The organism is Nocardia sp. NPDC049149 (assembly GCF_043197455.1).
Lineage (GTDB): Bacteria > Actinomycetota > Actinomycetes > Mycobacteriales > Mycobacteriaceae > Nocardia.
Genome location: NZ_JBICTD010000004.1, coordinates 457315 through 514985, shown reverse-complemented (window position 1 = coordinate 514985; position 57671 = coordinate 457315). Strand labels below are relative to the sequence as shown.

At 66.7% G+C, this 57671-nt stretch carries 53 protein-coding genes (2 of these 53 only partly in view); 19 read left to right on the top strand and 34 right to left on the bottom strand.

Features of this window, described 5'->3' with window-relative positions; genetic code table 11:
- A protein-coding gene (locus ACGFNJ_RS17995; RefSeq protein ID WP_393448764.1) for a permease prefix domain 1-containing protein crosses the window boundary here: on the top strand, positions 1–528 show its final stretch. It extends 819 nt beyond the left edge of the window; the window shows 528 of its 1347 coding nt (coding positions 820–1347); the start codon falls outside the window, past its left edge; it ends in the stop codon at positions 526–528.
- Between the two features lie 52 nt (positions 529–580).
- On the opposite strand, the gene ACGFNJ_RS17990 is transcribed toward ACGFNJ_RS17995, so the two are convergent.
- From ACGFNJ_RS17990 to ACGFNJ_RS17980, 3 genes are all read right to left on the bottom strand, one after another.
- Positions 581–1936 carry a hypothetical protein gene (locus tag ACGFNJ_RS17990; RefSeq protein ID WP_393448761.1) on the bottom strand — a complete coding sequence of 452 codons (1356 nt, stop codon included), beginning with the start codon at positions 1934–1936 and terminating at the stop codon, positions 581–583.
- Between the two features lie 257 nt (positions 1937–2193).
- Entirely contained in the window at positions 2194–2535 is a 342-nt protein-coding gene (locus ACGFNJ_RS17985; protein WP_393448758.1) for a hypothetical protein, read from the bottom strand.
- A 65-nt stretch (positions 2536–2600) separates the two neighbouring features.
- Positions 2601–3941: an MFS transporter gene (locus tag ACGFNJ_RS17980; RefSeq protein ID WP_393448755.1), complete on the bottom strand. Its 1341-nt coding sequence runs from the start codon at positions 3939–3941 to the stop codon at positions 2601–2603.
- A 494-nt stretch (positions 3942–4435) separates the two neighbouring features.
- Between ACGFNJ_RS17980 and ACGFNJ_RS17975 the strand changes: the two genes are divergently transcribed.
- From ACGFNJ_RS17975 to ACGFNJ_RS17965, 3 genes are all read left to right on the top strand, one after another.
- Complete coding sequence (locus tag ACGFNJ_RS17975; RefSeq protein WP_393448752.1) at positions 4436–4744, top strand: hypothetical protein; 309 nt, start codon at positions 4436–4438, stop codon at positions 4742–4744.
- A gap of 170 nt (positions 4745–4914) precedes the next feature.
- Positions 4915–6711, top strand: a complete 1797-nt coding sequence (locus ACGFNJ_RS17970; RefSeq protein WP_393448749.1) for an HSP90 family protein — start codon at positions 4915–4917, stop codon at positions 6709–6711.
- Positions 6711–9524, top strand: coding sequence for a hypothetical protein (locus ACGFNJ_RS17965; RefSeq protein ID WP_393448746.1), 2814 nt, complete (start codon positions 6711–6713; stop codon positions 9522–9524). Before ACGFNJ_RS17970 ends, ACGFNJ_RS17965 begins: the two co-directional genes overlap by 1 nt.
- Positions 9525–9697: 173 nt before the next feature.
- Here the strand turns inward: ACGFNJ_RS17965 and ACGFNJ_RS17960 are convergent, their stop codons facing one another.
- From ACGFNJ_RS17960 to ACGFNJ_RS17915, 10 genes are all read right to left on the bottom strand, one after another.
- Complete coding sequence (locus ACGFNJ_RS17960) at positions 9698–10657, bottom strand: DMT family transporter (protein WP_393448743.1); 960 nt, start codon at positions 10655–10657, stop codon at positions 9698–9700.
- Between the two features lie 78 nt (positions 10658–10735).
- Positions 10736–11929: a hypothetical protein gene (locus ACGFNJ_RS17955; protein ID WP_393448740.1), complete on the bottom strand. Its 1194-nt coding sequence runs from the start codon at positions 11927–11929 to the stop codon at positions 10736–10738.
- Positions 11926–12393 (bottom strand): hypothetical protein, encoded by a 468-nt coding sequence (locus ACGFNJ_RS17950; protein ID WP_393448737.1) that lies wholly within the window; start codon positions 12391–12393, stop codon positions 11926–11928. Before ACGFNJ_RS17950 ends, ACGFNJ_RS17955 begins: the two co-directional genes overlap by 4 nt.
- On the bottom strand, positions 12344–12760 hold the full coding sequence (locus ACGFNJ_RS17945; protein WP_393448734.1) for a hypothetical protein: 417 nt from the start codon (positions 12758–12760) through the stop codon (positions 12344–12346). Before ACGFNJ_RS17945 ends, ACGFNJ_RS17950 begins: the two co-directional genes overlap by 50 nt.
- A complete protein-coding gene (locus tag ACGFNJ_RS17940; RefSeq protein ID WP_393448731.1) occupies positions 12757–13560 on the bottom strand; it encodes an alpha/beta fold hydrolase in 804 nt (267 codons plus the stop codon). Before ACGFNJ_RS17940 ends, ACGFNJ_RS17945 begins: the two co-directional genes overlap by 4 nt.
- On the bottom strand, positions 13557–14531 hold the full coding sequence (locus ACGFNJ_RS17935) for a hypothetical protein (RefSeq protein ID WP_393448728.1): 975 nt from the start codon (positions 14529–14531) through the stop codon (positions 13557–13559). The genes ACGFNJ_RS17940 and ACGFNJ_RS17935 overlap by 4 nt, the downstream gene beginning before the upstream one ends.
- A gap of 336 nt (positions 14532–14867) precedes the next feature.
- Complete coding sequence (locus ACGFNJ_RS17930; RefSeq protein WP_393448725.1) at positions 14868–16184, bottom strand: dicarboxylate/amino acid:cation symporter; 1317 nt, start codon at positions 16182–16184, stop codon at positions 14868–14870.
- Positions 16185–16387: 203 nt separating this feature from the next.
- Positions 16388–17356 carry a TIGR03621 family F420-dependent LLM class oxidoreductase gene (locus ACGFNJ_RS17925; protein ID WP_393448722.1) on the bottom strand — a complete coding sequence of 323 codons (969 nt, stop codon included), beginning with the start codon at positions 17354–17356 and terminating at the stop codon, positions 16388–16390.
- Between the two features lie 50 nt (positions 17357–17406).
- Positions 17407–18306, bottom strand: a complete 900-nt coding sequence (locus tag ACGFNJ_RS17920) for a BTAD domain-containing putative transcriptional regulator (protein WP_393448719.1) — start codon at positions 18304–18306, stop codon at positions 17407–17409.
- The gene (locus ACGFNJ_RS17915) at positions 18303–18803 is read right to left on the bottom strand and encodes a cupin domain-containing protein (protein WP_393448716.1); all 501 of its coding nucleotides are present in this window, start codon (positions 18801–18803) and stop codon (positions 18303–18305) included. Before ACGFNJ_RS17915 ends, ACGFNJ_RS17920 begins: the two co-directional genes overlap by 4 nt.
- 97 nt (positions 18804–18900) lie before the next feature.
- On the opposite strand from ACGFNJ_RS17915, the gene ACGFNJ_RS17910 reads away from it, so the two are divergent.
- From ACGFNJ_RS17910 to ACGFNJ_RS17885, 6 genes are all read left to right on the top strand, one after another.
- The gene (locus ACGFNJ_RS17910; RefSeq protein WP_393448713.1) at positions 18901–19818 is read left to right on the top strand and encodes a LysR substrate-binding domain-containing protein; all 918 of its coding nucleotides are present in this window, start codon (positions 18901–18903) and stop codon (positions 19816–19818) included.
- Between the two features lie 33 nt (positions 19819–19851).
- A complete protein-coding gene (locus ACGFNJ_RS17905; RefSeq protein ID WP_393448710.1) occupies positions 19852–21198 on the top strand; it encodes a hypothetical protein in 1347 nt (448 codons plus the stop codon).
- A gap of 47 nt (positions 21199–21245) precedes the next feature.
- Positions 21246–22268: an ABC transporter substrate-binding protein gene (locus ACGFNJ_RS17900; protein WP_393448707.1), complete on the top strand. Its 1023-nt coding sequence runs from the start codon at positions 21246–21248 to the stop codon at positions 22266–22268.
- A gap of 100 nt (positions 22269–22368) precedes the next feature.
- Positions 22369–22626, top strand: a complete 258-nt coding sequence (locus tag ACGFNJ_RS17895) for a hypothetical protein (protein WP_393448704.1) — start codon at positions 22369–22371, stop codon at positions 22624–22626.
- A gap of 56 nt (positions 22627–22682) precedes the next feature.
- On the top strand, positions 22683–23732 hold the full coding sequence (locus ACGFNJ_RS17890; RefSeq protein ID WP_393448701.1) for a LuxR C-terminal-related transcriptional regulator: 1050 nt from the start codon (positions 22683–22685) through the stop codon (positions 23730–23732).
- 74 nt (positions 23733–23806) lie between these two features.
- Complete coding sequence (locus tag ACGFNJ_RS17885) at positions 23807–25027, top strand: cytochrome P450 (protein WP_393448698.1); 1221 nt, start codon at positions 23807–23809, stop codon at positions 25025–25027.
- A gap of 7 nt (positions 25028–25034) precedes the next feature.
- On the opposite strand, the gene hrpB is transcribed toward ACGFNJ_RS17885, so the two are convergent.
- The 4 genes from hrpB to ACGFNJ_RS17865 are packed head-to-tail and all read right to left on the bottom strand — an operon-like array spanning position 25035 to position 29819.
- A complete protein-coding gene (gene hrpB, locus ACGFNJ_RS17880) occupies positions 25035–27476 on the bottom strand; it encodes an ATP-dependent helicase HrpB (RefSeq protein ID WP_393448695.1) in 2442 nt (813 codons plus the stop codon).
- A gap of 51 nt (positions 27477–27527) precedes the next feature.
- The gene (locus ACGFNJ_RS17875) at positions 27528–27962 is read right to left on the bottom strand and encodes a VOC family protein (protein WP_393448692.1); all 435 of its coding nucleotides are present in this window, start codon (positions 27960–27962) and stop codon (positions 27528–27530) included.
- 58 nt (positions 27963–28020) lie between these two features.
- A complete protein-coding gene (locus ACGFNJ_RS17870; RefSeq protein ID WP_393448689.1) occupies positions 28021–28638 on the bottom strand; it encodes a response regulator in 618 nt (205 codons plus the stop codon).
- Complete coding sequence (locus tag ACGFNJ_RS17865) at positions 28635–29819, bottom strand: sensor histidine kinase (protein ID WP_393448686.1); 1185 nt, start codon at positions 29817–29819, stop codon at positions 28635–28637. The genes ACGFNJ_RS17870 and ACGFNJ_RS17865 overlap by 4 nt, the downstream gene beginning before the upstream one ends.
- A 112-nt stretch (positions 29820–29931) precedes the next feature.
- On the opposite strand from ACGFNJ_RS17865, the gene ACGFNJ_RS17860 reads away from it, so the two are divergent.
- Positions 29932–31482, top strand: a complete 1551-nt coding sequence (locus ACGFNJ_RS17860; protein ID WP_393448683.1) for a cytochrome P450 — start codon at positions 29932–29934, stop codon at positions 31480–31482.
- Here the strand turns inward: ACGFNJ_RS17860 and ACGFNJ_RS17855 are convergent.
- From ACGFNJ_RS17855 to ACGFNJ_RS17845, 3 genes are all read right to left on the bottom strand, one after another.
- A complete protein-coding gene (locus ACGFNJ_RS17855; RefSeq protein ID WP_393448680.1) occupies positions 31411–32601 on the bottom strand; it encodes an FG-GAP repeat domain-containing protein in 1191 nt (396 codons plus the stop codon). The two genes, ACGFNJ_RS17860 and ACGFNJ_RS17855, sit on opposite strands and share 72 nt — an antisense overlap.
- Positions 32602–32605: 4 nt before the next feature.
- On the bottom strand, positions 32606–33430 hold the full coding sequence (locus tag ACGFNJ_RS17850) for an esterase/lipase family protein (protein ID WP_393448677.1): 825 nt from the start codon (positions 33428–33430) through the stop codon (positions 32606–32608).
- A 270-nt stretch (positions 33431–33700) separates the two neighbouring features.
- The gene (locus tag ACGFNJ_RS17845) at positions 33701–34432 is read right to left on the bottom strand and encodes a TetR/AcrR family transcriptional regulator (protein WP_393448674.1); all 732 of its coding nucleotides are present in this window, start codon (positions 34430–34432) and stop codon (positions 33701–33703) included.
- 835 nt (positions 34433–35267) lie between these two features.
- Between ACGFNJ_RS17845 and ACGFNJ_RS17840 the strand changes: the two genes are divergently transcribed.
- The 3 genes from ACGFNJ_RS17840 to ACGFNJ_RS17830 all read left to right on the top strand — a co-directional run bounded on the left by ACGFNJ_RS17840 (position 35268) and on the right by ACGFNJ_RS17830 (position 37248).
- Entirely contained in the window at positions 35268–35651 is a 384-nt protein-coding gene (locus tag ACGFNJ_RS17840) for a hypothetical protein (protein WP_393448671.1), read from the top strand.
- 29 nt (positions 35652–35680) lie between these two features.
- Positions 35681–36265, top strand: coding sequence for a hypothetical protein (locus ACGFNJ_RS17835; protein ID WP_393448668.1), 585 nt, complete (start codon positions 35681–35683; stop codon positions 36263–36265).
- A 170-nt stretch (positions 36266–36435) separates the two neighbouring features.
- Positions 36436–37248, top strand: coding sequence for a DUF4344 domain-containing metallopeptidase (locus ACGFNJ_RS17830; protein WP_393448665.1), 813 nt, complete (start codon positions 36436–36438; stop codon positions 37246–37248).
- 1 nt (position 37249) lies between these two features.
- Here the strand turns inward: ACGFNJ_RS17830 and ACGFNJ_RS17825 are convergent, their stop codons facing one another.
- From ACGFNJ_RS17825 to ACGFNJ_RS17800, 6 genes are all read right to left on the bottom strand, one after another.
- A complete protein-coding gene (locus tag ACGFNJ_RS17825; protein ID WP_393448662.1) occupies positions 37250–38743 on the bottom strand; it encodes a cellulase family glycosylhydrolase in 1494 nt (497 codons plus the stop codon).
- A gap of 102 nt (positions 38744–38845) precedes the next feature.
- Positions 38846–39298, bottom strand: a complete 453-nt coding sequence (locus tag ACGFNJ_RS17820; RefSeq protein ID WP_393448659.1) for an ArsR/SmtB family transcription factor — start codon at positions 39296–39298, stop codon at positions 38846–38848.
- Positions 39295–40317: a serine hydrolase gene (locus ACGFNJ_RS17815; protein WP_393448656.1), complete on the bottom strand. Its 1023-nt coding sequence runs from the start codon at positions 40315–40317 to the stop codon at positions 39295–39297. Before ACGFNJ_RS17815 ends, ACGFNJ_RS17820 begins: the two co-directional genes overlap by 4 nt.
- A 105-nt stretch (positions 40318–40422) precedes the next feature.
- The gene (locus ACGFNJ_RS17810) at positions 40423–41661 is read right to left on the bottom strand and encodes an MFS transporter (RefSeq protein WP_393448653.1); all 1239 of its coding nucleotides are present in this window, start codon (positions 41659–41661) and stop codon (positions 40423–40425) included.
- Positions 41662–41671: 10 nt separating this feature from the next.
- Positions 41672–42262 (bottom strand): ArsR/SmtB family transcription factor, encoded by a 591-nt coding sequence (locus ACGFNJ_RS17805; RefSeq protein WP_393448651.1) that lies wholly within the window; start codon positions 42260–42262, stop codon positions 41672–41674.
- 152 nt (positions 42263–42414) lie between these two features.
- Complete coding sequence (locus ACGFNJ_RS17800) at positions 42415–42939, bottom strand: DUF4383 domain-containing protein (protein WP_393448648.1); 525 nt, start codon at positions 42937–42939, stop codon at positions 42415–42417.
- Positions 42940–43303: 364 nt separating this feature from the next.
- Between ACGFNJ_RS17800 and ACGFNJ_RS17795 the strand changes: the two genes are divergently transcribed.
- Positions 43304–43684, top strand: coding sequence for a nuclear transport factor 2 family protein (locus tag ACGFNJ_RS17795; RefSeq protein ID WP_393448645.1), 381 nt, complete (start codon positions 43304–43306; stop codon positions 43682–43684).
- A gap of 9 nt (positions 43685–43693) precedes the next feature.
- Here ACGFNJ_RS17795 and ACGFNJ_RS17790 read toward each other — a convergent pair whose 3' ends face one another.
- Entirely contained in the window at positions 43694–44278 is a 585-nt protein-coding gene (locus ACGFNJ_RS17790) for a hypothetical protein (RefSeq protein WP_393448642.1), read from the bottom strand.
- Positions 44275–44919: a papain-like cysteine protease family protein gene (locus ACGFNJ_RS17785; RefSeq protein WP_393448639.1), complete on the bottom strand. Its 645-nt coding sequence runs from the start codon at positions 44917–44919 to the stop codon at positions 44275–44277. The genes ACGFNJ_RS17790 and ACGFNJ_RS17785 overlap by 4 nt, the downstream gene beginning before the upstream one ends.
- Before the next feature lie 282 nt (positions 44920–45201).
- On the opposite strand from ACGFNJ_RS17785, the gene ACGFNJ_RS17780 reads away from it, so the two are divergent.
- Positions 45202–46065, top strand: coding sequence for a C1 family peptidase (locus ACGFNJ_RS17780; protein WP_393448636.1), 864 nt, complete (start codon positions 45202–45204; stop codon positions 46063–46065).
- 14 nt (positions 46066–46079) lie between these two features.
- Here the strand turns inward: ACGFNJ_RS17780 and ACGFNJ_RS17775 are convergent, their stop codons facing one another.
- Together ACGFNJ_RS17775 and ACGFNJ_RS17770 are read right to left on the bottom strand one after the other, a co-directional pair.
- The gene (locus tag ACGFNJ_RS17775; protein WP_393448633.1) at positions 46080–46649 is read right to left on the bottom strand and encodes a hypothetical protein; all 570 of its coding nucleotides are present in this window, start codon (positions 46647–46649) and stop codon (positions 46080–46082) included.
- Between the two features lie 266 nt (positions 46650–46915).
- Positions 46916–47059, bottom strand: coding sequence for a hypothetical protein (locus ACGFNJ_RS17770; protein WP_393448630.1), 144 nt, complete (start codon positions 47057–47059; stop codon positions 46916–46918).
- 106 nt (positions 47060–47165) lie between these two features.
- On the opposite strand from ACGFNJ_RS17770, the gene ACGFNJ_RS17765 reads away from it, so the two are divergent.
- Entirely contained in the window at positions 47166–47822 is a 657-nt protein-coding gene (locus tag ACGFNJ_RS17765; RefSeq protein WP_393448627.1) for a TetR/AcrR family transcriptional regulator, read from the top strand.
- A 760-nt stretch (positions 47823–48582) separates the two neighbouring features.
- Here ACGFNJ_RS17765 and ACGFNJ_RS17760 read toward each other — a convergent pair.
- From ACGFNJ_RS17760 to ACGFNJ_RS17750, 3 genes are all read right to left on the bottom strand, one after another.
- Positions 48583–50292: an ABC transporter ATP-binding protein gene (locus tag ACGFNJ_RS17760; RefSeq protein WP_393448624.1), complete on the bottom strand. Its 1710-nt coding sequence runs from the start codon at positions 50290–50292 to the stop codon at positions 48583–48585.
- The gene (locus tag ACGFNJ_RS17755) at positions 50289–52088 is read right to left on the bottom strand and encodes an ABC transporter ATP-binding protein (RefSeq protein ID WP_393448621.1); all 1800 of its coding nucleotides are present in this window, start codon (positions 52086–52088) and stop codon (positions 50289–50291) included. The genes ACGFNJ_RS17760 and ACGFNJ_RS17755 overlap by 4 nt, the downstream gene beginning before the upstream one ends.
- Positions 52089–52216: 128 nt before the next feature.
- Complete coding sequence (locus tag ACGFNJ_RS17750) at positions 52217–53179, bottom strand: NADP-dependent oxidoreductase (RefSeq protein ID WP_393448618.1); 963 nt, start codon at positions 53177–53179, stop codon at positions 52217–52219.
- A gap of 190 nt (positions 53180–53369) precedes the next feature.
- Between ACGFNJ_RS17750 and ACGFNJ_RS17745 the strand changes: the two genes are divergently transcribed.
- Entirely contained in the window at positions 53370–54320 is a 951-nt protein-coding gene (locus tag ACGFNJ_RS17745; protein ID WP_393448615.1) for a LysR family transcriptional regulator, read from the top strand.
- Between the two features lie 114 nt (positions 54321–54434).
- Positions 54435–56582: an acyltransferase family protein gene (locus tag ACGFNJ_RS17740; RefSeq protein ID WP_393450024.1), complete on the top strand. Its 2148-nt coding sequence runs from the start codon at positions 54435–54437 to the stop codon at positions 56580–56582.
- Positions 56583–56643: 61 nt separating this feature from the next.
- Here ACGFNJ_RS17740 and ACGFNJ_RS17735 read toward each other — a convergent pair whose 3' ends face one another.
- Positions 56644–57671, bottom strand: the 3' portion of a protein-coding gene (locus ACGFNJ_RS17735; RefSeq protein WP_393448612.1) for a CAP domain-containing protein. It continues 397 nt past the right edge of the window; 1028 of the gene's 1425 nt are visible here — the last part of the coding sequence; the start codon falls outside the window, past its right edge; the stop codon is at positions 56644–56646.

The window sequence follows — 57671 nt, the reverse complement described above, 5'->3', positions numbered from 1 at the left end:
GAGGCGAAACAGAATGTCGTCGAGAACATCGCGCCCGTGCTGACTCGGGTGTTCACCCCGCTCACGGTGATCATGCTGCTGGCGCTGCTCGCGGCGTTCGCGACAAGCGGCAGCGTCATCGATGTGAACCGGAATCTGCTGATCCTGATGGATCTCATTCTCGTTCTCGTGCTCGGCCTGCTGCTGTACGCGATCTCCGCGCGCGACCCGCTGGCCGCACCGGATCTGTTCGACCGACTCCAGCTGGTCCTCGTCGTCAGCGCCCTTGCCGTCGACGTGGTCATGCTTGCCGTAATGCTCAGCCGCATCGCGGAATTCGGCTTCACGCCGAACAAGACGGTCGCCCTCGGACTGAACCTGGTGCTGCTGGTCAACCTGGCCTGGTCGGCCTATCTGAGCCTCGGCTTCGTCCGCGGCAAGCGTGGCTTCGGCTCCGTCGAGCAGTGGCAGACCAGATACCTGCCGGTCTACGGAGCCTGGGCCGCGGCCGTCACCCTCGCCATCCCCCCGTTGTTCGACTTCGCATGACGAACAGTGGTGTCGGCGGGCCATTTACGTGCTGGCCCGCCGACATCACCGATCAGGTCACCGGCTCGGCTCCACTGTCCGGGAACGCCAGCATGGCTGTGCGCAGATCCGGGTTGGGCTCACGGTCGGCGGCGGTGGCGACCCAGTCACGCACTGCCGCAGGGTCGGTCGGCCAGTTGCGGAGGAGCTTCAAAGCCGACCAGCGACAACGGATGACACGGTTGGCCAGCGCGACCCGCACCAACCGCTCCCCGAGACCTGGGTGGTCGTGCAGTGCTTGCACCACCAGCTCCAAGGCCATGTCTGCCTCGAAACCGATACCGAGGCCAACGGATTCCGACGGTCCCGACGCCAGGTCGTCGAGCGGAAGGAGTTCCTCGGCGAGATCGACGATCTCGTCGAACGGCCCGTCGCAGTGCCGTATCGCCCACTGCCAGACGTAGCCGTTGTACGGATCGATCCGTAAGCGCTCCAAGGCATAGGGGAATGCGTGCAGGCGCAGGCGCCCCGCACAGGAGAGCGCGCTTTCGAATCTCCGCTCATTCGCAGCCCGCGCATCGATCGAGACACGCGCCGCGAGTTCACTCGTGACCAGTTCACGCCAACGCGTCTGTGACACAAGTGATCTGTACCGTTCCCGCAGGCGAACGGGCTCACCGTCAGGCCAGTCGAGCTCCTCGGTGTGCACGAACCGATCCAAGGTGAGTGCCGCATCGAGCAACCCCAGATCGGGTGCGGCCGCGTCCACCAGCTCCGCGAACCGATGCATAGCGGGCACGGCGTCGTCGTAATCGTGCATGTCGTTGGCGGGTCCGCCCATAGCCAACGCGGTCAGAATGCCCGCCGCACCGCTGAGCAGGGCATCGTCGACTTCGTCCAGCAGCGCTTCATAGAGACCTCCGGTGGTGGCGGCGAGGTGGGCGAGGTATTCGTTCATCACTCCGTTGCGAAAGCCGGTGCGCAGCAACCAGGCTTTGATGTCCGGGTCGGTGCAGCCTGCCAGCCGCTCGACCGCGTGAATGCGGCCCCAGCCGTCCAGCCGCTGTGCCAGCTGGAAGACCGCGCGGTGCCGGTCGGGTTGGGTATTCATCAGCGCAACCACGGCGAACAACGCGAATTCGTCGAGCGTCCCCAGCAGCTGGAGCAGCTCACAGTCGCGTTCGTCGCCGCTGATGCCGAGCAACACGATGCCGAGTTTGGCGACTTCGCGTCGAGTCGCGTTCTCGGCTACGAATCGTGCTGTGCTTCGCAGCTTTTCACGTGGCATCCGACGAGATCGCAACTCGTGCACGAGATCGTCGGCGACCCGTACCGCATCCAGGTCGGCGAAGAGGTCGAGTAGCGGCGCCGGGTTGTCCAGATGCTCGAGAATCTGGTCGGCCAGCTCGTCGACGGGCTGGCTGCCCACCCCGAAATGGTGCGTCCGGATACCGTCGAAAACGACACTGGGCAGCACGAATTCGCCGGGTTGTCGCGGTTGTTCGTCCGGGAGTGGATGCCCGTCACGGGGCCAAGGGCCGGGGCCGTGCAGAGCGGCAAGAGATAATGCGTGGGCCACGAACGTGGCCTCGCGGGGGCTCAACGGCCCGGGCGCAGCACGCCCTTTCCATAAGAGATCATGGGCACGAGAATGGCAGCTCGCCCGCCCGGACGCAAGTGGGCCTGCTACCCCTCGTGGTGCCTGCGTTCGCGCACGGTGACCGTGATCACCGAGCGCGCGAGCGCGCGAAGGTCGTCGGGGATGACCGTCGGATCGATTTCGCCCTCGAAGCCTTCGAGGATCGCGCCGTCGGACCAACTGACCGAGTAGCGGTACCAGCAACGGCCTTCGCTCGGGTGGTAGAGCAGGTCGAGCTCCAAGCGCACCGCCATCTCCTTCAGAGCCGCCGCCACCTGCGCGGGTCCGCCGGTGTTGGCCACCTGCCACCACACCGGGCTGAGCCGGTCACCTTCGGAGATCTCCACCAGGTACCTCAGCACACCGCCCCTGTCGCTGAAATCGGTCACCTGGACAAGATTGCCAGAGCCGACGCGACAGCCGAATCAAAACCGGTGCATAAGCTGATTCATGATCAGGGAATCGATCGGCTCCGGTCGGCCTGCGAACTGTCCGCGGGCTCGATCTCGCGCAGGTCGCGCCCTCGGGTCTCCCCCGCCCAGAGGAACGCTGCCGCTGTGCAGGCCAGAGCGAGGCACAGCAGCAGCGTGATGGGCACCGTCGACGGATACCGGCGCAGCAGCGCGACGCCGATGATCGGAATCAGCGAGCCGCCAACCACCGTCGCCAGCTGGTATCCCAATGACGCTCCGGTGTAACGGATTTCACTCGGGAACAGCTCGGCGAAGAACGGCGCTTGTGCCCCGGTGAGCAGACCGTGCAAGGTCAGCCCGACCGTGATGACGAGGGTGATCCGCACCGTGCTTCCGCTGTCGACGAAGGGCAGCGCGGCAAGCGCCCACACCCCGGTCAGCACCGCGAGCGTCACGCTCGTCACCCGCCGCCCGTACCGGTCACCGAGCGCCCCACCGGCCACCATGGCGATCGCTTGAAAGACCGACGCGATCGTAATCGCGGTCAGCGCAGTCGCTTTCGGCACGTGCACGACCCTGGTGAGATAGGCGAGCAAGAAGATGCTGAACGTGTAGTACGTCGCCTTCTCCCCGACATCGGCGAGCGCCGCCATCAGCACCTGTTTCCGATACCGCCGCAGCACGATCCGCACCGGAGCATGCCCGCCGCTGCCCGCCTTGCGCTTGGCCTCGACGAAGATCGGCGACTCCGCCACCGCGTGCCGCAACCAAAGCCCCACCCCGACAAGGACTATCGACAGCAGGAACGGGATCCGCCACCCCCAGCGTTCGAACTCGGCATTCGAGACACCGAGCCCGAGCACGGCGAGCACCCCGGTCGCCAACAGGTTCCCCAACGGCCCACCGGTCTGCGGCCAACTGCTCCAGAACCCGCGGCGCGCGGGCGATCCGTGCTCGGCCACCAGCAACACCGCGCCGCCCCACTCACCGCCGAGCGCGAGCCCCTGCGTCAGCCGCAACAGGACGAGCAGGATCGGCGCCGCGACACCGATCGTGGCGTACGAGGGGATGAGGCCGATCGCGACGGTCGCGCCGCCCATCAGCATCAGCGTGATCGACAGCGTGCGACGGCGGCCCAGCCGATCGCCCAGGTGTCCGAACACCACTCCGCCGAGCGGGCGCGCGAGAAAGCCGACCGCGTAGGTGACCAGCGCAAGCAACACACCGATCAGCGGATCGTCGACCGGGAAGAACACCTTGTCGAAGACCAGCGCCGCGGCGAGCCCGTAGAGAAAGAAGTCGTAGAACTCGATCGTCGTCCCCGCCACGCTGGCGGCGACCACCCGCGCAAACCGCGCCGAGAATGCGCCATCGGTACTCATCGTCCTGGTCCCTCTCCTGCCGTGATATCGAATGGCCCGCGTCGTCCCCAGCACCCAAAGCACCACTGGGACAACGGCAATGCCGTGTTCACTGTACGAAATCAAGACATCGGATGAAGACCGTTAGGTCGTATTCCCATGCCGTGTCGAGTACGACAGAGCGGCCACGATCGCCCTGATTGGTCGCCGAAAGTTCGCTGACTCGAGCGATTCCCGTCACCGAGCCGACCACCGTGATCGCATGTGATCGGCGCGTGATTGTCCCGTGATGGACCACGACGGCCCGCAAACTTTACCTCAACTCGATTTTAGAATGCGGCACTGCGCACCGCTGTCCGCCCGTTCGCTTCTACCTTTGATGAGGGACAACAAACCGGTCGGTACCACCAAGTCGGGCCGAGACAGCCTGCATGACCTGCGGATTCACAGGAACCTGCCAGGTCGACTCGCGCTTGGGTGGCCTGCCGATTTCCCGGGTCACAGAGGAGGTTGAAATGACGCTCTATGTCAGCGAGCGGTCGATCACGAGCGATAGCACTCCGGAATATGCGTCGCGCACCGCCAATCGCGAAGGCGTCGCATGGCGCCTCAGCTGGCTTCCCGGCCGCACCCTCACCCTCGAACAGGCGAGGGCGGGAATGGAACTCGACGAGTTGCTGAGCGACCCGGACAACGTGCACGACTATGCCGCCCTCGCCAAGGCGGACACCTGCGCTAGCCGGATCGGCCTGATCCGCGAGCAGGTCGTCATCCTGCTGGCCAAGCGCATGCAGTCCCGCCTCCAGAGCGCCGCAACCAACTAGATCCGGCTCCCGCAACACGTTCCGAAAACGTTGCACCGCTGGCCAATCGAACCTCCGCGCGAGACCCGTTAGCCATAGCGATGAGGGCCCCTATAACCAACGGCGGGAAACCGCGCCTGTCGGGTCGCTAGAGTGTTCGACGTAGGTGCTGTGGTTTTCGGAGGTTTTGGGTGGAGCAAGCGTTTCGGGTCGACTTGCGCGGGGTGGTCGATCTGCTCAGTCACCACCTGTACGGCAGTCCCCGGGTCTACGTCCGCGAGCTGATGCAGAATGCGGTGGACGCCATCACCGCACGCAGGGCCGTGGACGGCGCCGCGCCCGCTCAGGTGCGCATCGAGACGCCGGCGCAGACCGGCGACGGCAGTATTCGCGTGCACGACAGCGGCATTGGGCTGACCGAGCCCGAGGTGCACGAGCTGCTCGCCACGATAGGCCGCAGCGGCAAGCGCGACAGCCTCGGCTTCGCCAGGCACGAGTTCCTCGGACAGTTCGGTATCGGACTACTGTCCTGCTTCCTCGTCGCCGACGAGGCGCGCGTGCTCACCCGCTCGGTGCGCGGCGGGCCGACGGTGGCATGGACCGGCTACGCCGACGGCCGCTACCAGGTCGAACTCGCCGCCGACCAGCGCGCCGAGCCGGGCACCACGGTGACCCTCCGCCCGCGCCAGGGCATGGAACAGTGGATGACCGCCACTACGGTCACCGAGTTGGCCACGCTCTTCGGCAGCATGCTCCCGTTCGAAGTCACCGTCGACGGCCAGGCGGTCACCGAACCCGACCTGCCGTGGCAGGCGCCGCATGCCAGCCCGCACGATCGCGCGGCCGCCCTGGCCGGCTATGCCGAGGACACCTTCGGCTTCACCCCGTTCGACAGCTTCGACCTGGACTGCGCCGAATCCGGGCTCACCGGCGTGGCTTTCGTGCTCCCGCAGGCCGCGAATCCGGCGGCCAAGGCCGGGCATCGCGTCTACCTCAAGCGCATGCTCATCGCCGAAAGCGTCACCGGGCTACTCCCCGACTGGGCCTTCTTCATCCGCTGCGTGGTCGACGCCGCGGAGTTGCGGCCGACCGCGAGCCGCGAAGCGCTCTACGAGGACGACCTGCTGGAGTCCACCAGGGACGCGCTCGGCGCGCAGGTCAGGGACTGGCTCGTCGAACTGTCCGTCGCCGACCCGGCCAGGCTCACCCAGTTCCTCAACATCCACGACCTCGGCGTCAAAGCCCTTGCCCTGCACGACGACGACATGCTGCGCCTGGTGGACCGCTGGCTTCCGGTGGAGACCAACGTCGGCCGGATTCCCCTCGCCGAATTCCGGCGCCGCTTCGACACGGTCCGCTATCTGCCGTCGGTGGAGGAGTTCCGCCAGCTCGCCGCCGTCGCGAACGCGCAAGGCCTCGGTTTGGTGAACGGCGGCTACTCGTATCTCACCGAGATCCTCGAGCGGTTGCCCGCCATCGACCCGGATATCCGCGTCACCCGCCTCGAAACCAGCGAGCTGGCCACCCATTTCGACATGGTCGACCCGGAGGTCGAGCTGGCGTTGCGGCCGTTCCTGGCGACCGCGCAGCGGGCACTCGACCGGCTCGACTGCGAGGTCACGCTGCGCACCTTCGACCCGCCGTCGCTGGCCGCGCTGTATCTGCTCGACCGCGATACCCAGCACCGCGCCGAACTGCGCGCCACCAGGGCGATCGCCGACGACCTCTGGTCCGATGTGCTCGGCGCCTTCGACACCGACCACGGTCCGGACCGACCACAACTGGTGCTCAATCACCGTAATCCCCTGGTACGCAGGATCTCCGGTCTCGCGGACCCGCGCCTGGCCACCATGGCCGTCGAGGCGCTCTACAGCCAGTCGCTGCTGCTCGGCCAGCATCCGCTGCGGCCGGTGGACACCGCGCTGCTCAATCGATCGTTCGTCGGCCTGCTCGACTGGGCAGTGCACGACAATCCCGGGGAGTCCTGATGCCCGAGACCGAAGACAGCCTGTACCAGCTGCTCGGCGAAGCCAACGAGATGTCCTACGGCGATGCCAAAGACGCTCTGCTGGAACAGATTCTGCGGCATGCGGAGGCGGGCGAGCACGCCGAGGTCGCCTTCCACACCCGGCTGAGCATGGTCGGTGCGTACACGCACGGCCTACAGCCCGCCAAGCTGTTCGTTCCGTTCGCCCGGTGTCTTGCCGACTACGACCGCAACCCGGCGGCGTACGAGCCGTGGGTGGCCGGCACGCTGCGCTGGTACTTCAAGCACGCCGTCAACGCGATGACCAAATTCCCCGAGGTGCCGAAGGATCGGGCGCTGGCCGCGCTCGATCAAATGGAGGACCGTTATCGCACGGAGGGGCAGAGCCTGCAGGCGGTGTACTCCTACCGGCACCGGGTCGCCGAGCACATCGGCGACCGGGCGGCCGCCGAAGAGTGGTACGAGAAGTGGTGCGCGACACCGCGAGACGACAACTCGGACTGCGAGGGCTGCGATCCCTCCAGCAAGGCCGACTATCTGGTCGAGCATGGACGCGACGCGGAGGCCATCGCCGTGGCCGAGCCGTTGCTCGCGGGCGAGCTCACCTGCGTGGAACAGCCGCAGCGCATTCTGACCACGCTGCTGCTGCCCTATCTGCGCACCGGACAGTACGAGCAGGCGCGCAACGCGCACCGCAGGGCCTACCGGATCCTGCGCACCAAGCCCCAAGACCTGGCGGACATCGGCGAGCACCTCGTCTTCTGCGCATTGTCCGGAAACCCTTCGCGCGGACTGGAACTCCTCGACCGCCATCTCGGGTGGCTGGATCGCGCACCGAGCCCGGCGGCGGCCATGCTGTTCGCCGCGTCGGCGGCCCTGCTGCTGCGCACCGTCGTCGAGGCAGGCCATGACGACGCCGTGGTGCGCCGTCCCGCGCACGGCGACCGCCCGGCGGCCGAGCACACCGCCGCTGCGCTCGGCGCGGAACTGACGCAACAAGCCCTCGACATCGCCGCGCGGTTCGATCGGCGCAACGGCACCGACCAGCAGAGCACGATTGTCCGCACTCTTCTTGCGCGCGAACGCATTGTCGAGCACCTGCCGCTGTCCGCCACCGCCAAACATCAGCTGCCGAGCGCTACACCCGCGCTGGTCGCCGCCGATGTCTCCGGACTGAGCGTCGCCGAGCTCGTCGAGCGCGCCGAGAAAGCCTACGACCACTACGAACGCGCAACGGCCACACCGCTTCTGCAACAACTCGAGACGCACGACGAGAGTGCTTTCGACGCGTCGCTGCTGGCCCGCACCGCCGCCCTCCGTGCTCGGCTGCGTGCCGACGCCGACGACCCTGCGGCCACCGAGGCGTTGATCCGGCGGGCCGTCGAGCTGTTCGCCGCCGCGGACGACGAGGCCGGTCGCCAGGTCAACCTCGGCCACCTCGGCCTGCATCTGTGCCAAACCGACCGCGTCGATGAGGGATTGGCGCTCGTGCGCACCTCCCATGCCCAGCTGATTCAAGGGCCCGACCACACCGTGCAGATCGAGTCGATACTGCGTCTGGTCGAAGCGCTGCAGATCGCGGCGGGTGGCGACCTCGCCGACGAGACTGCGGAATTGTTGACCGCGGCGACGACCCTTGCGGAAGAGTCGGGCGATTCGGTGCTGATCGGCGATGTGGCGGCCTGCCAGATGGACCTACCCATCTACAACGCCGAGCAGCTCGACGCGGGAATCGACGCCGCACGCACCGCGCTGGCGGCCTACCGCACCGCGGGCGTCCCGAAGATGATCGCGGTCGCCGGATTTCGGCTCGGCGCCCTGCTTCGCCACAGCGGCGACGCCGAATCCGCCCTGACCGCCGTCGAGGAGGCGGCAGCGGCGCTGCGTGCCGTGGAGCCGGTGCACCTGCGGATCGCGGTGTATGCGCTGCGCGGTTCCCTGCTCAACCAGCTGGATCGGCCTGCCGAAGCCGTGCACGAGCTGCTCACCGCCATCGCGATCGGCAGATCGGTGGACTCCGAGGCGGTGCCGCGCTGCCTGTGGGATCTGGCCATCGCCTACCACCGGACCGGGCAGCTGCTCGACGCCGCCGACCTAGCCGAGGAGGCAGTCGCCGCCCTCGACGCCCTTGGCCGCACCGAGGAGTCGCAGAGCTGCCGCTGGCTGCTCGCAGGCCTGCACCGCGACATGGCGGAGCCGGACCAGGCGCTCGCGATCTACGACGACATCATCGAGTTCCACCGAGCCCGCGACGAGCACGGCGCCGCGGCACAGGTGCTCGCCGAGACCGCAGACCTGCTCGACACCCTCGATCGCGATGCCCTTGCCGCACAACGGTATCGACAGGCCGGCGACGCGGCCGCGCGCGACGACGACCCTGTGCGGGTCGCCTACTGCCGCTACAGCGAGGCGATGTCGTTGCGCTGGAGCGGGGAAATCGACGCGGCGGTCACCGCACTCGACATGGCGGAGCAGGCCGTGCGCGACCTGGCGACGACCGATCCCGACCCCGACCTGCTCACCTGGCATCAAGCCCGACTGGACCAGAACGCGGCCCGAATCCTGTACGCCGCCGACCGTTCCGACGCGGCGCTGGCCCGAGCCGCCAAGGCGGCGACCATGTTTCGCACGATCGACGCCACCGACAACGCCGCCTCATCGGATCTGCTGCACGGACGGATCCTGCTCGACCTCGAGCGCGCGGAAGAGGCGGCGGAGGTGCTCGGGAAGGCGCTTGCCGAAGTCGACGAGGATGATCCGGTGCACGAGGTGCTGACCGGCGCCCTCGCCACGGCCAGGGAGCGTCTCGGCTGATAGGTGCCGCACGACGAGACAGGCGCGGCGATGGCAGTGTTCACCACGCGATCGTGGTGGGCACAGGCGCGAGACCTACGGCGGCGGGCGGCACCGTCTCGTCGGCCGGATCAAAAGCCGCGGACAGGTCGGCAGTGTCGCGATGGATTCCCTTGCCACGACGACCATTAGCCCTACCGGTTGGAGCGGGCAGGTTCCTCCGCGGAGATCGGCTGCGGGGCGGAAGTCGCCTCGCGCCGAACGGATACACCGTATGCGGCGGCGAGAATCAGTGCGGAGCCGACTATTTGGAGCAGGGCCGGGCGTTCACCGAGGATCACCGCGCCGAGCAGCAGTGCGCCGACCGGGGTGAGCAGCAGCAGGGTGGCGTTCACGCCGCTCGGCACCCGATGGGAGTAGCGGGCGATGAGCAGCCAGCCGATGCCCTGACCCGTCAGCGCGGTGAGAGCCAGCCAGCCCAGGGCCGGACCGTCGACGTGCAGTGTCGAGGAAAGCCCGCGCAGCAGGCCCCAGCCGAGGCCGGCCAGTGCGGGGATGACGATGGCGATGGCGTAGGTCTGCATGGTGCGCCCCTGCCTGCCGCTGCGGCGCAGCAGGAACAGGAAGCCGGAGTAGCAGACGCCCGCCAATATCGCGTGGACGGCGCCGAGCATGGGGTTGTGCCCGGTGGTGCCCTGTTGCAGCACGCCGCTCGCCGCGATGAGACCGACGACCATCACCGGCAGCGCGAAAACCATCCGCCTGCCCGGCAGTTCGCGATCGACCAGGTACGCGACCAGTGGCACGACGACCACCTGCACATTCACCAACACCGTCGTCAGCCCGGCCCCGGCTTCGAGCACTGCGGTGCCCCAGAGAAACATGTCCGCGGCGAAGAACACACCGCAGGCGATCGCCAGCCACGCTTCCCGCCGGTCGAGCAGCCCATTGCGGCGGGTCTCCCACCAGGCGACGGCGACGAGCACCGGGACGGCCAGCGCGCAGCGGTAGAACGTGGAAACCACGGTCGGTGCCTGCGCCAGCGCGACGAACACTCCGGTCGTCGAAACTGCCAGTGCGCCAATGGTTATGCCGATCGTCGCGGCGCCGGATGCTGCCGATTCGGCAGGGACCGCCGTCCGTTGCCCAGTCATCCCACGACCCTGGCATGGTTGTTCTTGCTTGGCGAATGCTTTTCCGGTGGGCTATGGGCAACGACGCCGCGAGTCCGCCTACGTCAGCCGATCGAAGGTGTGCCGCAGTTCCCGACGGCGTGCGTTGCTGGCGGTCACTTTGCCGTAGGCATACGCGAACGCCCACTTGCAAGGGCCCTCATAGCGTTTCGGTAGCAGACCAACTCGCCGCGCCAATTCAGTGCCGAGCGGCAGCGCCGATGCCGCGATGCCGAATCCACCGAACACCTGCAGCAACTGGTCACTGCCGACCATATCGGCGGCGTCCAGCGCCAACTCCGTGATCCGTCCAACAACCTCCGGAGTTTCGAACTCATCCGAGCGTTCGGGCGCATTGTTGTCGAAATCGTCACGCAGTCGCGTGACGACGTCACCCGCCTTGAATCGGCCTCCCGCCTGTTCCAGGTCGTGGCAAAACTGATTCATCCATGCCGCGATCAGTTGCTGGCCGTCGTGCTTCATGAATTGGCTGACGCTTATAGTGCGGCCGTATTCGAGATGGCGAAGCACCTGCAGCACCTCGGAGGTCAGCGCGGAGAGCTCGCTCGGCGTCATCGACGGCACCCGGGGGTACTCGGGGAACTGCACCGGCGACTCGGCGCGTACACGTTCCAACAGCTCCTGGAACGCGGACTCCTTCTGCGCGAGCAGGAATGGTGTCTTCGTTCGCGAGTCGGCCAGCGCCGCATCGTGATTGTAGGTATCGCGAACCACAGCCGCGATGAACCTGCGTCGGTCGGCACGGTGGCGATGCGCCTTCTCGACTATCCCAAGGGGATACCGAAGATGCGCGTCCGAGGCCGTGAGCGATCGGAAGATCGCATCGGCCAGCTCCGGACGTTGCTCGACGTACTCGGGTGCCCAGGTGTCGCCGCCTTCACCACTGACGATCGATACTCGACGGTGCTCTTCGGGCAGCGGACTGTCCTCGGTCGCGAACTTGGCGAGTGCATCGTCGAAGCCCGGCGTCCACATAGCCCCCGGCCAGTGGTGCTCATCGCGTGCCGCCCGGTCCAGCCACCACTCCCGGCAGATGATTTTGATGTCGCCGCTGTCGACCAGCCTGAGGAAGGTGTGCGGTTGGATGCGGCAGTGGATCGACGCGATCATCCGGCTCGACGGTCCCCACAGCACCAGCGGCGAACTCGTCGCGACCATGCGATGCAGCTTCTCGAAGCCGTCGACGCCGTATTCGTTGATATGACAGAACGTGCGAAAAGTCTCCGCTGTCAAGGCTGAACCACCATCCGATGAATCGCGTCACGGGCCACCGGATCCGACTCGTGTCGGTCGTAAACCTGATCGCTCGCCGCGACTATCCAGAGCGATTCAGTTCCGTCATTGCGTACCGCGTGCGACCAATTACGTGGTGGCACAACGACAATCGCTCCAGCCTCGAAAGTGCGCGTGTGCGTGAGAGTTTCCGCGCCGGTGTCCCAATGTAGCGACCAGCGGCCGCGCGCAATGACAGCGACGATCTCCTGACGGATCGCGTGATAGTGGTTCCCGCGCACCTTTCCTGGGCGGATCTCCCCGATGTGCACATCGCGAATCCGGCCGATCCGCGCCAGGTGCGGAAAGAGGATCGAGAAACTCAGTCCGCGGTCGTCTGTCGACTCATCCAGTGCCGCTATGTACATTCGCTCGTCACCCTTCTCTGCGCGGAATATCCAGTTGACCACCGGGTACTCGGTCATTGCGTAGCAATTCCCCGAGTTCGTGCACGATCGCCGAGATCTCCTTCGCCTCGTCCGCTGGCTCCAAAACGCCGGCTCGAGCCAGGCGGATTTCGAGCGATCGCGCCGCACCGTAGCGGCCCAGGTGGAACCGCCAGCGCTCACCGAAGCCGAGCGCACGCTCGGAGCCGATGATGATCGCGGCCACCGCCGTGAGCACCCGCGGGATCCACTGCAGGTCGCCCGACCACGGCAGCGTGGTCGCGACGACGCTCGCCGCGAGCGCGACGACCGTCCCGCCGTTGTAGAAGAACGAGTCCAACTTCGGGTTGTGCCCCGCCTTGTAGTCGTGAATCGCGTCGCGGATCGCCGTTACGTCGCTGCTCATTCGTGGTCCCTTCCACTCGGTCGAGTACGGATGTGTCGCTCCGGGGGTGGTTGCGCCTCATGGGGTTTGCGCTGTGCCCAGCCTCCGAGCAGGACCGCCGTGAAGTCGCCGAACGCCGGTTCCCGCCAGTGCGCGTGGTGATCGATCTCGAAGTTCTGCCGATGCCACTCCCTCGCGGCAGGTGCGCCATACAACCCCACCGCCTCGCTTCGCGGTGTCCACGGCGCATACAGCCAGTTCCCAACGCCGAACGGGCGTTTGAGCACGGGATCGCGCGGGCTGAATCCGACGCCCTCGACGTCGGCCAGCTTCCGACCGTATTGCCCCTTCTTCCAGGCCATCTCCGACACCGCTACCGCGGCTCCAGCCAGGCCGAGTCCCCGCAGGACGGTCTCATCGCCGCGATACCAATCCGCCGCCGCGAGCGCTACCAGAGCACCGAGCGAGTGCCCGATCAAGATGCATGGATGGCTGCGCCGTTGATCCAGATAATCGCCGAGCAAACGGCCACACTCTTTGGCTCGATCCACCACTGCCGGATAGGTGAAGCGCGCGATGGAGCGCATCCAATGCAGATCGCTCGGCCACAAGAAGAGCCCGCACTGCACCATCGGATCCGGCGCAATGAACCGCGCCAGCGACTTCCATTGGTGCAGTGCGTGTTTCCGATTCACATTGAATCCGTGCACGAACAACAACATCGGCCGTCCCGTTTCGGGCGCGAGTTCCGCATGGACCCGCTGCCTGCACGGTCCGCCGCGATCCGCAGTCCGCAAGGTGAGCAACAGGTCGTAACTCACAGCGCACCCCTGCGTTCGATCAGCCGCGCGAGGTCTCGCGCCAACCAGGCGGCAGGGCCACCGATCACCAACCCGCCGATTGTCGCCATCAGCAATTCCGCTGCGCCCGAATGGGTTACGGACGCACCGAGTGCCGCGAGCAGCCCAGCCCAGCCCGCCGACATCGTCCGCAGCACCCGCCGCCAAAGGTTCTCGACCTGGATCTGAAAGATATCGAGCCTGCGCTCGATATGCTCGTACACTGCCTCGGACGGACTCGGGCTCGAACTGTCCGGCGGCGTGACGACCTCGAGGCCGAGCGATTCGCTCGGCGCGGGAACGAGATCCGACGCGATGCGCCGATCACCGATCGTCGCGAAGGTCAGCGCGTCCCGCAACCCTTCCGAAATCGAGCTGTCCGCAAGGAAATCCGCGAAGTGCCGCAGCGATTCGGTCAGCTGGCCCGTCAACTGTCGAGATGTCGACCCGTAACTGAGGTAGCTCGGCGAACCCTTGGCAGCGGACCGTTCGCCAATCGGAGTAGGCCGATGCGTCCGCTCCAGCAACCGCTCATTCAGCAGATTGATATCGCCCCCGAAAAACCGCTCGACCGCCGCCCGATGCACCAGCGCACGCAACGGCGTCTGATGCTTCACGAACTCGACGACCAGAAACGCAATCACCCCGGAAAGCCCCGCGAACAACAGCAACTGCCACAGCACCTCGGACAGCCCACCCCGCCCCCGCGCCTCGAGGTCGCGAACCAGCAGCGCCCGCGCCGACACCGCCCCGAAAACAGTGATCGCGGTGACGCCGACAATGAGGGATACCGGCACCATCCACCGCAGCAGCCCCGGCAACCGCCGTTGCACAAAAGCCACCATGGCCCGCCGCCTCTCCGGGCGCATCGCGAAATCTGTACCGACCAGCCCCAGTGTCGCGACTGCCAATACGACCGGCGCCCAGGTTGCCACCCACACCCAGACGTTCATGCAAACTCCGACGACAGCGGCCGCAACAACCGACAACGGGCAACCGCGCTCGCTCAGATCTGTTCTCGCGCAGCCGGTAGAGAATGCACCCTATCCCCCGCCCAAACCCCGGGGTATCAGCCATTCAGCCGACACCACCTCCTCTCCGAGTTGGTCGGCTGATCACGGGGCACTTGTGGCGGCATCACCCGAGAAGCCCTCAACAACGAAAATCCGCACCCCTTCCGTGCATCCGCACCCCTTCTGGCAACCCAGAACGAGTGCGAATCCACAGAACGAGTGCGGATCCGAGTCTTTGATCTCGAGGTGTTGGAAGTGAGCGCTGCTCCGCGGGGGTCAGGCGGCGACGGGTAGTGGGTCTCTGGTCGCGGCGGCCGTGGTCAGGGGTGTGGACGGCTGGTCGAAGAGTTCCTTGTCGAGGGTTCCTTCGCGGCGCGCGACCAGGATCGGGACGACCATTTGGCCTGCGACATTCGTTGCGGTGCGGATCATGTCGAGGATCGGGTCGATCGCGAGGAGCAGTCCGGCGCCGGCCAGGGGTAGGCCGAGGGTGGACAGAGTGAGGGTGAGCATGACGATTGCGCCGGTGAGACCGGCCGTGGCCGCGGAGCCGACGACGGAGACGAAGGCGATGAGCAGATAGTCGCGGATACCCAGTTCGACGCCGGTGAGCTGGGCGACGAAGATCGCCGCCAGTGCCGGGTAGACCGCGGCGCAACCGTCCATCTTCGTGGTCGCGCCGAAAGGCACGGCGAATGAGGCGTATTCGCCGGGGACGCCGAGCCGCTCGGTCACCATCCGCTGGGTCAGCGGCATCGTGCCGACCGACGAACGCGATACGAAAGCGAGCTCGATCGCGGGCCAAGCCTTGGCGTAGAACCGAATCGGGTTCACGCCGCCTACCGTGCGCAGCAGGATCGGGTAGACGACGACCATCACGATGAGGCACCCGGCGTACACCGCGACCGCGAACGTCGCCAACGGCTGCAGCAGATTCCATCCGTAGCTGGCGATGGCCTTACCGATGAGGCCTGCGGTCCCGATCGGCGCCAACCGGATCACCCACCACAGCGCTTTCTGCACCAGCTGCAAAACCGATTCGGCCAGCGTGACAAAGGGTTTGGCGACCTCGCCGAGCTTCAGAGCCGCCACGCCGAGTACCGCGCCGAGGAACACCAACTGCAGCACGTTGCCGTTGGTGAAGGCGCCGACGACGTTCGTCGGGATGATGCCGGTCAGAAAGTCGGTCCACCCGCCCGACTTCTCGGGCGCCTTCGCCCCGGCCAGCGACAGATCGACGCCGCGCCCAGGATTGGTGACGAGACCGAGCACGATCCCGACCGCCACCGCGATCACCGAGGTCCCCATGAACCACAGCAGCGTCCGCCCGGCCAACCGAGCGGCGTTGGTGACGTGCCGCAACCCGGCGATGCTCACCAGCACCGCGGTGAACACCAGCGGCGGCACCGCAAGCTTCAGCAGCTGCACGAAAATGGTGCCGACCTGCGTCAGCGTGCTCGTCAGCCAGGCCGCCTCGGTCTCGCGCGCTATGAAGCCCGCGGCGACGCCGACGACCAATCCGAGCAGGATCTGAACACCGAACGACCAGCGCGCCGGATTGAGCACACGGCTACGCCAACTGGGTACGGACATGAAGAAACTCCAAGACAGTGAAAAGGATTCGAGTGTGAGACGCGCAGCGTCATCGACACAGCTGTGTCGCCAGCCGCCCGAAATCCACGTGCAACCTGGCCACCAGATGCACGACTGTCCTAGAGAGATTCACAACGTCCCAAATCCTAAGCGATTCATCCGACCAATCTGACCACTCACCCCCGATCCCGGTATGGCCTCCATCACAGCCCTGCCAAGCGCTCGACCAACTCGGCGCAGACCTCGGGTGGACTGAGCATGAAATGACTGATGCCCAACCGCTCGCGCAGGGAGCGGCACTTCTCGGCCAGTTGATCGATCGTGCCGATCCAGACATGGGGCGAGTCCAGGTAGTCGTCGACGGTCAGGGTGGCTCCGGTGCGGGCGTTGATGTCGTCGACGTGGGTGCGCGCGGTGGCGAGCGCGGCGTCGGTGACGATGACCGGCGGGCCGTACCCTGCGGTTGCCGAAGCGTACGTGGACAATTCGATGTCGTCGAAGCGCTCCCCTGCCGCGGCGCGGATCCAGTCGATCTTCTCCGCGGTCGCCGCGACAGTGATACTGGCGGGATCGAAGTACACCCCGCCGGGACGCGAGGGCGGCACCCGCGGTGCGAGGCCGATGATGTCGGCCACTTGAGCCGCCAAGCCGAGCATCTTCCGGCCACCGCCGCCGAGCAGGAAGGGCGGCCGCTGCCGCCACGGCTTCGGCTGACCGTCGTAATCGGTGATGGTGTAATGCTTTCCGGCGTAGGTGAACGGCTTGTCCCCGAAGCAGCCGTCGAGGACGGCGACCGCCTCACGCACCCGCGAGACGCGCGCGCCGACCGGTTCGAAGGGAATTCCGGTCGCCAAGTATTCGTTTCGGCTCCAGCCCGCGCCGAGCCCGATGGCGAGTCGTCCTTCCGACAGTCGGTCCAACGTTGCCAGTTCCTGCGCCAGGACCGCGGGATGCCGGAAGTCCACGTTCAACACGTAGGAACAGACCTGGATACGCTCGGTCGCCAGCGCCGCCGCCGTGAGCAGCGGAATAGGTGCGTACTGGCCGTCGAGATGGTCGGCGAACACCAAGGTGGCGAACCCGACCGATTCCGCGAAACGCGCGGTCTCCTGCATCTGCGACAGACTCACGAGGCCGGTGGTTGCGGTGGTGGCGAAACGAAATGGCTTCATGCGACTACCTTTTCAGGTTCCGCCAGCCGACGTCACCGTCAATGGCAGGATCAGCAGCCTGGCTGCAGGTGGCGGAAGCGGTGGCCGAATGTCACAAGATCGCGCTTGCTGGAGATCCGATGGACCGAAGGTGCTCGGCCCGTGAACTTTCCGGCGGCCAGCGCCGGATGCAGGGTCGGATCGTGGCGCAGGATGCTCACCTCCAGTTCGACGGTCTCCGGGCTCGGCGCCGCGCCGAACTCGGCGGCCAGGTCACGGCGCAAGGCGCGCAAGCGATCCAGCGCATCGACCTGCCTGCCGACCCGGTACAGCGCCAGCGCGTGCAGTCGGGCCAGCGGCTCGTGCATCGGGTGCTCACCCGCCAAAATCGCCATCTCCCTGAGGTATTCGGGGCCGAAGTCGAGCCGAAGCGCGGCATCCAGTCCGGTGACGGTCAATTCGAGCCGCCACTCGTCCAACCTGGCCGCCTCCACCGCCGCATACGGCGCCCATTGGAGGTCCGCCAGCGCGGGTCCGCGCCAGAGCCGCAGCGCTTCCTCCGCGGCCACCCTGACCTCACCGTGGCGTCCGGCCCGCGCCGCCGCGTGCAGCCGGTCGGCGATGGACTCTGCCGCGAGCAGATCGCCCGCCACCATCGTGGTCCGATAGCCCGCAGGCGTGCGCAGCACCGCGGCGCCGTGCACACCCAACGCCGCCCGCAGCCGCGACACCACCACCCGCAGCCGCTCGACCGGCCGCGACAGCTGACCGTCACCCCACAGATCGGCGGCGAGTCGCCGATCAGGAACGGGCACACCACCGGCGAGTGCGAGCCGGACCAGCACCGCCCGTTCCAGCGGACGATCGACACCGATCACTCGATCACCATCGACCACCGACACCGGCCCGAGGATCCGCACCTGCGCGTACCCCGCGTAGGCCGCTGTGGCGATCCAGTGCGGCGCCGTCATGATCGCCCCGCAGGACCGTTCGCCGGCGACGGACCGGCGAGCGTGACGCCGTAGCGCGCGAACTCGGCCTCGACCTCCGCGTCCGACGGCCAGCGGGTATCGGCGGGCGGCAGCACCGTTCCGGTGGCCGCGGTGCCGAAAGCCCGGTGCGCCTTCTCGATTCCCGCGGGCGTGTAGTGGTGCAGCACCCGCGCCGTCGCCGTGCGCACCGCGAATCCGTGCGGGATGCCGCGCGGCAACCACACCGAGGTACCCGGCCGGGCCGCCACCCGATCGAGTCCACGGTGCACGGTGAGTTCCCCTTCGAGCACGAAGCACATTTCGTCCTCCCTCGAATGCACGTGCACCGGCGGTTCGGCGCCCCTCGGCACCACGACCTCGGCGGTGGACAGCACGCCACCGGTGGTCTCGGCGAGTTGATGCCAGATCACCAGGCAGCCGAACGCCCATTCGGCGATCGGCTGGTATTGCCCGAGTTCATGGCGTCGTTCCGGCACGCTGGCTCCTCGATTGGTTTCCCGATGCCCTCAATGCTCGATGCGCGCGATCGAGAAGGGAAACACCGATCGGCTGTCGGATCTACAATCCAGACTTGTGGATGTGGAACTGCGGCACCTGCGCGCTTTTCACGTGCTGGCGACCGAGCTGAATTTCACCAAGGCGGCAGCACGGCTGCACATGACCCAGCAGGCGCTGAGCAACCAGATCAAGCAACTCGAAACCCGCATCGGCGCCACGCTTTTCCAGCGCAGCACCAGGCGGGTGACGCTCACCGACGCCGGGCGGACGCTGCTGCAGCGGGTGCCCGACATTCTCGACACGGTCGGCGCCGCGATCGCCGACACCCGCGAGACGGAGTCCGGCGAGCGCACCGAGCTGATCATCGGCATCCGCGGGGTGACCGGCCTGGACATCACGCCCCGGGTGCTGCGCACCTTCGCGGCGGAGTATCCGCACGTCGTGGTGACCGTCGGCAAGGTCGGGTTCGACGATGCGAGCGCGGGCGTGCTGGCCGGATCCACCGATGTCGGGCTCATCTGGCTGCCCGCGCCCGAGGGGCTGGAGGTGACGCCGCTGCTGGCCGAGGAGCGGATCGCTCTCTTGCCCGCCGATCACCCGCTGGCCGCCGAAACCGCGGTTCCCCCAGAGGAATTGGCCGTGCAGCCGTTCGCGTGGTGGACCGACAATCGGGATCTCATGGCGCGCGACTTCATGACGTTGGCGGACTACCGCGAGGGTCCGGCAACCATCGGCGCCGAAGTGGCGACGCTGGAGGATCTGCTCGCCGCGGTGGGCAGCGGCCAGGCGGTCGCGGTGTCGGTCGCCTCGGTGTCCCGGTTCTTTCCGTGGGCGGGTGTGGTCACCCGCCCGCTGCGCGATGTGCCGCCCGCGGTGCTCGCGGTCGCCTACCGCGCGGACGACGAGCGGCCGCTGGTTGCGGGGTTCGTTCGCACGGCGACCAAGGCGGCGGCAGAGCTTGTCGCGGAAGGCGAAGGATCAGCACCCTCGTAACCCTGACGGACCTCTCGCAGTGAAGGAGCGTTGATGCCCGCTTTCGCCGACGACCAGGCCGGAGCGCGCGCAGCCGGGAACGGGCTCGACCCGCTGGAGCTGACCGAGGCCGAGCGCGCCGCGCTGTCCGACCTCGCGCGCTATCCGCTGCTCGACGCGATCTACGGTCGCCGATCCCGGCGCTTTCCGGTGGGCGGCGCCATTCCCGCCGGACCGCTCGCCTTCACCAGCAGCAAACCACCACAGTCGCTGAGCGATCTCGAACGCGCGGTGGTGCTGAATACCGTTGCGGGCTGGACCGGCTGGCATTTCGGCATCAGCCACCATCCCGGTTACGCGCCCGCCGCACCGAACTACAGCGGCTCCGCCACCGGGCGCACCTTCGGGTCGGCGGCCGGATTCCACACCAGCGAGTTCTTTTTCACCGACGATTCGGGCACCTACTTCCTGCCGACCAGAGATGCCGTGCCGGACGGTGTGTATGCCGAAGGCGAAGGTGTGACCGAAGCCAAGCTCGGCCGGCTGCTGTCGCGCGTGGTGCGGCTGTCCGACCGACGCGTCCATTTGCCGCGCACGGAACCGTATTTGGAGGGCCACAACACCTGGATCGCCAACCATCCCGGCTCGCTGTTGGTGATCCCGGTGGCCGACATCGCCCAGCAGATGCTCGCGAATATCGCGTTCTTCGCACAGAACGGTTTCGCCCTCTACGACGATGTGCACCAGCGGCCGATTCCCGGTGTCGAAAAATACAGTGACCTTTTGCGTTTCACCGAACCGATACCGCTGTCGTTCGTCGAGCAGTACTCGTTGACCGAGGCGACGGCGGAGTTGATGGCGGCGGTGCACAACGGGCATTTGCTGCTCGGCGCCATGGGATTGGGCGGCTGGACGTTCGACGGCATCGACCGGCTGACGATGCTCGGCGCGAGCGGCGACCCGGACATCCCCGGCCTCGGCTTCCGCTACGACACCGATTCCCGCTGGGCACTGCCCAATCCGACCGGGCTGCCCGGGGTCTTCGAGGCGTACTGCCGACCGCACTACGCCACCATGACCGATGCCGTGGAAGCACTGGCCGAACGAAAGTTCGGCCACGGTGGGCCCTATCACCCCGACACCCCAGGCCCGTTCGCCGACAACGCCACAGTGCGCGGCGCAGCAGCCCCGTGGGACAAACGCTTCCGCGAGTTCCTCGCCCTGCAGGCCACCTACATCGACGAGACGTTCGGCAAGTTCCCCGGCACGGTGCCGACGGTGTGGATCATGAACTACCTGCAGGCTCAGCATATCGATCTGGAGTTCTACGACACCGTGCTCACCGACACCGCGGTGCTGTCCACCCACCGCGACCACCAACGCGTCTGGCACCAGGAGTGAGAGAGGCTAGTTGGTAAGGCTTGCCTAATTACCGTACGGTAATAGCAATGGCAGCCATGGACACAATCCAGCTATCGCGCCGTCTGTTCACCACCCTGTGCGCGGCCGGGCTCGGCGCCGCCGTCACCGGGTGCGGCCGGTCCGCCGACGACGAGCCGTACACGGGGCCGGGCGGGTGGACGTTCACCGACGATCGGGGCAGCACGGTCCGGACCAAGGAGGCGCCGAGTCGGATCGTCGCGTTCGCGGGCACCGCCGGGCTGCTCGCCGACTTCGGCTTACAGCAGCGCGTCGTCGGGGTGTTCGGCGAAACACGCACGGCGACAGGGGAACCGAGCCTGCTGACCGGAGACTTGGAACTCGCCAAGGTGACCGTGCTCGGCAACAACTGGGGCGAGTTCGACATCGAGAAGTACGCGGGGCTCGAACCCGACCTACTGCTCACCGATACGTATGTGGGCGACCAACTCTGGTACGTGCCGGATGCGAGCAAAGACAAGATTCTGCAGATCAATCCCAATGTCCTCGCGCAAAAAGTAGCCCACCGGACGTTGCCGGCCATCATCGCTCGCTATCGCGAGCTCGCCGGGGCGCTCGGCGCAGACCTGAACGCCCCCAAGGTGATCCAAGCCACCGCGCGATTCGACGCCGCGACCCAGGCGATCCGCGATGCGGTGGCGCAGCGGCCGGGCCTGCGGGTCATGGCGGCCTCGGCCGCGCCAGGCGTCTTCTACGTGTCGGATCCGAGAGCCTCCGCCGACCTCAGCTATCTCGCGGAGTTGGGGGTGGACATGGTGATTCCGGAGCATGTCGGCAGCGACGGCTTCTTCGAGAACCTGAGCTGGGAGCACACCGACAAGTACCCGGCCGACCTGATCCTGCTGGATCGCCGGACCCTCGCGCTGACGCCGGAAGCGCTGGCCGCCAACCCGGTGTGGCGCGGCCTGCCCGCGGTGCGCGCCAATCAGGTCGCCAGTTGGCAACCGGTGTACCGGTTCTCGCATGCGGGAGTGGCGCCGCTGCTCGACGATCTGGCGGCGGCCATTCGACGCGCCACCAAGGTCAGCTGAGCGGCATACCGCCGCAGCCGATCTGCCGATTCTGTTAACATCCTGCCGTCGGGGAGGCATATCGGTTCGAGACTCCCACCGCGTAACGAACGGAAACACCATGCGCCGACGCATCTTTGCGGCCCTAGCCATCGCCGCGATGGCGCTCTCCCTCACGGTCGCGTGCAGCCGCAGTACCACCGTTTCCCGCTGGTGCGAGTTCGACGCCACCGACACCGTCGTCGAGGACAGCTTCTGTCTGAACAACACCCCGGGATACGAGTGGGAACCCGACAGCGACAAGCCGGCGAAGAAGCCCAAGACCAGCACGAAGCCCAAGCCGACCACCGCGAAACCGGCACCGACCACCCGCCGCTGACCTCGACCTGATCGCGAGGGGTACCGCGGTCGGCGGTTCGGCGGGAGACTGAGTCGATGAGCAGTCGCCTCCGTGAGCGAACCTTCGCGCGCATGCTCCGCCTGACCTCGGCCGATCTCGGCACCGCCGAGCTGATCGACGAGGCCGCCGAGCTGCTCGCCACCGCGATTCCGTACGACTCCGCGTGCTGGCACACCACCGATCCCGACAGCCTGATCGAGACCGGGTTCCGGGCCTACGACATGCCGCCACCGGATGCCGGAGTCGCCCGGTTCGCGTACCTGCCACAGGACTTCAATTCGTTCACCACGCTAGCGGCGGGCGCACGGCACAGCGGCGTACTCAGCGAAGTCACCGGCGGTCGCCTGGATCGCAGCATTCGTTATCGAGAGTTGTTGCGGCCCAACAGCATGCAAGGTGAGCTGCGGACCGCGCTTGTCATCGACGGCGCCTGCTGGGGGAACATCTCGCTGTTCCGCGCCGCGCCGCACGACTTCACCGCCGACGACCGGGACTTCGCGCACGACCTGGCCGGAGTGCTTGGCCGCGGACTGCGCACGGCAGGGGTGCGCGCCCGGTCCGCCGCAGACAGCGAGGTGCGTTGGCCCGGCGTGCTGGTGCTGGACGCGAACGGCCAGGTCACGACGATCTCCGCGCCCGCGCGGGCCTGGCTCGCCGACCTCGGCGCGCCCGAGGCGCCCGAGCACGACGCGTTGCCGTTCGCCATGCTGGCCCTGGCCGAGCGGGCCAGAACCGACGGCGACGTCGCGACCAGGGTGCGCGCGGCGAGCGGCCGCTGGGTCTCGTTGCATGCGTCCGCGACCGGCGCGCAGGTGTCCTTCGTTCTCCAGCAAGCGAATCCGAGCACGATCACGCCGTTGCTGTACGCGGCATTCGGGCTGACGGCACGCGAACGAGAGATCACCGATCTGGTCGTGGCGGGGTGCAGCACCGGCGAGATCGCCGAACAGCTGTTCATCTCGCCGCTCACCGTGCAGGCCCATCTCACCGCCGTCTTCACCAAGACCGGCATTCGCAGTCGGCGCAAGCTCGCGGTGCTGTTGCGCGGCGATGCCGGCGCAGGAAATACGACATTTCTGGGATAGGCCTGGTCGGCGGTCGTCCGTAGCGTTCCGCGGGTAGCCCCACCGTGGGGCTGTCGGGTGGGAAGGACGACTTCGTGACGATCATCGAACACACCGGAGACGACAGCGTCACCGTGCTGAACGTGCTCGATCCGGCATTTCGGCCGGACTCCGCGCAGGTGCTCGCGGCACGCGCCGAGCACTGGTATGCCCGCACGCCGATCGGCTTCGCGGTGTTGCGGCATCGGGAGGCGGCGGCACTGCTCGCGGACCGCAGGGTGCGCTGGGGCGGGGTGGACTCCCTTGCCGCACAAGGCCTTACCTCGGGACCCGCGGTCGAGTGGATCGGGTCGGTGCTGCCGAGTATCGAGGGGGCCGATCATGCGCGGTTGCGCGGGCTGGTGAGCCAGGCGTTCAACCGTGCCGCGGTGGACCGGCTGCGGCCGGTCATGCGCTCCGTCACCGAAGAACTCGTCGCACCGCTCGTCGCCACCGGGGAATGCGAGTTCATGGCCGACTTCGCGGACCGGTATCCCGCCAGGATCCTCAGCGAACTGCTGGGAGTACCGCCCGAACGGCGCGCGGACTTTCATCGGCTGCCGAACGAGATCGGCCTGATCTTCAGCGTTGCGGCAACCGAGCACCTGCCCCGCATCGAGGCGGCGCTCGCGGCACTGCACGACGCCATCGACGAGCTGATCGAGCAGCGCAGAGCCACGCCGGGGCCCGATCTGATCACCGACCTGATCGCGGCCGAGGAGGCCGGAGATCGGCTGTCCCCCACCGAATTACGCACGATGGTCAGCGCTCTGCTGTTCGCGGGGCAAGATACGACGCGCCAGCAACTCGGCCGCGCGGTGCAGGTCTTCCTCGAACACCCGCGGCAGTGGCGGATGCTCGCCGAGGATCCGGCGCTCGCACCGCGCGCGGTCGAAGAGGTCATGCGAGTTGCGCCGGGGGTCAACACCATTTGGCGAGTCGTCGACCAGTCGATCGACTTCGAAGGTCTCACCATTCCGGCAGGCAGCTTCCTCAACATCCTGCTCGACGCCGCGCACACCGATCCCGCCGCCTTCGGCGCCGCCGAATTCGACATCACCGCACCGCGATCCGCGGCACAGCTCACCTTCGGCGGCGGCATCCACTACTGCCTCGGCGCACCACTCGCCCGCGCCGAGATCGCCGAGGCGCTGCCCATTCTCGCGCGCAGCTTTCCCGACCTCGCCGCGGCCGGACCGGCCGTGCCTGGCCTCACCCTCGGCCCCGTCGGACCACGCACGCTTCCGCTCCGATACGGAGCGCCGTCGAGTGTGTGACGAGATGCTAGGTGCGCGGAGCGTTGCGGGCGGTGCCGCGGTGGGCGGCGACGGTGGTGGGGTCCTCTGGCCAGGCGTGTTTGGGATAGCGGCCGCGAAGGTCGGCGCGGACCTGTGGCCAGCCGGTGCGCCAGAAGGACGCCAGGTCAGCGGTGACGGCCACGGGGCGTTGGGCGGGCGAGAGCAGGTGCAACAGGATCGATACTCGACCATCGGCCAGACGAGGCGTGTCGGTCCAGCCGAAGACTTCCTGCACCTTCACCGCGAGCACCGGTGGATCGGTCGAATAGTCCAGCCGCGGGCGGCTTCCGGAAGGGACCGGCAAGCGTTCGGGGGCGAGCTCGTCCAAACGGGTTGCCTCAGGCCACGGCAGCAGGCGGCGCAGGGCTTGGCCTGCGTCAACGCGGCCCAGGTCGGTGCGGCGGCGGGCGGTGGCGAGTTCGGGTCCGAGCCAGGTGTCGGCGGTGGCGAGCAGTGACTCGTCATCGACCGGTGGCCATGGTGCGCCGAGCGTGCGGTGCAGGAAGTCGAGGCGCTGTCTGAGGGCGAGGGCTTCCTCGTCCCACCGGAGCAAGCCCAGGCCGCTCGAGGCCAAGCCGTGAAGTAGTGCCGCGCTCAGCAATTGGCGATCGGGATCACGAAGAGCATGCTCCGACAGCACGATCGCACCGAGTCGCTCCACGCGGCGAGCAACGACGTCGCCGTCGACCCACGCCACCTGTTCCTCGGTCACCAGGAGATTCGCCGCCGCCCGGCGGGCCAGCTGCTCATCGGCGACGGCGGCCAATCGAATCCGCGCGTCGGACCGACCAGGATCGCGGGTCGCCGACGCGACCGCCAGCCATTCCGCGTCGGCCAATCCGGAACCAGGCGGCAGGGTGGCTGCGGTGCCGCCGACCATCAGGTAGCTCGTTGATCCCGGGCCACGACGCCGCGCCAGTCGCTCCGGATGGGCAAGGGCGACAACCAAAGCCGGATCGTCGGTGCCGTCCGAGGCGGCGACCAGACGGGACAGGCGGTCGACCTCCCGCAGCCAGCGGGGCGGTCGGTCCCGACGCAGTGCCCGCAGACCTGTCACGAGATCGACTCCTGGCGTGTGGGTGTCGTCGTCGAGGACGGTGACCACTTCCGCCGCCGCGCGGGTGCCGACCTCCGCGGCGCCGTCGAGCAGGGCCCGTGCCAGCCGGGGGTGCAGTCCGAGCTGGGCGATGCGCCGCCCGCGCTCGGTCACCGCACCGTCTGCGGTCACGGCCCCCAGTGCGCGCAAAACCGAACGGCCGGCGGACAATCCGCCGTGCGGTGGGGCATCCCACCAGGCGAGGCCCGTGCCGTCGGGGGTGCCCCAGCACGCGAGTTCCAATGCCAATCGCGTCAGATCGGCGCTTCGGATCTCCGGCTCGGGATAGGCGGGCAACGTGCTGTGTTCGTACTCCGGCCAGCATCGCCACGTGTGCCCGGGCCCCTCCCTGCCTGCCCGCCCGGCGCGCTGCTCTGCCACCGCCGCCGAAACCCGTACTGTCGCAAGCCCGGACAAGCCACGGCCCCGATCAATGCGCGGCACCCGTGCCAGTCCCGAATCCACCACGGCCCGCACCCCAGGCACCGTCAAGCTGGATTCGGCGACCGCCGTCGACAGCACAACGCGCCGCCGCGCTCCTCGGCGCAACGCCGTGTCCTGGCTTGCCGCGGAAAGCCGCCCGTGCAACGGGACCAGATCCACGTCCGGCTCGTTCGCCAACAACTCGGCAGTCCAACGGATTTCAGCGGCACCGGGCAGGAACACCAGCACGTCACCCGCGGTGCTCGCAAGCGCGGCACGGGTCGCGCGCGCCACGTGCGCTGCCACCCGCTCGCGCGGCAGCGGCGGGACATACGTCAGGTCCACCGGGTAGGCGCGCCCATGCACCTCCACCACAGGGGCATCTTGGTCCCCGCCGAGAAGCGCCGAAAGTCGACCTGCGGCAACCGTTGCCGACGTGGCGAGCACCTTGATATCCGGTCGAAGACCGGCCCGGGCGTCGAGCAGCAGCGCCAACAGCAGGTCCGCGTCCAGATGCCGTTCGTGGCATTCGTCGAGCACGACCACATCCACGCCGTCGAGTTCGGGATCGCCTTGCAGTCGCCGCACGAGCAGGCCGGAGGTCACCACCTCGACCCGGGTCCGTGCGCCCACTCGGCGATCCCCGCGGACCGAATACCCGACCTGCTCCCCCACCTGCTCACCCAGCAACGCCGCCATCCGGGCCGCGGCCGCCCGCGCCGCCAACCGGCGCGGCTCGGCCACCAGCACCCGTCCGGTGGTCGCCGCCGCCAACGCCAACGGCACCAACGTCGTCTTTCCGGTGCCAGGCGGTGCGACGAGCACGGCGGCGCCCCGTTCGGTCAGCGTGCCGACGATATGGTCGAGCCTGCCGCGAACCGGCAGATCAGGGAGTTCAGGCAGTTTCATTACCGCTCAGTCTGCCTGCCGCGACGGTATCGCCCTTGCCGGTGTCCGCCCTCAGTCGAGACAGAACTCGTTGCCCTCGACGTCCTGCATCACGATGCACGACTCGTTGATGCCGTCGGCGGCCAGCAGCTGGAAGCGCACCGCGCCGAGCGCGACCAACCGGGCGCATTCGGCCTCGAGCGTGGCCAGCCGCTCATCTCCCACGAGTCCGGTGCCGACCCGAACATCGAGATGCACCCGATTCTTGACAACCTTCCCTTCGGGAACGCGCTGAAAGTACAGGCGCGGCCCAACACCGGTCGGATCAACGCAGGCGAACGCCGACCCCTGCTGTTCCGGCGGCAGTGCGCGATCGAACTCTTCCCACGACGCGAAACCCTTGGGCGGCGGCGGCACGACGTACCCCAACACCTCGCACCAAAAACGCGCAACCCGCTCGGGATCCGCGCAATCGAAGGTGACTTGAACCTGTCTAACCGATGCCATCGGTCCACCATAGAGCCGCGATCTTCGTCGGCTGCACAGGGCACGGCCGACCCACCGCTCATGGTGGCGCCAACAGCCCATACGCCAGTGCCGCGGTGACGGCGGCAGTGCGGTCGGAGACGTCGAGTTTCGCGAATGTGCGCTGCAGGTGGGTTTTCACGGTGGTCTCGCCGATGTGCAGGAGCCGACCGATCTCGGCGTTGGTCAGCCCGCGCGCGACGTGTCCGAGGACCTCTACCTCGCGGGCCGACAGGACCACCCGCGGTTCCCTGCGCCGCAGCCGTGCGCTGACCGACGGCGCAAGCACGGTCTCGCCGCGGGCGGCCGCCCGCACGGCAGCGGCGAGCTCGACACGCGAGCTGCCCTTCAGCAAGTAACCCGATGCCCCGGCTGCCACCGCGCGCACGATATCGGCGTGCGTCTCGTACGTGGTGAGGATGACCACCCGGGTGTCGGGACAGGCGGCGAGGATCTGTTCGGTCGCCGAGGCGCCGTCGACCCCAGGCATCCGGAGGTCCATCAGCACCACGTCGGGACGGACCGCGGTGGCGACGGTCACCGCCTCTGCTCCGCCGGCTGCCTCGCCAACAATAGCGAGATCGGTTTCCCTGGAGAGCATTCCGCGCATGCCCTCACGCACCACCGGGTGGTCGTCGACAAGGACGACGGTGATCACGTCGGCACCACGATATCCACCCGGGTGCCCGCACCCGGGCTGGTCGTGACCGCGACGGTCGCGCCGACCTCGTGCGCCCTGCTACGCAGGCTGGACAGCCCGAAGCCGTTCGTGCGCGCAAGGTCGAAACCGATTCCGTTGTCCGCCACCGAAAGTCGCACGTCCTGATCGGTCCGGGTGAGTGTGACGTGCACACAGTCGGCGTGTGCGTGTTTGCGCACGTTCGTCAGCGCCTCCTGCACAACCCGAAGCAATACCACCTCGGTGGCCGTATCGAGTTGTGGCACAGTTGAATCCACCTCCACATGCACGCTGATACCTGTCTCGTCGGTCAGCCGCTCGCACCGGCGCCGCACCGAATCGGCAAGTGGGCCGACGCCCAGTTCCGGCGGCGTCAACGCCTCGACCATGGCGCGTGCTTCGATCAGGTTCTCCCGCGCGGTTGCCTCGATCAGCGCGATATGGCGGCGCGCGACAACGGGATCGGAATCGAACTCCGAGTCAACGGCCTGGGCCAGCGTCGCAATGCCGGTGAAACCCTGGGTCAGTGTGTCGTGGATTTCCCGTGCCAGACGGGCACGTTCGGCCGCCGTGCCGGCTTCCCTGGACAACCGCTCGACATCGGCGCGGCTGCTCTCCAGCTGGCGCAGCAAGACGGCCAATTGCTCACCACGGTCGATGGCCAGCACGATCGTCCCGCCGATCGGCGGATTGAACACCACCGCGATCAGCGAGATCGTCAGGCCCATCGGCACATCCAGCTGGCTGATGAGCGAGTAGACCAGCGGCGTCAAGCTGATCGCGCCTGCGACCAGCATCGCGGGCCGCACCGGCAGCGACATGTAGATCAGTGCGTAGATCACCATCAGTCCGGCGTTGGCCTGCGGTGACCACCAGGCGGCAATGAGAAACAAGACGAGCGCCACGGCCACGAACGACACCGAGTTCCGGTCCACCACACGGTGAGTGAACGCTCCCGGATTGCTGCGACGCGGCGCCAACAGCGCCGACCATGCCAGCAGGCCGGCCAACGCCGCCAAACTCGTCCACATGTGCCCGGCGAACTCGTGCTGCAAGACAATCACGAGAACCGCCGTGGCGATGATCCCGCCCACGACATAGGCGGCCCAGATCCGAACCCAGAAGTCCCACCCCACCGGCGCGAGGCCGCGCGCTGTCATGCCTCGACGATAACCCGGATCGGGCATCCGGTTGTCCTTCGAACGGCGGACGTTTACCCCACCGAATCGACATACGCTGCGACAAAAGGCCACGTAACAAGGGGGATTCACCATGACGGCACATTCGGTCACGCCCGACCCGACCCTGCACCCGCCCCGCTGGCAGCCCGCACTGCTGCGCTGGCATCACACCCGAGTGTCGTGGTGGCAGTCGTGGAAGCTTGCCGCGCAAGTGGTGCCGCGCTGGCGCGACAAGAGCGTCAACGAGTTCTACGGCACCGGACTCCCTGGCCTGGACGATATCGTGGTGGCCCGCATGCCATTTCGGCGCTACGTCGCGGTGCGCAGTCCAGAGCTGGCGCGCCATGTCCTGGTCACCAATCAGGCCAATTACGCCAAGAGCGCCGAGTACGACATGCTGGCCGTCGGATTCGGGCGCGGCTTGGTCACCGAACTCGATGAGCAACGCTGGCAACGGAATCGCCGCCTGGTGCAGCCGGTGTTCGGTAAACGCAACATCACCACACTCGCAGGCCCGATCACCGACGCGGCTCGCGACTGCGCCGAGCGCATCCTCCGGCTCGGCGCGGACGGGGCTCCGGTAGACGTGAACGCCGAAATGAGCAGGCTCACCCTCGATATCGTCGTCCGCACCATGTTCGGTGTCGATCTGACCGGACCGATGTCGGAGATCAGGCTCGCCCGCCTGCTGAGCTATTTCGGATTCGGGTTCGTGGTAGCCCCCATTCGCCAGCTGCGCGCACTCGCCGAACTCACGAACCGGCCCGACCTGCCCATGCGCGTCATGCGGGCCGCCAGTTGGCTCATCGCGCCGCGTACGCTCGGCGATCTCCGACACGTCGAGCGGGTGATCGACCAGCTCATCGCCGATCATCGCAACGGAACGATCACCGGCGGCGACAACCTGCTCGCGCTGCTCATGGCGGCGCACGACCCGGAAACCGGACACCGCTACACCGACACCGAAATCCGCGACGAGCTGATGACATTCATCGGCGCAGGGATGGAAACCACCGCAACGGCACTCGCCTGGACCTGGAAGCTGCTCGCCGAACACCCCGAAGTCCGCGCCCGCCTGCACGCCGAACTCGACGATGTCCTGGCAGGCCGCATCCCGACCGCCGACGACGTCGATCGCTTGCCGTGGACGAAAGCCGTTGTCGCAGAGACTATCCGACTACATCCGCCCGTCGTCGGACTGACTCGCATAGCGAAAAACGATGACCTGCTCGGCGATTTCCCGATTCGGGCAGGCACCACCATCACGATCAGCCTGCATGCCCTGCACCATCACCGCGAGGTCTGGCCTGACCCCGAAAGCTACGACCCGACCCGCTACCTGACCGAAAAGCTGACCCAAACCCAACGCCATGCCACCCTGCCGTTCGGCGCCGGAAAGCGCATGTGCGTAGCCCATGTGTTCGCCAACACCGAAGCCGTGCTAGCCCTGGCGACGATCGCCCAACACCTCGAAATGAACCTCGCAACCACCGAACCGATCCGCCCGCAGTTCTCCTTCACCGGCAGCCCCGACGGACCAATCCCTATGCACGCCAACAAGCGCGGGGAATCACGCTGGGTTGTTGTTGACCAGCACGGCGACGTCGGCGGAGAAGGTGCTCGCGGTGACCAGGTCGGGTAGGCGGTCGCGGTTCAACGGGACAGCATGTGCGGCTTGGCCACCGAGACCGATGGTGTGTTGTTCCAGATAGCTGAAGGTGTGATCGCCGTTGTTGCGCCAGATTTGGACGACCGAGGGCACGAATTGGACAACGGCGATGTCCTGGAGACCGTTGTGATGGCCGGTGTAGTCGCCGGGTTCGACGGCACAGGGACCGACGGGGCCGAAGGTCGGTGTCGGCGGTCCGAAGGTGCCGTCGCCGTTGCCGTAGTGCACGGAGAAGCTGAAGGCCGCGATGTTGGCGGTGACGAGATCGAGGGTGCCGTTGCCGTCGACGTCGGAGAGTTTGATGTCCTCGTCGGGTAGCAGAATCAGGTGCCAGCGCGGCGGCAGGAAACCGCCGTGATGGTCGTTGAGCATGACCCAGGCCCCTGATGTGGCACGATCCTCGACGACCAGCGACGGCCACCCGTCACCGGTGAGATCGCCTGCCTGGATACCGAGTTTCAGCAATCCGGCGCCGAACCATCGGGGCGGCGCGAAGTGACCGCTGCCGTCGTTGTCCATGATGCCGACGCCGCCGGGGACCGGGAGCACGTTGTTGATGGCCAAGCCGGGATGCCCGGTGTGGTTGAAGTCCGCGATCGCCACCCCGAAGGGCAGGCCGCCGGTGCGGGCGGTCACGGTGGGGTTGGGGTCGGTGGAATAGGTGTGGTCGACGGCGAAGTTGCCGTTGCCGTCGTTGAACAAGACGCTGATGCTGGCCAGGTTGGTGACGACCAGATCCAGGTTTCCGGTGCCGCGCAGGTCTGCGGCCTGCACCGCATTGGCGCCGAGGTCGGTGGCCACGTACTGGGTGCGGCGCAGTTGCCCGCTGCCGTCCCCGCGCGAAATGGCGACGCCGCCCGCGGTGTCGACGGCGGCGACATCGGCGTTGCCATCGTGATCGAAGTCGCCCGCGGCGATGGTCTGGGACCCGAGGCCTTGGCCCGCGCTCCCGACCGGGTACTGCACGGACTCACGGAAGATCGGTGCCTGGCCCGGCTCGGACCACGAACCGGTCGGTGGCGCCGCACTCGCCACGGAGCCTGCTGACCCCGCGACGAGCACGGCGGCGGCGAACCAGCGTGTAATGCGCACGTTTTCAGATCCCCGCCGGTCCGACTTGCACTGCGGCACACGTGGGCGCCACCGCATGGTCAGGGTCGAGTGCGTTCTGCACCAAGCGAATTGCGACCGGATCGGACGTGAGCAGCATGTGCTCACTGAGATCGCCGGGGCAGATGTCCTGCAGCAAGATGTTGGTGACGTTGGGCCCTGGGGTGAGGAATCCCGTCGTGTACGGCGTGGCGAATTCATCGGTGCGCGAGGCGACAACGGTGTACTTGATCCCGGGCAGCGTCTCACCACCGCTGTTGAGTTGCCGGATGAAGTCCGACGTCGGCAATTGTTCGATGCAGGACGGGCACACCGCGGCGGTCACCGGCGGCACGATGGTTATCGGAAGATTGAGCACGCCCCACTGGGTTCCGTGATTGTCCGGGGCCAGACCGACAAGCGTGTTGACCTTGGCGGCGCCGCCGAGATTCTTCAGGTAATACCGCGGCAGCATGCCGCCCTGGGAATGGCCCACGATGTCCACCTTCTTCGCCCCGGTCGTGGACAGCACCCGGTCGATGAAATCGGAGATCTCCCGCGCGGACGCCGCCATCGGGCCGATGCCGGACAACGTGCCGCCCGCCACTTTGCCGTAATCGAGCGCAAAGACGCAGTAACCCGCCTTGGCCAGCGCGGGCGACATCAGCAGCCAGTTGTCCAGGCGGTTCTCGAAAGTGCCGTGCGCCAAGACAACTGGGCGCGGATGTTCGCGGCTGGGACGGCAGGACCAGTTGTTCGCGCCAGGTGGCGGGGGGATGAGGTCTACGTCGGCGGGCCCGTTATCGGCAAATGCGACAGGCGGGACGGCCACGGCAAAAATCAGAAACAAAATAACAAGCAGGGACTTACTCGTGAAAATCTTGCGCCTAGGACTAGGCATTCGCAGTCTCCGATCACGTTGCATCCCGATACCTCATCGCCCGGATGCCGAAGGTTTCTGCTGCATGAGCCTAGTCAACAACGACATACATCGCTGCCCGTATGGTGCCAATCACAGTTCAGCAATAATTAAGAACGCTATTCCATGATTGCGCATTATCCGAATTGTCACATTGCACAGCAAATTTGTTTCAGGCAGCGGTTATACGTCCGAGACGGGGGCCGGGTCGTCGGCGAGAGCCTCGCGTAGGCGGCGGCACAGCGCCGGATCGAGACGGCCGTCGGCGCCACGCAGGGTGTCGGCGACCGAGGCTTCGAGGAGCAGCTCCACGCCGACCCGCAACGCCTCCCGCATCTCATCGTGTCCGATGCGCAAGGCATCCGGCCGGGACGACAGGGCAAAGACCCCGTTGAGGGTGCCGCGCAGGAAGTTGGTCATCGGCCCCGGCGGGAGGGGCCGCAGTTCGCCGGATTCGACGGCCGCGGCGACGATCGACTCGAGCGCGCCGTTCATCCGTGCGACGCGTTCGCCGATCAGCGCCCGCGCCGCTTCGGTACCGGGACCGGTCTGATACGCGCCCGCGGACTCGATCATGGCGTACTGCCGTGGCGATTCCAGGTAGAAGTGCATGTAGGCCGCCGCCGCGTCGATCAACCGTTCGACCGGCCCGTTCGGTGCGGTGTAGACCGTCACCATGTGCTGCTCGTTACGTTCGAGGGCTTCGTCGACCAGAGCCAGGTACAGCTCGTCCTTGCCGGAGAAGTGCTGGTAGATCGTGGCGACCGCGACATCGGCGACATCGGCGATGCGGTCGATGGTTGCCGAGTCTCCGTGCGTGACCAGCACCTCGTCGGCCGCCGCGAGGATGCGACGACGGGTCTCGGCGCGACGACGATCGTGCCGATTCGGGCGTTTCGCGACGGATTCGGACATTTGGTCATCATAGCGTTTCGACATCATAGGCCCATGTGATGATCATCATGGAAGTCTATTTTTAGAATGACGTTCTACTTATGGTGATGAGGAGTCGCCCGCCCGGCTCGGCGGCCCTGTGCGCGGCGAGGACCCGATCGCGGACACCGACAATCGGAGAGATGTCATGCGAAACGTGTGCAGAGACTGATGCGGAATCAATGGCGTCTCTGACTGAATTACAACGGCTCGGTAGCTAGCTTCCCGGAGAGTCGGCGCTTCGCTTGCAAAGCAGGTAATCGAGTGAGAGCGCCATGTCGTGCTGCGTATTTGCCAGTCAATTGCCACTGATTGTCGATCTAAATATCTCTTACATCTTGTCGCACGAAATATCCTTCACACAAGCATGATTCGTCATCAATGAAATGATCGCCATATGTTTGCTAGATGTGATATAAATCCGATTGACGCTCCATAAATTCGCTCCGACTATTTCTCTATGACCAGAAAACCGCGCAACCTTGTCGTTGCTACCGCATTCGCGATCGGATTCGCAGCTACGTCCCTTCTGTTCGCCTCGACTGCGTCCTCGGAACCCATTCCGAACGGCTGCACGGCGGATTATTCGGTCGCAAATGAAGTGACCGTGAATTGCGGGCCAGGCGCAGGCAGCGGCACCCACGCGTTCATCCGTTGCCGGGACCTGGGCGGCGTGGCACACACCCGTATCGGCATTCCGATCGGCCCGGAGGGCGGCGCGTCGCGCGCAGTCTGCGCGACCGACGAAACCGGCCCTGCCTGAACCCTTTCCGCTCTCACCTGTGCTCGCGCACGAAGCATGATTGGAAGGATTTCGATGTCTACTGTCTGGAAGCGTTCCACCACCGCTGAATTCGCCTCGAGCCGTGCGGGTCGACACCGCCTGGACCGCACGCCCGCCTGGCGTGGGCTGTGTGCCGCAGCGGCATTCGCCTCGCTGAGCACAGCCATGATGTCGACGGCAGGCACCGCCAACGCCGACATCTTCGGCCTCCCCCTCCCCGTCGATCCGGTCGGCGCCGTCGTCGGCGGCGCCCAGGACCAACTCCCTGCCGTCGGCGCGGCGATCGGCGCGGTGGCACCCGGCGTAGACGTGGCGGGCATCGCCCAGGGCGCGCTCGACACGGCACTGCCCCCGCAGGCCAATGTCGGCAATCCGGTGCGCGACACCTTGCAGTCGATGCTGCCCCATCTGACATGAACAACGATGACCATCTCGAAAGGTTCGCCGTGAACAGCTCTTCGAACGGCTTCGGCGCCGCTTCGGAATCGCCCCATGCCGACTTCCACGTGGAATACCTGTACGGACCGCAGTGGCCTGCCGTCGTGGTGCTGATCGAACGCGCCGCACAGCTGATGGCCGAGGAGCGCGACCGGATCGACGCGGCCGCGCGCGAAATGAATGCCGAGATCGCCGCATTGACCGGCTTCGGCAGCGGCGGCCTGACTCGGCTGCTGTCGAATGCGGGCCGCCAGGGCGGCACCGCCCTGGAGATCGCGGTGCAGACAGCCAAGGACTACGGCCGCCTGCGTAACGTGCAGACCGCCGGACTTGTTGTCGGCCAGGTTGTTTCGCCGGAAACGGACACGACCGACCTGACCACGCTGCTGCAGTCGTTCGGTTCCGTCGCCTCGCCTCGCCGTGGTGCGGCAGGCGGCCACCGCGACGATTCTGCAGGACCTCGTCGGCCGTGGCCGCTTCGTCAGGGCGGTCCACGACGAGCTGATGACACCGTGGCGCACGGCGATCGGCGGGGTGAATTAATAACGGCAGCAATGGGTTGTGGAATTACCGCAGCCCATTGCTACCGATGAATATCGCCGAAAAGCCCGAGGCGAACAGGGCGGTATGCACGCCGGTGGCACAACGTCCTGGCGTGGGATATAGTCGACCCGCTCGCATCTTTTCTGTTCGTGGTGCCGCTGTAACCAGCATTCTTCCCACTCCCGCTCCTGTGATCCACTTTCACACTACGGAGGAACAGTTGAGAATTGCCAGAATTATCGCCGCGCTCGTTGCCGTCGCGGCGGTCGCGCTCACTGCCTGCGGAAAAGATAGTTCGACTGCGTCGTCCGATGCGGCGGCAGCGAGCGGTGACTCGAACAAAGGACAGTTCGTCGCACGGTACGAAGCCGCCGAAGGCGATTTACGGCCGATTCAGCAGATGCTGCAGAACGCAAAACTGCTCGAAACCGTCGCCGAGGACTCGAACGGTCTGCTCAAACTACCGTCCGACATTTCGGTGGTCGGCAAATCGTGTGGTGTGCCGAACGCCTTCTGGACGCCGGACGACCAGACCATCACGATGTGCTACGAGTACGCCGACATGTTGCAGCGCGCGTTCGCCAAGGACAAGGACCAGGCACAGTCCGTCGACAAGGAAGTGATCGGCGCGATGACCGCCGTCTACTACCACGAGCTCGGCCATGCGGTCATCTCGACGTACCAACTGCCCGTCACCGGCCGGGAAGAGGACGCGGTCGATCAGCTCTCCGTGGTCATCCTGTCGAGTGGACCCGAGGAGATGCAGCAGATGATCCTCACCGTTGCCGACGCGTGGCGTCGCATGGCAGCCGACGACAACGAGCTGAACGCAGACACCTTCGCCGACGAGCACTCGCTCAACGCACAGCGCGAGTACAACTTCATGTGCTGGGCATACGGCTCCAACCCGGACAAGTACGCGTCGATGGTCAGCAATGGTCAACTGCCCGAGGCGCGCGCCGAACGGTGCCCCCAGGAATTCGACGCTATGCAGAACGCGTGGTCAGTCCTGCTCTCCGACCACCTCAAATAGGTTAAGCGCGAGGCGGATCCGTCGGCACCGTGGCTCCTGCGGAACCAGGGCGGTTGATGTACACCGTGACCGTGGCGGCGCCGTTTCCGGCGACGGTGACCACCCTGGCACCCGGCGGCGAGGTCACGGTGCCGCCCTCGACGCGGACCTGGTAACCGTTCGGGTAGTGCAGGTCGGAGACGTAGATCTCGGTCGGTGCGGACGTGGTGCGTGGGACGTATCGGTAGGCGAAGTCGCCGTTGGCAGGATCGAAGAACATCCGGTCGGGGGTGCCTGCCGTGGCTCGAGGATAGGTGCGCACCAGGTCGCGGCCGATGATGCCGAGGAACGGGTCCGGTTTGGGGCCGTTCGGGCCGAAACTCGAGGCGTAGTGCCAGTATTGCCAGCCGATGAAGCGTTCGTCGGCGCGCGCCAACGTGTTCCGCAGCACCGTTGCGTCACCATCGCCGAATTCGGTGATGAGCGTGGGGATTCCGGTTCTGCGGGTGAACGCGTCGATGTTGCCCCAGGTCTTGTCCTGCTGCACCGGGCACACGCCGCGCAGTTCCTCGGGCAGGCCGAGGTAGATCGCCAGCTGGCTGGGGATGCAGTAGTCGTGCGGGGCGAAGACGATGTCGGGTGAGGTGATCGGCGGGTTCTTGCCCAGGTTCGTCGGCATAGTCTCGTTCCATGTCACATTCGGCTCCCAGAAGACCGGGATGTCGGCGTTGCGGGCACGCACGGCATCGGTCAGCTTCTGCATCGCCGCTTGATATTTCGCGTCGAACCGGGGGCACCCGTTGGGGAAGCAGCTCAAAAATGAGGAACCGGGCCATGGTTCGTTCATCAGCTCGATGCCGAGCACGCCTGCCCGACCCTTCACCTTCGCGGCCAAGGCAGCCAGCGCGTCACCCAGATAGTTGAGCACCCCGTTGCTGTTGTCCCACACCTCGTCCCAGCCTCGGTTCATGCTCGGCATCAGGTAGTACAGCGGGAAGCCCGGATTCGGTTCGAGGGCGCCGGGCCGTGAGCGCAGCGACCATTCCGGAAAGCCGTTGCCGCCCCAGATCTTCGACAGTCCGTCCTGGTGATGGTCGAGCAACGTGTAGATGCCTTGCGCCGCAAGCGTGTCGACCGTCCGTACTATCCGATCCAGGTAGGCGGTGTCGAGGACGCCGCGTGTCGGCATCAACCCGGCGAAGTTCACACCGAGCCGCACCGTGTTGAACCCGTGCCCCGCAAGGAGTGCCGCGTCCTTGTCGGTGACCGTGAAGCCGTCGCCGGGTTCGAGATAGGGCGCGTCCTTGTCGACGTTGTTCACACCATGCAACAGGACGGTGCGGCCGCTCGCGTCGACGAGATACCTGCCCGCGGCCTGGATCCGGCTGATCGCCCCTTCGACAGGAGCGGATTGCGCCGGGGGTGCCACCACCAGCGACCACCCGAAGGCGAGGACAGCGACACCGGCCAGCCACCGCCGCCCGCCGAAATATTGTTTCAAATACCTTGTGCGCATTGCCATTTCGTGTCCGATCGCGAGTTAATGGTCACACGTCCAGTTTGTCCGACAACCACCCACCGCGTTCGGTTTTCCGCACTTTCGACCGAAGCAGGACCGCTAACGCAAGACCTCGGCGATATCGGCGGCAGCGGTCATCAGCACCAGCACGGGCACCACTTTCGCCGGAGGGATGTGATACACACCGCGGCCTTGCTGTTCGACGATGCGCGCCGAGGTCAGCGCACGCAGATGGTGATGCAGCTGACCCGCCGAGCTGAGCCCGACGGCCTCGGCGAGTTCGACTCCGGTCCGCGCACCGTCGAGCAACACCTCCACCAGCGCGAGCCGTACCGAATGCCCCAGCGCGGCAAGCACTTCGACCCGCGCGTGCGCAGGCAGCTGGCGCACCGCACCTGCGCTGTACTGGATCGTCCAGTCGATCTGGCCGCCGAGGTCGACGCTGCCGCCGTACCGGATGAACCCACGAGCGTCGTCCTCGACGGGACGCTGCGATTCCAGCGCAGCGATCCGCGCTTCCAGTTCGGCGAGCTTGGCGTCGACATCGGTCATAATGCGCAGGTTAACTGTGCCAGTGCGGCAGGCTCCACCATGGCCTGAAACAACAGCTCCTGTTCGCGCAGCTCTTTCATCGCCGCGAGCCACGTCTCCCCTGGCATCCTCCGGTTGAGCAGCACCGCGGTCGCAACGGTCCCGTCGGTGCGCCGCAGATAGATCGCGTCCGTCAGCACACCCACCAATGAACCGCCTTTGAACCCGATCGCCGCATACCCCGCAGGCGGCTCCTGCCACTCCAATTGCGCGCGAGCGATATCCGCGCCCGCGCCGAATGCACCCGTCGCGAGCGACCGGTGCAGCGCCGTCAGCTGACGGGCCGACGCCGCATGCGTGGTCTCCACCCAGGCCAACTGGGCGTCGAACGATGGGATCGGTCTCGACTGCACCGCAACCCGATAGAGCGGATCATTCGCATACCGCTGCGCCGCCGCCCACGCATCGACCCCCGGCTCGGACAACCGAATCATCATGCCGAGCAGCGAAGGCGGCACAAACCCCTGCCATCCACCCGCCGCGGCCGCATCGATCAGCGCTTGATCGCCGAGCCGGTTCCGCAGGTAGTCGGGCGTAGCGTTGTCGCTCTCCCGGATCATCGCGCTGACCATCTCCGCAATGGTCACACTATCCCCGGGCAACCGACTCCGTGCGTGCTCGTGCGCTCCACCATCGGTACCGGGTAGGTACCACCGCTCCCACTCAGCGACCGGCACCCGCTCCTGCGGATCCAGCGTGCCCGCCGCGACCGCCCGCGCGTAAGCCGCCAAGTGCACCACTTTGACCGCCGACGCGATCGGCTGCTGCTCGTCTCCTCGGCGCTCCGCCACTCCCCCGACCCCGTTGTCGACGAGAACCGAAATGTTGTCCGGCTCTTCGTGAATCCGCCCCAGCCACTCGTCCGCCGACCCGACCCCCGCCTTGGGCGCAGGCCCGCACGCTTCAGCGTGCGCTTTACCCGACCACCCCACGACCAGCCCCACGATCAGCCCCACGGCCAACGCGGCCGCTACTGCCATCCGATGAAACATGACCCCTCCGTAATTCCGTAATTCCGCAATAACGAACAATCGTCACCGTACCTGCACCCGCGGCGAACGTCGAGTGCGGGCCGGAGGCACCGCTCAACGGGGCAGTTCGGCGGTGCGTAGCGCGCGAGCGCACAGCCCGACGACAGGGCCGAGCGCGATCAGGGCAGCGCTGGCCGTGAACACCGGACGCGTTCCCCACGCGGCGATGGCCGCGCCGGTCACCGGGTAGGTCAGTGGGGCCAGGCCGACTTGCAAGAGGCTGAGCACGGCGGTGACTCGGCCGAGATAGGCCGGATCGGCGGACGTCTGCAGGAGCGCCGCGCCCAGCGCGCTGCCGAGGCCTGCGGTGATCCCGAAGATGATGGCGGCGCCGACAGCCGCGGACAACGTCGGCGTGAAGGCGATCGCACCGATCGCTGCGGCGGCGAGGACCAGGCACACCTGCTGCACCAGGCCGGCGCGCGGGAGCCGACCGCGCACCGTGAGCAGCAGCGAAGAGACAGCAGCACCGACGCCGAAGGCGCCGACAATCCAGGCGTAACCCGTTGCACCCCAGTCGCGTTCACTGGCCAGCAGCGGTGCCCCGATGTTCAATGGGCCGGTGAAGCCGAGTTCGCAGATCGCCAGGACAACAACCAGCGGCCCGAGTATCCGATCGCGGCAGCTGTAGCGCAGACCGTCGATCAAGTCGTCCCAAGCGTTTCCATCCGGCCTCATGCCGTCGTCATGATCCGGGACCGGCGTCATCCGCACTGTGATCAGCAGCGGCAGCGATACCGTGAACAATGCCCCGGCGACAACGAAAGCCAGGGCCGGACCACCCAGTGCCATCGCAAGCCCACCGAGCGGCGAGCCACCGATGAGTGCCGCCCGAGTGGCCAGCCCACGCAAACCTTGTACTCGCGCAAGCTGATCCGGCCCGGTGATGCGCGGCGGCAGCGCGCCCACCGCAGGCAGGAAGAGGGCTTCCACCGTGCCGAAGACCAGTCCGACCACCACCAGCAACCACACGCCGGGTGTCGTCACCGCAACGACGCCCGCCGCGGCGAGCATCACCACGCAGCGCGTCAAGTCGCTGCCGATCAACACTTTTCGCGGGCCGAACCGGTCGGCAAGCACGCCCCCGCCGAGCATCAGCACCGCTCTCGGCACCGACGCCGCGGCCAACACCAGCCCTGCTTGCACCGGACCGGCGGCCTGAATCGCCGCCCAGGAGAGCGCGAGAAAGTACACGTTGTCGCCGAGCAGGGAGCAGACGAACGCACCGAGCCAGCGCAGGACGTTCGCGTCTCGATAAGCGGGCCTTGCCGTTTGGATCGTTGTCGCCGTCACGCGACACTCCTCAGGGTCGGTACGGGAATCCGTAGAGGTGCAACGCGACCTGCTCGCGACCCACGGTGTCGCCGGCGTCCTCCGCCGCTCGGCCGCGCTGCTGCCAGCGACGAGCAACGGCGGCGATCTCCTCGGCCAACTCGGCCAGCTCGGCCGCCGTCAGCCGCGGCAGGTACTCGGCACTGAACGCGGCGTCCGTCCACTCCTTCGACCACGCCGACTGCTGATCGAGGAAGGCGCCGTACCGCTGTGTACGCGTCGCGAGCAGCTGCCGTGTCACCTCACCGACCACCGCCGCGCCCTCCGGATCGCCGACGAAGTCCGAGCCGCGGAAGCTCCATCCCTTGTCCGACACCGGCTTCCACCACCGCTCGCGCCCGTCCGTGCCGAGCTCCGGCGCCTCGACGATGAAGCCGTGCGCCGCCAGCTTCCGCAGGTGATAGCTCACCAGGGACACTGCCTCGTCGACCTGGTCGGCAAGCTGTGAGGCGGTCGCGGCGCGAGCCGTGGACAGCGCCCGGTACAGCGCGATACGGAGGGGATGCGTAAAGACCTTCAGCGCCTCGAGATCGGTGATGGTCGGCGTGAATTCCCTTGCCATGCTCCGAGATTAGATACGAAAGGAAAATTGCGCAATAAATTTTGCGCAATTGAGCGACAGACGAGCCAGGGCCGAGGTCTACTCAGCCCTGGCCCGCTTGGCGCTAAAGAGACTGCATAGCAATGCTTTTCGAGCCTCAGCAGCGCCCGGGTCTATGCGGTGGACTTCCCGACGCGGGCCCCCGCGATGGTTGCGAGCGTGACTGCGGTGAGGATCAAGAGGCCCTCGATGGTGTGCACGATGTTGCCGAAGGTGTCGACGGCCATCATGTGCAGGACGTGGTCGCCGCCGGCGAATCCGAGGGCGGCGACCAGTAGGTAGAACGGTCCGCAGAACCACGCGTAGGCGATGGCGCGGTGGCGTTGCGGCGCGAGGGCTAGACCGGCCAGGCCGGTGAGCAGGTGGAACAGGGCGTGCCAGCCGTTGACGGTCACGGGGATGAACCCGAGGAACTGAATCGTGCAGGACTGCATGTGCCCACCGAATGCCATGTCGGGGTAGATACCGAAGGCGATCACGCCGTTGGTGGTGAACCAGGCTCCGATCAGGAACACGAAGAACTGCAGCGGCGTGCTGAAGACGGCGATGACGTAGCGCAGCGCCAGCGTGCGAAAGGCCTCGAACGAGGCTTCGGTAAGCGACAAGGCGCGATCGGCGGTGGCTCCAGATTCGCTCATCGCGTCACCGCCGAGGCGCTGAGCTGGCAGTATCCGGCTTCCGCGCCAAACATCCGCGTGATACGCCAAGTCTGAGTTTGTCTCATACATACAGACAGTACCGCCTCGGGCGAGCTATATGTAACCACTGGTTTCATCAATCACTCGCCTCAGCTGATTTGGGCAGACGCAGCGAGAAAATCGGGTGCCGCCCGGTTCACCGCCGCACAGTCGATGTATTCCATGTAGCCGCGGGAATCCGGTCGTCGACGCCGACACTTGGTACGTGAAGAAATCGAGCGGCACCTTGGCGCCGTCACTCCCCCATCCATGATGTGATGGCACATGTGGTCCGATCGGACCGACACGACCGCTAGGACATGACATGGCCGATGATGATGCGGCGCTCGAGCAGCTGATCGATACGTACTGTGCGGCGTGGAGCGATCCCGATCCGGAGCGCAGGCGCGCATTGCTGAGCGAAGTGTGGGCGGACGGGGCGACCTACACCGATCCGACGGTGCATGCGGCAGGAGCCGACGAGTTGCTCGCTCATATCGCGACCGTGTTCGCGCGGCGGCCAGGCACCACCGTCGTTCGGACGAGCAAGGTCGACGCCCACCATGGCGTTGCCCGCTTCGCCTGGCATGTGGTGCTGGCGGACGGGACGGCGTTGCCGGACGGCATCGACTTCGTCGAATTCGACGGACTCGAGCGCATTCGGCGGATCGTCGGGTTCTTCGGGCCGGTCGCACCGACGGTGTAGGTCGAACGCTCAGCGAGCGGCCAGCCAGGCACGGAAGCCCGCGGCGTCGAATTCCGTGCCTGCCAATCCAGGATTCGCACCGGAAGACAGCACGGTCACGCTGGTGCGAGACCACGCGAACCAGGTGTGCGTCGGATAGTCGAGCAACAGGCGCGCGTCGCCCCGTGGTCCGCCCGTCTCCTCGTCCCCGGTCGCCATCGCCTGTGGTCGATAGGGCGGCGCCGAGGCGAGCTGCACCGTGTCGGTGCCACTGCGCCCTGCGATGCGAACCGGCACAGCGATATAGGACGCAGTGCCCGCGGCGTCGAGGGTGGGCGCGACGTCGTCACGGAACCGTGGATTGGTGGCGTACACCATGACTGGCGCACCGACGCGCCGGAGTGACTCCGCCCCACCGGCATTCGCCCCCTGCTGCGAGCGCAGGAAAGGCTGGGCGAGCCGCTGCACCGCCGGAGTGCCGATCGCCTCGTCGACGACGTCGACATCCGGCTCGCTGTCCCACTTCGCCGTTGGCACACCATCATTCGCACAGCCCGCGACAGACGAGCCGAGCACTACCAGGCCGATCAGAAGTCGTAATACCGGTTGCTTCATCGTGATCCGATGCCGTAGTCCTCGCCGAACCAGATCCAGTTCGGGTTTCGGGTGTAGGAGTCGATCGACTGCGTGACACTGCGCCGCGAAGTCGGCCAGGGATCGCCATAGGTGATCGTGCCTGCGTCCGCGTCGAACCCGTAGATGACCTGCGCGTGCCCGCCACCCGCGGTCCATGCGATGCCGGTGAGGATCGGCCGACCGGCCGAGATCTCGTCGGCGACCCTGCTCATGGACAGCGGCGCGCCTACGGACGCGTCGAGGCCGATCTTCCGGAACGCCGCGGCGATTTCTTCTAGGGAGGCCTGCTGATCAGGGCAGGCACCGTCGGCACCGGCACCGTGCACCAGCGCGCAGTACCGGTTCTGGCTGATCGGCTTGTCCAGATAGGTGGCGATGGACGAACCGTCGGCGGCCCAGCACCACTGATCGGCGGCCTGGGCCTGCTGGAGGTACGGCAGGGTATGCGCACCGAAGACGGCGGACCGAAAGTCGGGCACCGGGGGGAGATTCGGCGTCACCGCCAAGCCGTTGGAATGCCCCGCAGTGCCCTCGGCCGGATCAGCGACGGCGGATCCATGCAGTGCGAGGGCAATACACAGCGCGGCAGGGCAGCACAGCAATTTCCATCTCAGCCGCACGTTTCATCCTTCCGGGCGGAAATGCCTTGGGACGGTACCCATCCCCCGGCCATGCCGCAATACCGTCAAGGAGAAATAAACACGGCGTGGGCGACTTGGGTGAATTTACCTGCGGGACACTGCGGGTAACGATTACTTAAACAAATCAGGGTGACTTATTCATTGTCGCCTTCTCCGACCTCTGGAACACTCCTTCCTCAGTTCACAGATCGTTCCGTCTGGAATCGATAGAGATTCACTCCCGCATGCGGCCGATGCCCCATGTCCAGATCAGGAGGAACCGTGCAGTTTTCGCGTTTGTCCGCTTTGTTGGTATGCGCGGTCGGGGTAAGCCTCGCCGCGCCCGGCATCGCGAACGCCGATCCGGACCCGGCCGTCCCCGGCCTCAAACATCACGCATTCGGGCTCGACCGCGCGGCCGCCAAGGACAGCCTCAGCCGGGACACCACCGTGGGACTCGCGCTCCCGGTGCAGGTCGGCGCGGTCGGCGCCGCGCCTGCCGCATACTCCTTGCAGCAGTACGCATTACCCGCGGGCGACCAGGGCCAGGTCGGCTCCTGCGTCACCTGGGCAACCGGATACACCGGGTACGGAATCCTGATGAACGAGCAGCAGATCAGCGGCGCTCCGATGGCCCCGATGTTCATCTACTCGCAGATCGCGCAGGGCAATGATCAAGGCACCTACGCCGGAGTCGCGTTGCCGCTGGAACAGTCACAGGGCATCGACACCAAAGCCGACTATTGGCAAGGCGATTTCGACTACACGACCCAACCCGACGCCGCGGAACGCGCGAATGCCGCACACTACCGACTCTCCGGCGCCGCAGATCTCACCAAGGGTGACATCGTCGCGAACATCAAGAAATCAATCGCCTCCGGCCTACCCGTGCCGATCGGATTCGAGGTGCGCGAAAGCTTCGAAAACCTCGACAGCAGCAACGACAACTACAATCCGGCGCCGAACGAGAAAATCCTCGGCGGCCACGAGGTGACCATCGTCGCCTACGACGCCAAAGGGGTCACCATCGAGAACTCCTGGGGACCGCACTGGGGCAAGAACGGATTCTTCACCGCCTCCTGGTCTTTCATCACCGGAAACGATGTGAACGAAATCCATTCGATGGGCCGACTGGTCCCTGCCTGATCGGTGCCGACCTGCTACTCCGACGCGTGCGTCCCGATGTCCGGCCCCCAGAGGTTGATTCGTGCCTCCAGGGGCTGGATGTGGGACACATAGATGCCGTGGAGTAGTTCGCGGGCGATCTGGTGTCGTAGGTCGATCTCTTCCACCGCCAACACGATCATCTGCAGTTCGCTGAGGAACTGGTCACGCTGCTGCGGCAGTCGCGCCCGCTCGTCGGGGACGAGACACGGACTACACCGCAGGTCCTCGTATGTGCGGTGGATCAGCTGATCGGTGGTGTCGATCTCCTCGGAGATCCACGCGAGAAATTCCTCCGGTGAGCTGCCGACAGACAGGATGTCGCGGACCACCGGGATGCCCGCGACCTCGCGGATCAACTCGTCGAGCTTGCCGTTGGCGCGTCGCCAGCCGGGGAAATCACCGGCGTCGTAGGCGTCTCGCGCCTCGATGTCGATGTTCTTCTGGCGGAAGTGGAACGGTTGGGTCTGCGCGAGCTGGTCGCGCTCGAGTAGCAGCAACAGTTTGGTGAGGGTCGCTGACCTGTCCTCGAATTCGGCGAGGTCCAGCTCCGACGTGCCACTCACGACTCCGCCCTGCTAACGCTCGGCCTGGTCGCCGCGACCGTCAGCCCACCACGCATCTGCCTCGATGCCGCTGGAATGACCGCCCCAACCATGTTCTCGCCAAAGTCATCTCGTCGTGTCGCCGACAGCCCACTCGACAAACCCCCACAGTGGACCTCCCGCACACCGCGTGCCGTCGGTCCACATGGCCATGTGTTCGTGCAGCCGAAATCGATGGTATATCCAGGCCGCTCGCCACCGCGCCCCTAAAACCATGGGACTGGCAGCTAGTTCGGCGTGTCGCCCTCGAACTCCATGTTCTCGGCTTGGTCCTCGGTGCCGGTCGCGGGCTGCTCCTTCGGATCCGGCGCGGCGTCCGCATGCTCGGTCTCGGTGTCCTCGGGCTGGTTCGAAGCCGGTTCGGCGGTCATGGCTTCCAGCATGCACCACCTGCGGGGTCGAACGGAGGTCGAACGGTAGGATTGCGAACTACTGGCAGTGCCCGCGAGAGGGGTAGCAGAACCGGAGGTGCGTAGCGTGCCGAGCGCTGGACGACCACCGCGCTTGTCCCTGGAGGCGATCCTCGCCGCCGCCGACCGCATCCTGGAGGCGGACGGGCCCGACGCACTGTCGATGCGACGGCTGGCCAGCGACCTCGGTAGTGCGCCGATGGCGCTGTACTACCATGTGCGCGACAAGGATCAGCTGCTGCTGCTCCTGCTCGAGGCGCACGCCCAACGCATGCCACGCCCAGACTTTCCCGAGGACCCGCGGGAGCGACTCCTCGCGGCGGCGGTCACGCTGTACGAACTGCTCGCCGAACGCCCGTGGATCGTCGAGGTGCTCACCGGCGACGACCTCATCGGGCCGTCCGCGCTCTGGATCGTCGATCTGATGGTCGGCGCCGCCATCGACTACGGTTGCGCGCCCGACGACGCCGTCTTCGTCTATCGAACGCTGTGGTTCTACATCGTCGGCAACCTGATCGTCCGAGTGAACAGCGCCCGACGCCGAGCCCGCAGCGACAACCCGGCGTACCACGAGCAGGTCATCGGCACCCTCACCGCCACCACCCACCCGCACCTCGCAACAGTCGGCGATCGCTGGTCCGAGCTCAACGCCCGCGACCTGCACCGAGCGGGACTCACGGCCATCGTCGACGGCTTACTACCACCCCGCCCGGCGGACGTATAGTCGCGCCCACCAGCCGCGCCTACACAGGTCTGGTAGAGAGCAGAAGATACTCCCCGGCTCTACGGTTGCCTACGCGAGTACGGCATCTCGGGGTTTGCAACGGATTAGCGCGATTGCCTCGCCTGCCGTACCCGACCGAACTCCGCAGTCAGGTGAGTATCGTCCAAGTCCCAGCCGGGTCATCTGGCTGCGGTTCCGTTTCGAGAGCTTCAAGATCAAAGCCCCTGTGCCGCACACTTTTTGAGTTCCCGCACACGATTTGGCATGCCAGATCGTGTGCAGGAAGACAGGAAGTGCGCGGGAAGACAGAAGGTGTGCGGTTGCGAGGGGTTTACGATCAAAACTCGAAGTCCGCACCGGTTCTGTGGATTCGCACTGGTTCTGGCGGCTAGGAGGGGTGCGGGTCCATAGTGGGGGTGCAGGTTTCGGGGGTTGGGCGGCGCTGGCTGCGGTTGCTGGCCCCCGAGGTGCCCGCGATCCCGACATGTGGGATCGACTGGCGCGTTTCGCATAAACTGGGAACCGGTGGCGGGGCTTCTCGGGCGATGGGGCCGTGCAGATATAAGTTGCGTGCCCTGACCAATGTCGACCGAGGCAGTGGGGCCATCGACAAGGCGGGACCAGCAGGTTATTCCCGCACGGCTCCGATGCCGCCACCAGTTCCCAGTGATCAGTTGACCATCTGCCGAGGAGATGCCCGTTGGCAGAACTCAACCACTCGATGCCTCCATTCTCGACGGGCCCAATCACTCCACGGCATTTAGCTGACCGGGGTCAGGGAGACGTGCCAGAAGTCGGCGTAGCGTCCACCTTTGGCCAGCAGTTCGTCGTGGCTGCCTGCTTCTACGATCTGGCCGCCGTCCAGGAAGACGATGTGGTCGGTGCGTTGGACGGTGCGCAGTCGGTGCGCGACCATCACTACGGTTCGGCCTGCCATCAGGCGTTCGATGCCTGCGTGGACGGCCGTCTCGTGCACTGGGTCCAGTGCGGAGGTCACCTCGTCGAGCAGTACTACGGGTGCGTTCTTCAGGAGTGCTCGTGCGATCGAAACCCGTTGCCGTTCACCGCCGGACAGCAGTGCGCCGCCCTCGCCGACATTCGTCGACCAACCGCCGGGCAGTCGCGCGATCACCTCGTCCAGCTGGGCTGCGGTTGCCGCCGCGCGCACGTCGGCATCGTCCGCATCGGGGCGGCCTAGGCGCACGTTCTCCTCGATAGTGCCGTCGAACAGGTAGACGTCCTGAAAGACGATGGCGATCCGGTCCATCAGGACCTCGGTGCTGATCTCGCGCACATCGACGCCGCCCATTCGCACCACGCCCGCATCCACGTCATAGAACCGCGCAAGCAACTGCAGCACAGTGCTTTTCCCCGCACCCGACGGACCGACGATGGCGAGCCGCTGTCCCTGCGGCACGGACAACGACACAGCGTCCAGCACGGCGCGGTCGCCATGCTGGAAGGTGACGGAGTCGAATTCCAGATCATGGCGTTGCGGAACGATCGGCGCGCCCGGCTCCGGCAGCGGCGCGGTGTGCAACACTGCATCGAGTGCAGCCAGTTCAGCGCGGGCGCCACGCAGTTTGCCGCCGACCTCGGCCAGCGACAGCAGCGGGTCGGCGCACCGGGCGCCGAGCACCAGGATCGTCAAAACCTCAGCGGCACCGATGTTTCCGCCGAGCACCAGGTAGGCGCCGAGCACAAGCAGAACGGTGAACACCGCCTGGACGGTCAGCGCAAGGCCGACCACGCCGGGCAGCGCCGTCACGGTCGAGCGGCGTGCCGCGCGCTGCACGTCCCGCAACGCGCGGTCGAGCAGGCGGAATCGCTCGGTGGTCCGACCGCCGGCACGCAGCACCGGCTGAGCCTGGAGATACTCGACCACGCGCCCGGTCGCTTCCCGGCTGCGCTCGACGCTGTCCTGGTCGGCGGCAGCCATCGATCGTCCAGTCCAGATCTGCACCGCGACGACGATCGGCGCGGCCACCACTGCGGCGAGGCCGAGTTGCCAATTGAAGGCGAGCATCACGACGACGATCGTCAAGGGCGTCACACTGGCCGAGACGAGCGGGGCCAGCAAATGCGCGATCACGCTCATCGCTTGCAGCACACCGCGACTGGCCAGCACCGACACCTCCCCGACCCGGCCGGGCGTGTACCAGCCGATGGGCAACCGGGCCAGATGATCACCGAGCCGGTAGTACATCCCGCGCAACAGCGTGGTCCCGACCTGGAACCCGGACAGGTCGCTGCGATACCGCAGCACCGCGTAAGCCGCGACGGCCGCGCCGAACGCGAGCAACCACGGCACCACATCGCCGGGTTCGCTGCCGAACAGTGCCCGCAGCACCGGAACCAGCAGCGCATAGGACAGGCCTTCGACGATCCCGGTGATCGTCATCAAGACCACCGTGCGTCGCACCGGCGCGGCGTACTCGGTGCCGAGCACGCGCAACAGCATTCGAATCATCGGACGTCGTCTCCTTGCACTGCGTGGGACTGCCAGAAGGCAGCGAACTTTCCGTGGTTGGCCAGCAGTTCGGCGGGCTTGCCGCGTTCGACGATCGCCCCGTTCTCCAGCAGCGCGACAGTGTCGGCGTCGGCGATCGTTTCCCAGCGGTGGGCGATCACGAGGATCGTCCGATCGCCGCCCAATGTCGTCAGAGCGCCGCGCACCGCCTGTTCGGTCTGCGGGTCGGCGAACGCGGTCGCCTCGTCGAGCACCAGGATCGGCGCATCGGCAAGCAGTGCGCGGGCGATCGAGATCCGTTGTGCCTCACCGCCGGAGAGCTTCACCTCGTCGCCGAGCACCGTGTCGTAGCCATGCGGCAGCTCGAGAATCCGGTCGTGGATGTTCGCCAGCCTGGCGACGCGAACCACGTCGTCGAGGTCGGCGTGTGGCACTGCCAGCGCGATGTTGTCCGCGACCGACGCGCGCAGCAGCCGCACATCTTGGAAGACGAAAGAGACCAGCCGATAGAGCTCCCTGCTGCCGAGCTCACGCAGGTCGACGCCACCGAGGACGACCGAACCTGCGGTCGGGTCGAAGAATCGCGGAAGCAGCTGAACCAGCGTGGATTTCCCGCTGCCCGAGGCGCCGACGATCGCGGTGACCGTGCCGGGCTCGAGCACCAGGTCGATCCCACGCAGCACTTCCCGCTCGGCGTCGTATCCGAACCGAACACCGCGCAGTTCCACCCGATGCCCCTGCGGTGGTACAGGTCGCGCAGGTTCCGGAAGTGGCTGGACCGCAAGCACATCCCGGATCCGCGTCACCGCGCGCCCGGCGGCCTGCAGATCGTCGAAGCCGTGGCCGAGGGCCGCGACCGGAGCGGTCAGGCCGAGTCCGAGCAGCAGGAACGGCAGCAGGTCAGCCGGGGCCATGCCGCCGCCGGTGATCAGCGCCGCACCGCCGACCAGCACGACGAGCAGCACGAACGGCGGCGACAGCGCCAGCTGCATTCCCGCGGCGATGCCGGACATGCCGCGCACCCACCGCAGGAAGGTGTTGACGAAATCGTCTGCGGCCGTGCGGAATGCGCGGTGCGCACGCTCACCGCCGCCGAACGCCTTCACCACCGCGATGCCTTGCACGAACTCGACGACGGAACTCGCGATCCGCCCCATCGCCGCATCGAACTCCTGCTGTTCGCGCGTGCGGGCCGCGGTCATCATGAGCGGCACCAGCGCCACGGCGAGCACCACCGGTATCAGGGTGATCAGCGTGAGCCGCCAGTCGATCGTGAACAGATAGATCAGCGAAACCACCGGCACCACGAACGCCGAGACCAGCTCGCTAGGCGTGTGCGCGATCAGGGGATGCACCGCACTCACGTCCTCCCCCACCACTTTTGCCAGCTCACCGGTGCGGCGCCGGGAGAACCAGCCGATCGGCACACTGCCGAGCCGCGCGGCCAGTTGCCTGCGGAAAGCCAACTGCACCTTGCCGTCGACCAGGTGCCCGACCCCGGACGATGCGGCGGTGAACACCAGTCGGACCAGCAGGCCGACCGCGCCGACGGCCACCACCTGCCAGACGTGATCGTGATCGATCGGGCTCGGCGCCAACAGCGTTCGCCCCAACTCCACGACGGCAAGCAACGGCGCCAAGCCCGCGAGGGCGCCGATCACCTGCAAGACCACCACGGCGGCAAAGCCACCCAGATGGGGTCGCAACAACCCGGCCACGCTCGGTTCCGTCCCGGAACCGGCATCCGATCGTGGCGGGGCAAACTCCCCCGCCTCGGCGAGTTCGATGGTGCTCATCGCTCCCTCATCCTTTTTAGTACGCGTACGAATACGGTACCTCGAGCAGCAGAGCTGAGCCACTGATCAGTCACCCGGGCCGACGATCACCACCGAACTCGGTGGGGTTCACCGCTTTCGACCAGGTGCTAAGGGATGAGCACGAGCTTCCCTGGAGCGTGCCCCGCGAGGCCGACCTCGTGCGCCTTCGCGGCTTCGGCGAGCGGGAAGGTGGCGTCGACGATGACGCGCAGTGCGCCGGATCCGGCACGGTCGACGAGATCACCACGGGCGGCGGCACGAACCTCGGCGCCCGCATCCTCGCCCGGGCCATAGCCGAGCACCTTGATGCCAGACTCCGCGCGGCGCGGCGACCCGGTGATCGAGGCGATGCGGCTGCGGTCGGCGACCAGTTCGAGCGAAACGTCCAGCGCCTCGTCGGTACCCGCGAAATCCACTGCGGCACTGACGCCTTGCGGCGCGGCAGCACGCACCCGGTCGGCGAGCCCGGGACCATAGGCGACCGGGCTGGCACCGAGCTCGCGCAGCAGCGCGTGGTTGCGCTCGGCGGCAGTGGCGATCACCGTCGCTCCCGCGGCGGCCGCAAGCTGCACAGCCATGAGGCCGACCCCACCGGCTCCGCCGTGCACGAGCACCGTATCGCCTGCCGTCACGCCGGTGACCTGCAGCGCATGAAATGCGGTGGTGCCGGTCAGGATCAGCGACCCGGCCTCGGCCCACCCGAGTTCGGCGGGCTTGGCGATGAGCGAGGTCGCCGGCGCCGTGACGTAGTCGGCATAAGCGGCGGTCACCGGGTACACGACGACCTCGTCACCGACCTGCACGTCGGTCACCTCGGCGCCGACCTCGGTGACGACGCCTGCGCACTCCAGCCCGATCGACGGCATCGACGCGGCGATCCCGGCGGCGTCCTTGTGGTCGTCGTCCACGTCGTGGAAGGCCCCGCTGTAGATCTTCCAATCGATCGGGTTGACTCCCGCGGCCCGCACCTCGACGACCACACCGTCGGCGGCCGCGCGCGGGGTCGGCACCTCGAGCACGGTGAGCACATCGGGTGTGCCGTAGGCGGTCGGTCGCACGATCCTGGGCATGACTGAACTCCTCTGTTGATAGTGGTGATGGCCTGCGCGCTCCGCTGGGGGCGGCGTGACCGATCGGGTGTCGAGAGCGGCACATCCGCTCACCAGAACTCCCGAGACTCAGTATTGATGTCCTCGGGCATAATGCCCAGTGCATTGTTGGTAAGGAATAGTTGCGCTAAACGCACGAATGGGGTTGATCGTGGCAGAAGATCTGGATCTCAATCTGCTGCGGGTGTTCGACGCGCTGCTCGACACCGGCAGCGTCAAGGAGGCCGCGGTGCGCCTGCACCTGTCCGCGCCCGCAACCAGCCGTGCGCTGAGCCGGTTACGCCGCGTGATGAACGACCCCATCCTGGTGCGGGCGGGCCGCGGCCTGGTGCCGACGCCGTTCGCCCAGCGCTCGGCCGCCACCGTCAAAGCGCTGCTCGACACCGCGGACCGGCTGCGCACCGATCCCACCGACCGCGACCCGCGCTCCTGGCGGCGCACCTTCGCCATCCGGATCAACGACGCCCTCGTTCCGGTCCTCGCGCCCCGCCTCACCCGCCGGGTCGCCGGCGAGGCACCCGGTGTTCGACTGCGCTTCGTCGGTCAGGAGTCCGAGGAGCTCGACCCGCTGCGCGACGGCTCGATCGACCTCGACATCACGGTCGCCGATTCGCCGCCGCCGGACATCCACACCTCGACGTTGTTCACCGATCATTTCGTCGCGGTCGTCGCCGCCGACTCCCAGCTCGGCCAGGCCCCGCAACTGTCCGTCGACGACCTGTGCCGCTATCCGCACGTCTCCGCCTCACGCCGCGGCCTCGTCCGTGGTCCGCTCGACGACGCGCTGGAACAGATCGGGCGCACCCGCCACGTCGCGGCGGTTGTTCCGTCCTATGCCGTTGGCGCCCTGATGGCTCTGGAACAGGACGTCATCTGCCTCGTGCCGCACGTGACTGCCGCGCATCTGGCCGACCGCGGTGTCCCGCTGCGCCTGCACGAGGTGCCGTTCGACCTCCCGACCGCCGATGTCGAGATGCGCTGGCACCGCCGCGTCGACGATGACGCCGCCTCACGTTGGTTGCGCGACCGCATCCGTTCGGAGATCCACCCGTTCACCCGGACCAACTCGACCGATCACGAACACCTGGCGACAAACGAGTGAAAATTCGCGCGGCGAATTGTGATATGTGGCCCAGAGCGGAAAGTTGCTGCGACACAATGAGACAATTCAATAAGACTCGTCTCGGTGACCGGAACTACTGCCTTCACCACCGAAATTCCTGGGGCGGGTCGCAGCCGAACTGCCGCCGCGAGAACTGAATTCCGACCCGATATCGAGGGCCTGCGCGCGGTCGCGGTAATCGCCGTTGTGCTCTTTCACGCGGGTGTGCCTGGCATCGGCGGCGGATTCGCCGGTGTCGACGTCTTCTTCGTCATCTCGGGATTTCTCATCACCGGAATGTTGTGGCGCGAACTTGCCCGCACCGGAACCATCCGACTGGCCCGGTTTTACGGAGGCCGTGCCAGGCGATTGCTCCCGGTCGCCGGAATTGTCCTGATCGCCACGGCAATCGGTTCCGCCCGATACTTACCCCCGCTGCAGGCGCGGGAAGTGCTCGGCGATGGAATTGCCAGCGCGTTGTATGTCGGCAATTATCGGCTCGCCATGCACGGCACGGATTATCTTGCCGCGGAGGCGCCGTCGCCGTTTCAGCATTACTGGTCGCTCGGTGTCGAGGAACAGTTCTATCTGCTGTGGCCTGCGCTGCTCATCGGCGCCGCGTGGTTGGTGCGGCTCGACCTCGGTCGCGATCGCCGCGCACGACGATCGGCGCTGCGATTTCGCGTGTTGCTCGCGGTGCTTTCCGCAGGGTCGCTGGGAGTGGCGCTCATCTGGACCACGACACAACCGCCGTGGGCGTTCTTCGCACTGCCCGCCCGCGCATGGGAACTCGGCATCGGCGGACTCGTCGCCCTCTCCGCAATCGCCCTGCGCAGGCTGCCGCCAACGATCGGCAGCGGCATCGGCTGGCTCGGGCTGGCCATGATCGTGCTCGCCTACGTCGTTTTCGACAATCACACGCCCTATCCAGGCACCGCCGCGCTGCTCCCGGTGCTCGGGACCGCGCTCGTGATCGCCTCCGGTTGCGCCGCACCGGCTTCCGGCGTCGGGTTGGTGCTCGCCTGGCAACCGCTGCGCGCGATCGGCCGCGTGTCCTACTCCTGGTACCTGTGGCATTGGCCGGTGCTGCTGCTCGCGCCGCACGTGGTCGGTCACTCGTTCGGCTTGGTCGACTCGCTCGGCGCGCTCGCGGTCTCCGGCGGACTCGCCATGCTCACCATGCAGCTCGTCGAGAATCCCGTCCGCTTCGCCAAGGTGCTGCGCCGATCAGCCACCCTCAGCCTCGCCTGCGGCGGACTCGTCACCGCGGCCGCCGTGTGCGCGGCGGCGGTGCTGCTCGTTGTGGTGCAGGTCCCGGTCGGCCGTGGTGCGGCGGCCGAGGCGCTCGCCCTCACGAATACGCCGCCACCACAGGCCCTTCCGATTGCCGATCCGTTCGACGCGGCGGTGCAGCAACTGACCGGGCAGGTGCAGACCGCCGTGGCAGCCTCTGCCGAATTGCGCGCCGTGCCCTCCAATCTCACACCGTCACTCGCCGATGCGCCGGGCGACAAAGCGTCGGTGTTCCTCAACGGCTGCGTGCGCTCGTGGCGCGAGGTCGGGCAGGGCGAGTGCGCCGCGGGCGACGTCGGCTCGGCCACCAGGGTCGCGCTGGTCGGCGACTCACACGCGGCGATGTGGAGCCCGGCGTTCGAACAGATTGCCGAGCAACAACACTGGCGACTGGAGACCATGAGCAAGGTCACCTGCCCACTGATGGCACTCCCCATCACCAGCCCGTACCTCGGCCGCGAATACACCGAATGCGTGCAGTGGCGCGGGCAAGTGCTCGCTCGACTGCAGGCCGAGCACCCGAAGCTGATCGTGCTGAGCATGTCCCGGCGCTACGGCGGCGACTTCGGTTTCACCACCTACGATTCCGCGTGGGTCGACAGCCTGAACAAACTCGTGACGCAGCTGCGCGCGACCGGCGCGAATGTCCTTGTCCTCGGCCCAGTCCCCGATCCGCTGACGACCGCGCCGACCTGCCTGTCCGACCATGTCGACAACGCCACCGCTTGCGCACCGACCAGGGCCGCCGCGGTCAACGACGCGGGCATCGCCGCCGAGACCGCCGCGACCAGCACCGCAGGCGGCCAGTATGCGAACCTCACCGAGCTGTTCTGCACGCCCACCCGCTGCCCGCTGATCACGCGGAACACCTTGATCTTTCGCGACGACAACCACGTGACGGTCACCTACGCCCGTGCGCTCGCACCGATCATGACCGTGCTGGCCGAACGCGCACTCGCCGAGGGCTGAACACGACGATCGCCGCCAGGTCGGGCACCTGGCGGCGATCGAGAGTCGAGATTCCGGCGAGCTACAAGCCGCCGAGCCCGGCGAGTCCGCCGAGACCTTCCCCTAATCCGGCAAGTCCGCCGAGGCCCTCGCCGAGACCGCCGAGGCCCTCGAGACCTTCACCCAGGCCGCCGAGACCCTCGAGACCTTCACCGAGACCGCCGAGGGCATCGCCGCCCTCACCGCCGCCACCGAAAAGATCACCGAGGCCACCGAAAGCGCCGTCCTCGGACGGGGCATCGAATCCGTTGCTCCACGGGTCGAAGTCGCCACCCTCGCCGGAATCGCCGCCCTCCGCGGAATCACCGCCACCTTCGCCATCACCGCCATCTTCGCCGAACCAATCGAAAGCGTCGCCCTCGGAACCCTCGTCCGCGCTGTCGCTTTCCGTGGTGGCGTCATCACCGGCATCCTCGGCTGAGTCGCCGCCGTCCTCGGACGCGGCATCATCGCCCTCGGCCGACTCACCGCCATCCTCGGACGCGGCATCGTCACCCTCGGCCGACTCACCGCCATCCTCCGACGCGGAGTCGTCGCCAGCCGAATCCTCAGACGACTCACCGTCTTCCGACGCAGGGTCCGAACCATCGGCCGACTCGCCGTCTTCTTCCGAAGCGTCACCGGTCGAACCCTCGGACGAGTCGCCCTCTTCCGAGCCGTCACCCGAAGGATCCTCGGACGAGTCGCCCTCCTCCGACGCAGGGTCCGAACCGTCCTCCGACGGCTTCTTGTCTTCTTCCTTACCGCCAGAGGGCTTCTCCTTGTCCTCCGCCGGCTTCTTCTCTTCTTCCTTGCCGCCGGACGGCTTTTCCTTGTCGCCGCCCTCGGGCTTGCCCTTGTCCTTCTCTTTGCCCTTGTCGTCCTTGCCTTCTTCTTTCTTGCCCTTGTCTTCTTTCTTGTCTTCCTTCTTGTCCTTGTCGTCCTTCTTGTCCTCGGACCCGTTGGACGTGCCGAAGTCCTGCGTCCAGTACGCGGTGCCGTCGCCGGCCTTGGCGTAGCCGACGCCGATGTCCTTCAGTCCGCAGTTGAGGATGTTCGCGCGGTGACCTT

Bases quoted from the DNA above. Each gene is read 5' to 3' on its own strand.
- ACGFNJ_RS17840 (WP_393448671.1), top strand. From the start codon at position 35,268: ATGTCTACTGTCTGGAAGCGTTCCACCACCGCTGAATTCGCCTCGAGC.
- ACGFNJ_RS17945 (WP_393448734.1), bottom strand. From the start codon at position 12,760: ATGAGCAGCGACGTAACGGCGATCCGCGACGCGATTCACGACTACAAG.
- ACGFNJ_RS17805 (WP_393448651.1), bottom strand. From the start codon at position 42,262: ATGGCAAGGGAATTCACGCCGACCATCACCGATCTCGAGGCGCTGAAG.
- ACGFNJ_RS17935 (WP_393448728.1), bottom strand. From the start codon at position 14,531: ATGAACGTCTGGGTGTGGGTGGCAACCTGGGCGCCGGTCGTATTGGCA.
- ACGFNJ_RS17795 (WP_393448645.1), top strand. From the start codon at position 43,304: ATGGCCGATGATGATGCGGCGCTCGAGCAGCTGATCGATACGTACTGT.
- ACGFNJ_RS17825 (WP_393448662.1), bottom strand. From the start codon at position 38,743: ATGCGCACAAGGTATTTGAAACAATATTTCGGCGGGCGGCGGTGGCTG.
- ACGFNJ_RS17920 (WP_393448719.1), bottom strand. From the start codon at position 18,306: ATGACGGCGCCGCACTGGATCGCCACAGCGGCCTACGCGGGGTACGCG.
- ACGFNJ_RS17770 (WP_393448630.1), bottom strand. From the start codon at position 47,059: ATGACCGCCGAACCGGCTTCGAACCAGCCCGAGGACACCGAGACCGAG.
- ACGFNJ_RS17960 (WP_393448743.1), bottom strand. From the start codon at position 10,657: ATGACTGGGCAACGGACGGCGGTCCCTGCCGAATCGGCAGCATCCGGC.
- ACGFNJ_RS17875 (WP_393448692.1), bottom strand. From the start codon at position 27,962: ATGGCATCGGTTAGACAGGTTCAAGTCACCTTCGATTGCGCGGATCCC.
- ACGFNJ_RS17865 (WP_393448686.1), bottom strand. From the start codon at position 29,819: ATGACAGCGCGCGGCCTCGCGCCGGTGGGGTGGGACTTCTGGGTTCGG.
- ACGFNJ_RS17860 (WP_393448683.1), top strand. From the start codon at position 29,932: ATGACGGCACATTCGGTCACGCCCGACCCGACCCTGCACCCGCCCCGC.
- hrpB (WP_393448695.1), bottom strand. From the start codon at position 27,476: ATGAAACTGCCTGAACTCCCTGATCTGCCGGTTCGCGGCAGGCTCGAC.
- ACGFNJ_RS17925 (WP_393448722.1), bottom strand. From the start codon at position 17,356: ATGAAGCCATTTCGTTTCGCCACCACCGCAACCACCGGCCTCGTGAGT.
- ACGFNJ_RS17930 (WP_393448725.1), bottom strand. From the start codon at position 16,184: ATGTCCGTACCCAGTTGGCGTAGCCGTGTGCTCAATCCGGCGCGCTGG.
- ACGFNJ_RS17820 (WP_393448659.1), bottom strand. From the start codon at position 39,298: ATGACCGATGTCGACGCCAAGCTCGCCGAACTGGAAGCGCGGATCGCT.
- ACGFNJ_RS17950 (WP_393448737.1), bottom strand. From the start codon at position 12,393: ATGACCGAGTACCCGGTGGTCAACTGGATATTCCGCGCAGAGAAGGGT.
- ACGFNJ_RS17760 (WP_393448624.1), bottom strand. From the start codon at position 50,292: ATGATTCGAATGCTGTTGCGCGTGCTCGGCACCGAGTACGCCGCGCCG.
- ACGFNJ_RS17750 (WP_393448618.1), bottom strand. From the start codon at position 53,179: ATGCCCAGGATCGTGCGACCGACCGCCTACGGCACACCCGATGTGCTC.
- ACGFNJ_RS17800 (WP_393448648.1), bottom strand. From the start codon at position 42,939: ATGAGCGAATCTGGAGCCACCGCCGATCGCGCCTTGTCGCTTACCGAA.
- ACGFNJ_RS17975 (WP_393448752.1), top strand. From the start codon at position 4,436: ATGACGCTCTATGTCAGCGAGCGGTCGATCACGAGCGATAGCACTCCG.
- ACGFNJ_RS17790 (WP_393448642.1), bottom strand. From the start codon at position 44,278: ATGAAGCAACCGGTATTACGACTTCTGATCGGCCTGGTAGTGCTCGGC.
- ACGFNJ_RS17905 (WP_393448710.1), top strand. From the start codon at position 19,852: ATGCCCGCTTTCGCCGACGACCAGGCCGGAGCGCGCGCAGCCGGGAAC.
- ACGFNJ_RS17965 (WP_393448746.1), top strand. From the start codon at position 6,711: ATGCCCGAGACCGAAGACAGCCTGTACCAGCTGCTCGGCGAAGCCAAC.
- ACGFNJ_RS17895 (WP_393448704.1), top strand. From the start codon at position 22,369: ATGCGCCGACGCATCTTTGCGGCCCTAGCCATCGCCGCGATGGCGCTC.
- ACGFNJ_RS17755 (WP_393448621.1), bottom strand. From the start codon at position 52,088: ATGAGCACCATCGAACTCGCCGAGGCGGGGGAGTTTGCCCCGCCACGA.
- ACGFNJ_RS17900 (WP_393448707.1), top strand. From the start codon at position 21,246: ATGGCAGCCATGGACACAATCCAGCTATCGCGCCGTCTGTTCACCACC.
- ACGFNJ_RS17815 (WP_393448656.1), bottom strand. From the start codon at position 40,317: ATGGCAGTAGCGGCCGCGTTGGCCGTGGGGCTGATCGTGGGGCTGGTC.
- ACGFNJ_RS17845 (WP_393448674.1), bottom strand. From the start codon at position 34,432: ATGTCCGAATCCGTCGCGAAACGCCCGAATCGGCACGATCGTCGTCGC.
- ACGFNJ_RS17890 (WP_393448701.1), top strand. From the start codon at position 22,683: ATGAGCAGTCGCCTCCGTGAGCGAACCTTCGCGCGCATGCTCCGCCTG.
- ACGFNJ_RS17980 (WP_393448755.1), bottom strand. From the start codon at position 3,941: ATGAGTACCGATGGCGCATTCTCGGCGCGGTTTGCGCGGGTGGTCGCC.